Annotated in this window: 50 protein-coding genes, 5 tRNA genes and 3 pseudogenes (2 of these 58 running past the window's edge); 35 read left to right on the plus strand and 23 right to left on the minus strand. The window is 71.3% G+C overall.

From position 1 onward, the window contains the following. Nucleotides 1-148, plus strand: the 3' end of a protein-coding gene (locus ACIBNA_RS19655) for a hypothetical protein (RefSeq protein WP_399166454.1). 1,205 nt of this gene lie to the left of the window's left edge; the window shows 148 of its 1,353 coding nt (coding positions 1,206-1,353); its start codon lies off the left edge, out of view; it ends in the stop codon at nt 146-148. A 479-nt stretch (nt 149-627) separates the two neighbouring features. On the opposite strand, the gene ACIBNA_RS19660 is transcribed toward ACIBNA_RS19655, so the two are convergent. Both ACIBNA_RS19660 and ACIBNA_RS19665 read right to left on the minus strand, forming a co-directional pair. After that, nucleotides 628-1,800: a Cmx/CmrA family chloramphenicol efflux MFS transporter gene (locus ACIBNA_RS19660; protein WP_399166455.1), complete on the minus strand. Its 1,173-nt coding sequence runs from the start codon at nt 1,798-1,800 to the stop codon at nt 628-630. A gap of 157 nt (nt 1,801-1,957) precedes the next feature. Continuing rightward, complete coding sequence (locus ACIBNA_RS19665; protein WP_399166491.1) at nt 1,958-2,896, minus strand: DMT family transporter; 939 nt, start codon at nt 2,894-2,896, stop codon at nt 1,958-1,960. Between the two features lie 73 nt (nt 2,897-2,969). Between ACIBNA_RS19665 and ACIBNA_RS19670 the strand changes: the two genes are divergently transcribed. Further along, entirely contained in the window at nt 2,970-3,554 is a 585-nt protein-coding gene (locus tag ACIBNA_RS19670) for a TetR/AcrR family transcriptional regulator (protein WP_399166456.1), read from the plus strand. A 39-nt stretch (nt 3,555-3,593) separates the two neighbouring features. Next, nucleotides 3,594-4,166, plus strand: coding sequence for a YdeI family protein (locus tag ACIBNA_RS19675; RefSeq protein ID WP_399166457.1), 573 nt, complete (start codon nt 3,594-3,596; stop codon nt 4,164-4,166). 161 nt (nt 4,167-4,327) lie between these two features. Here ACIBNA_RS19675 and ACIBNA_RS19680 read toward each other — a convergent pair whose 3' ends face one another. Next, a complete protein-coding gene (locus ACIBNA_RS19680; RefSeq protein ID WP_399166458.1) occupies nt 4,328-4,927 on the minus strand; it encodes a YceI family protein in 600 nt (199 codons plus the stop codon). Between the two features lie 139 nt (nt 4,928-5,066). On the opposite strand from ACIBNA_RS19680, the gene ACIBNA_RS19685 reads away from it, so the two are divergent. Then, nucleotides 5,067-6,317, plus strand: a complete 1,251-nt coding sequence (locus tag ACIBNA_RS19685; RefSeq protein ID WP_399166459.1) for a glycosyltransferase — start codon at nt 5,067-5,069, stop codon at nt 6,315-6,317. Between the two features lie 39 nt (nt 6,318-6,356). On the opposite strand, the gene ACIBNA_RS19690 is transcribed toward ACIBNA_RS19685, so the two are convergent. Both ACIBNA_RS19690 and hpnR read right to left on the minus strand, forming a co-directional pair. Further along, nucleotides 6,357-7,235 carry a DMT family transporter gene (locus ACIBNA_RS19690; protein WP_399166460.1) on the minus strand — a complete coding sequence of 293 codons (879 nt, stop codon included), beginning with the start codon at nt 7,233-7,235 and terminating at the stop codon, nt 6,357-6,359. 15 nt (nt 7,236-7,250) lie between these two features. Then, nucleotides 7,251-8,750 carry a hopanoid C-3 methylase HpnR gene (hpnR, locus tag ACIBNA_RS19695; protein WP_399166492.1) on the minus strand — a complete coding sequence of 500 codons (1,500 nt, stop codon included), beginning with the start codon at nt 8,748-8,750 and terminating at the stop codon, nt 7,251-7,253. 365 nt (nt 8,751-9,115) lie between these two features. On the opposite strand from hpnR, the gene ACIBNA_RS19700 reads away from it, so the two are divergent. From ACIBNA_RS19700 to ACIBNA_RS19715, 4 genes and pseudogenes are all read left to right on the plus strand, one after another. Further along, entirely contained in the window at nt 9,116-9,967 is an 852-nt protein-coding gene (locus tag ACIBNA_RS19700; protein WP_399166461.1) for an SDR family NAD(P)-dependent oxidoreductase, read from the plus strand. A gap of 415 nt (nt 9,968-10,382) precedes the next feature. Beyond that, a pseudogene (locus tag ACIBNA_RS19705) lies at nt 10,383-11,318 on the plus strand (polysaccharide lyase family 8 super-sandwich domain-containing protein); the annotation flags it as partial. Between the two features lie 154 nt (nt 11,319-11,472). After that, nucleotides 11,473-13,056: an acyl-CoA carboxylase subunit beta gene (locus tag ACIBNA_RS19710; protein WP_399166462.1), complete on the plus strand. Its 1,584-nt coding sequence runs from the start codon at nt 11,473-11,475 to the stop codon at nt 13,054-13,056. A 35-nt stretch (nt 13,057-13,091) separates the two neighbouring features. Beyond that, the gene (locus ACIBNA_RS19715; RefSeq protein WP_086560316.1) at nt 13,092-13,286 is read left to right on the plus strand and encodes an acyl-CoA carboxylase subunit epsilon; all 195 of its coding nucleotides are present in this window, start codon (nt 13,092-13,094) and stop codon (nt 13,284-13,286) included. 464 nt (nt 13,287-13,750) lie between these two features. Here ACIBNA_RS19715 and ACIBNA_RS19720 read toward each other — a convergent pair whose 3' ends face one another. The 8 genes from ACIBNA_RS19720 to ACIBNA_RS19755 all read right to left on the minus strand — a co-directional run bounded on the left by ACIBNA_RS19720 (nt 13,751) and on the right by ACIBNA_RS19755 (nt 24,469). Continuing rightward, nucleotides 13,751-14,332: an ATP/GTP-binding protein gene (locus ACIBNA_RS19720; protein ID WP_014675207.1), complete on the minus strand. Its 582-nt coding sequence runs from the start codon at nt 14,330-14,332 to the stop codon at nt 13,751-13,753. Then, nucleotides 14,313-14,897 (minus strand): DUF742 domain-containing protein, encoded by a 585-nt coding sequence (locus ACIBNA_RS19725; RefSeq protein ID WP_399166463.1) that lies wholly within the window; start codon nt 14,895-14,897, stop codon nt 14,313-14,315. The genes ACIBNA_RS19720 and ACIBNA_RS19725 overlap by 20 nt, the downstream gene beginning before the upstream one ends. A 94-nt stretch (nt 14,898-14,991) precedes the next feature. Continuing rightward, the gene (locus ACIBNA_RS19730) at nt 14,992-15,405 is read right to left on the minus strand and encodes a roadblock/LC7 domain-containing protein (RefSeq protein WP_004983065.1); all 414 of its coding nucleotides are present in this window, start codon (nt 15,403-15,405) and stop codon (nt 14,992-14,994) included. A gap of 10 nt (nt 15,406-15,415) precedes the next feature. Next, nucleotides 15,416-18,751, minus strand: coding sequence for a nitrate- and nitrite sensing domain-containing protein (locus tag ACIBNA_RS19735; protein ID WP_399166464.1), 3,336 nt, complete (start codon nt 18,749-18,751; stop codon nt 15,416-15,418). A 377-nt stretch (nt 18,752-19,128) separates the two neighbouring features. After that, a complete protein-coding gene (locus tag ACIBNA_RS19740) occupies nt 19,129-19,704 on the minus strand; it encodes an ATP/GTP-binding protein (protein WP_020271455.1) in 576 nt (191 codons plus the stop codon). Further along, nucleotides 19,685-20,080, minus strand: coding sequence for a DUF742 domain-containing protein (locus tag ACIBNA_RS19745; RefSeq protein ID WP_053668780.1), 396 nt, complete (start codon nt 20,078-20,080; stop codon nt 19,685-19,687). The genes ACIBNA_RS19740 and ACIBNA_RS19745 overlap by 20 nt, the downstream gene beginning before the upstream one ends. A 111-nt stretch (nt 20,081-20,191) precedes the next feature. Further along, a complete protein-coding gene (locus ACIBNA_RS19750) occupies nt 20,192-20,605 on the minus strand; it encodes a roadblock/LC7 domain-containing protein (protein ID WP_029181510.1) in 414 nt (137 codons plus the stop codon). A 9-nt stretch (nt 20,606-20,614) separates the two neighbouring features. Next, nucleotides 20,615-24,469: a nitrate- and nitrite sensing domain-containing protein gene (locus ACIBNA_RS19755; protein WP_399166465.1), complete on the minus strand. Its 3,855-nt coding sequence runs from the start codon at nt 24,467-24,469 to the stop codon at nt 20,615-20,617. 601 nt (nt 24,470-25,070) lie between these two features. Here ACIBNA_RS19755 and ACIBNA_RS19760 point away from each other — a divergent pair. The 3 genes from ACIBNA_RS19760 (at nt 25,071) to gltX (ending at nt 27,689) form a co-directional block, all read left to right on the plus strand. Then, a complete protein-coding gene (locus ACIBNA_RS19760) occupies nt 25,071-25,262 on the plus strand; it encodes a hypothetical protein (protein ID WP_020270047.1) in 192 nt (63 codons plus the stop codon). Nucleotides 25,263-25,435: 173 nt separating this feature from the next. After that, nucleotides 25,436-26,212, plus strand: a complete 777-nt coding sequence (locus ACIBNA_RS19765; RefSeq protein ID WP_399166466.1) for a fumarylacetoacetate hydrolase family protein — start codon at nt 25,436-25,438, stop codon at nt 26,210-26,212. Beyond that, nucleotides 26,205-27,689, plus strand: coding sequence for a glutamate--tRNA ligase (gltX, locus tag ACIBNA_RS19770; RefSeq protein WP_399166467.1), 1,485 nt, complete (start codon nt 26,205-26,207; stop codon nt 27,687-27,689). Before ACIBNA_RS19765 ends, gltX begins: the two co-directional genes overlap by 8 nt. Before the next feature lie 155 nt (nt 27,690-27,844). Here gltX and ACIBNA_RS19775 read toward each other — a convergent pair. After that, nucleotides 27,845-28,147: pseudogene (locus ACIBNA_RS19775) on the minus strand (lasso peptide biosynthesis B2 protein); the annotation flags it as partial. A 78-nt stretch (nt 28,148-28,225) separates the two neighbouring features. Beyond that, a pseudogene (locus ACIBNA_RS19780) lies at nt 28,226-28,573 on the minus strand (asparagine synthase-related protein); the annotation flags it as partial. Between the two features lie 463 nt (nt 28,574-29,036). On the opposite strand from ACIBNA_RS19780, the gene ACIBNA_RS19785 reads away from it, so the two are divergent. The 6 genes from ACIBNA_RS19785 to ACIBNA_RS19810 all read left to right on the plus strand — a co-directional run bounded on the left by ACIBNA_RS19785 (nt 29,037) and on the right by ACIBNA_RS19810 (nt 30,350). After that, on the plus strand, nt 29,037-29,768 hold the full coding sequence (locus ACIBNA_RS19785; protein WP_399166468.1) for an HAD family hydrolase: 732 nt from the start codon (nt 29,037-29,039) through the stop codon (nt 29,766-29,768). Nucleotides 29,769-29,859: 91 nt separating this feature from the next. After that, nucleotides 29,860-29,931, plus strand: a tRNA-Gln gene (locus ACIBNA_RS19790). A gap of 40 nt (nt 29,932-29,971) precedes the next feature. Next, a tRNA-Glu gene (locus tag ACIBNA_RS19795) sits at nt 29,972-30,044 on the plus strand. Nucleotides 30,045-30,084: 40 nt separating this feature from the next. After that, a tRNA-Glu gene (locus ACIBNA_RS19800) sits at nt 30,085-30,157 on the plus strand. 20 nt (nt 30,158-30,177) lie between these two features. Continuing rightward, nucleotides 30,178-30,249 (plus strand) — tRNA-Gln (locus tag ACIBNA_RS19805). 28 nt (nt 30,250-30,277) lie between these two features. Then, nucleotides 30,278-30,350: transfer RNA gene (locus tag ACIBNA_RS19810), tRNA-Glu, on the plus strand. A gap of 132 nt (nt 30,351-30,482) precedes the next feature. On the opposite strand, the gene ndgR is transcribed toward ACIBNA_RS19810, so the two are convergent. After that, the gene (gene ndgR / locus ACIBNA_RS19815) at nt 30,483-31,199 is read right to left on the minus strand and encodes an IclR family transcriptional regulator NdgR (protein WP_010044585.1); all 717 of its coding nucleotides are present in this window, start codon (nt 31,197-31,199) and stop codon (nt 30,483-30,485) included. A gap of 197 nt (nt 31,200-31,396) precedes the next feature. Between ndgR and leuC the strand changes: the two genes are divergently transcribed. The 4 genes from leuC to ACIBNA_RS19835 all read left to right on the plus strand — a co-directional run bounded on the left by leuC (nt 31,397) and on the right by ACIBNA_RS19835 (nt 34,708). After that, complete coding sequence (leuC, locus tag ACIBNA_RS19820; RefSeq protein WP_399166469.1) at nt 31,397-32,827, plus strand: 3-isopropylmalate dehydratase large subunit; 1,431 nt, start codon at nt 31,397-31,399, stop codon at nt 32,825-32,827. Nucleotides 32,828-32,832: 5 nt separating this feature from the next. Beyond that, a complete protein-coding gene (gene leuD / locus ACIBNA_RS19825) occupies nt 32,833-33,426 on the plus strand; it encodes a 3-isopropylmalate dehydratase small subunit (RefSeq protein WP_399166470.1) in 594 nt (197 codons plus the stop codon). A gap of 276 nt (nt 33,427-33,702) precedes the next feature. Then, the gene (locus ACIBNA_RS19830; protein ID WP_399166471.1) at nt 33,703-33,933 is read left to right on the plus strand and encodes a hypothetical protein; all 231 of its coding nucleotides are present in this window, start codon (nt 33,703-33,705) and stop codon (nt 33,931-33,933) included. Nucleotides 33,934-34,069: 136 nt separating this feature from the next. Continuing rightward, on the plus strand, nt 34,070-34,708 hold the full coding sequence (locus ACIBNA_RS19835) for an HU family DNA-binding protein (RefSeq protein ID WP_399166472.1): 639 nt from the start codon (nt 34,070-34,072) through the stop codon (nt 34,706-34,708). 71 nt (nt 34,709-34,779) lie between these two features. On the opposite strand, the gene ACIBNA_RS19840 is transcribed toward ACIBNA_RS19835, so the two are convergent. Continuing rightward, nucleotides 34,780-34,983: a hypothetical protein gene (locus ACIBNA_RS19840; RefSeq protein WP_010044574.1), complete on the minus strand. Its 204-nt coding sequence runs from the start codon at nt 34,981-34,983 to the stop codon at nt 34,780-34,782. 9 nt (nt 34,984-34,992) lie between these two features. After that, nucleotides 34,993-35,631, minus strand: a complete 639-nt coding sequence (cofC, locus tag ACIBNA_RS19845; RefSeq protein WP_399166473.1) for a 2-phospho-L-lactate guanylyltransferase — start codon at nt 35,629-35,631, stop codon at nt 34,993-34,995. Between the two features lie 159 nt (nt 35,632-35,790). On the opposite strand from cofC, the gene ACIBNA_RS19850 reads away from it, so the two are divergent. Genes ACIBNA_RS19850 through ACIBNA_RS19860 form a run of 3 tightly spaced genes read left to right on the plus strand, consistent with a single transcriptional unit; the run spans nt 35,791 to nt 38,836 of the window. Then, nucleotides 35,791-36,612: a lysophospholipid acyltransferase family protein gene (locus ACIBNA_RS19850; RefSeq protein ID WP_399166474.1), complete on the plus strand. Its 822-nt coding sequence runs from the start codon at nt 35,791-35,793 to the stop codon at nt 36,610-36,612. Then, a complete protein-coding gene (locus tag ACIBNA_RS19855) occupies nt 36,609-37,619 on the plus strand; it encodes an NAD(P)H-dependent glycerol-3-phosphate dehydrogenase (RefSeq protein ID WP_274819975.1) in 1,011 nt (336 codons plus the stop codon). Before ACIBNA_RS19850 ends, ACIBNA_RS19855 begins: the two co-directional genes overlap by 4 nt. A 59-nt stretch (nt 37,620-37,678) precedes the next feature. Further along, nucleotides 37,679-38,836, plus strand: a complete 1,158-nt coding sequence (locus ACIBNA_RS19860; RefSeq protein ID WP_274819977.1) for a D-alanine--D-alanine ligase family protein — start codon at nt 37,679-37,681, stop codon at nt 38,834-38,836. Nucleotides 38,837-38,863: 27 nt separating this feature from the next. Here ACIBNA_RS19860 and ACIBNA_RS19865 read toward each other — a convergent pair whose 3' ends face one another. Next, the gene (locus ACIBNA_RS19865; protein ID WP_399166493.1) at nt 38,864-39,385 is read right to left on the minus strand and encodes a DUF3515 domain-containing protein; all 522 of its coding nucleotides are present in this window, start codon (nt 39,383-39,385) and stop codon (nt 38,864-38,866) included. A 20-nt stretch (nt 39,386-39,405) separates the two neighbouring features. After that, a complete protein-coding gene (locus ACIBNA_RS19870) occupies nt 39,406-39,639 on the minus strand; it encodes an Lrp/AsnC family transcriptional regulator (protein WP_003997603.1) in 234 nt (77 codons plus the stop codon). A gap of 206 nt (nt 39,640-39,845) precedes the next feature. Here ACIBNA_RS19870 and ACIBNA_RS19875 point away from each other — a divergent pair, with 206 nt between their 5' ends. Both ACIBNA_RS19875 and thiD read left to right on the plus strand, forming a co-directional pair. Beyond that, complete coding sequence (locus ACIBNA_RS19875; RefSeq protein ID WP_399166475.1) at nt 39,846-40,811, plus strand: thiamine-phosphate kinase; 966 nt, start codon at nt 39,846-39,848, stop codon at nt 40,809-40,811. Next, entirely contained in the window at nt 40,808-41,599 is a 792-nt protein-coding gene (thiD, locus tag ACIBNA_RS19880) for a bifunctional hydroxymethylpyrimidine kinase/phosphomethylpyrimidine kinase (RefSeq protein ID WP_399166476.1), read from the plus strand. Before ACIBNA_RS19875 ends, thiD begins: the two co-directional genes overlap by 4 nt. Nucleotides 41,600-41,685: 86 nt before the next feature. Here thiD and rpmB read toward each other — a convergent pair whose 3' ends face one another. Then, on the minus strand, nt 41,686-41,871 hold the full coding sequence (gene rpmB / locus ACIBNA_RS19885; RefSeq protein WP_003993230.1) for a 50S ribosomal protein L28: 186 nt from the start codon (nt 41,869-41,871) through the stop codon (nt 41,686-41,688). 247 nt (nt 41,872-42,118) lie between these two features. Here rpmB and ACIBNA_RS19890 point away from each other — a divergent pair, with 247 nt between their 5' ends. Next, the gene (locus ACIBNA_RS19890; protein ID WP_399166477.1) at nt 42,119-43,984 is read left to right on the plus strand and encodes a DAK2 domain-containing protein; all 1,866 of its coding nucleotides are present in this window, start codon (nt 42,119-42,121) and stop codon (nt 43,982-43,984) included. 25 nt (nt 43,985-44,009) lie between these two features. Here ACIBNA_RS19890 and ACIBNA_RS19895 read toward each other — a convergent pair whose 3' ends face one another. Together ACIBNA_RS19895 and ACIBNA_RS19900 are read right to left on the minus strand one after the other, a co-directional pair. After that, nucleotides 44,010-47,039, minus strand: a complete 3,030-nt coding sequence (locus tag ACIBNA_RS19895; RefSeq protein WP_399166478.1) for a tetratricopeptide repeat protein — start codon at nt 47,037-47,039, stop codon at nt 44,010-44,012. Next, on the minus strand, nt 47,036-48,874 hold the full coding sequence (locus tag ACIBNA_RS19900) for an HSP90 family protein (RefSeq protein ID WP_399166494.1): 1,839 nt from the start codon (nt 48,872-48,874) through the stop codon (nt 47,036-47,038). The genes ACIBNA_RS19895 and ACIBNA_RS19900 overlap by 4 nt, the downstream gene beginning before the upstream one ends. A gap of 188 nt (nt 48,875-49,062) precedes the next feature. On the opposite strand from ACIBNA_RS19900, the gene recG reads away from it, so the two are divergent. The 8 genes from recG to mutM form a co-directional block, all read left to right on the plus strand. Then, entirely contained in the window at nt 49,063-51,300 is a 2,238-nt protein-coding gene (gene recG / locus ACIBNA_RS19905) for an ATP-dependent DNA helicase RecG (protein WP_399166479.1), read from the plus strand. A 71-nt stretch (nt 51,301-51,371) separates the two neighbouring features. Further along, nucleotides 51,372-51,995 (plus strand): 16S rRNA (guanine(966)-N(2))-methyltransferase RsmD, encoded by a 624-nt coding sequence (gene rsmD, locus ACIBNA_RS19910; protein WP_399166480.1) that lies wholly within the window; start codon nt 51,372-51,374, stop codon nt 51,993-51,995. A gap of 26 nt (nt 51,996-52,021) precedes the next feature. Further along, a complete protein-coding gene (coaD, locus tag ACIBNA_RS19915) occupies nt 52,022-52,501 on the plus strand; it encodes a pantetheine-phosphate adenylyltransferase (RefSeq protein WP_399166495.1) in 480 nt (159 codons plus the stop codon). Nucleotides 52,502-52,622: 121 nt separating this feature from the next. Next, on the plus strand, nt 52,623-53,720 hold the full coding sequence (locus tag ACIBNA_RS19920) for a cell division initiation protein (RefSeq protein ID WP_399166481.1): 1,098 nt from the start codon (nt 52,623-52,625) through the stop codon (nt 53,718-53,720). Nucleotides 53,721-53,849: 129 nt separating this feature from the next. Beyond that, the gene (locus ACIBNA_RS19925) at nt 53,850-54,494 is read left to right on the plus strand and encodes a DUF177 domain-containing protein (RefSeq protein ID WP_274819995.1); all 645 of its coding nucleotides are present in this window, start codon (nt 53,850-53,852) and stop codon (nt 54,492-54,494) included. A 2-nt stretch (nt 54,495-54,496) separates the two neighbouring features. Next, nucleotides 54,497-54,670: a 50S ribosomal protein L32 gene (gene rpmF, locus ACIBNA_RS19930; protein ID WP_007493396.1), complete on the plus strand. Its 174-nt coding sequence runs from the start codon at nt 54,497-54,499 to the stop codon at nt 54,668-54,670. 19 nt (nt 54,671-54,689) lie between these two features. Next, nucleotides 54,690-55,529 (plus strand): ribonuclease III, encoded by an 840-nt coding sequence (gene rnc / locus ACIBNA_RS19935; protein ID WP_399166482.1) that lies wholly within the window; start codon nt 54,690-54,692, stop codon nt 55,527-55,529. Nucleotides 55,530-55,638: 109 nt separating this feature from the next. Continuing rightward, nucleotides 55,639-56,181, plus strand: partial view of a bifunctional DNA-formamidopyrimidine glycosylase/DNA-(apurinic or apyrimidinic site) lyase gene (gene mutM / locus ACIBNA_RS19940; protein ID WP_399166483.1) — the 5' portion only. 318 nt of this gene lie beyond the right edge of the window; 543 of the gene's 861 nt are visible here — the first part of the coding sequence; the start codon lies at nt 55,639-55,641; its stop codon lies beyond the right edge, outside the window.

Raw genomic sequence — 56,181 nt, forward strand, 5'->3', positions numbered from 1 at the left:
CTCCGGCTACGGCGACTTCGGCGGCTACGAGGGCGGCGACGTCTCCGGTGCGGACTTCGACACCGGCGACTACGGGGGCGGCTTCGGTGACGGGGGCTTCGGCGGCGGCGACTTCGGTGGGGGAGGGGACTTCGGGGGCGGCTTCTGACGGGAGCGGCGATCGGACGCGCCGGCAGCCTCACGACCGGCGGGTCCGGTCGCCCTCCGCGCGAACAGGCCGAGCACCGTGCGGAAGGCCCAGCCCCGGGCGCTGCCCTCAGCTCCGGCCCCGACCACAGGTCAGCGCCCAGCCGCGACACGTGTGCCGGTGCCGGGTGGTGGGTGCCCGGTCGGGTCCGGGTTCAGGATCCGTGCGCGGGTGCCGGGTGGTGGGCGCCCGGCCGGGGCCCCGGTCCCGGTCCAGGGCCCGTGCCCGTGCCGGAGGTCGGCGCTCCACCGCGTCCTGGTTCAGGGCTCGTGTGCGGTGTCGTTGGTCGACGCCCGGCCGGGTCCCGGTTCAGGGCCCGTGCCCGTGCCGGAGGTCGACGCCGCACCACGTCCCGGTCCACGGCCCGTGCGCCGGTGTCGGTGTCGGTGATCAACGCCCCACCACGTCCTGGTCCATGGCCCCGGCCCCCGAGCCGGAAGTCAGCCCGTCACCACGTCCCGGCCCAGGACCCGCTCCCGCTGCCGCCACACGCCCCCGGCCACCACACCCGCCAGCGCGACCAACCCCGCACTGACCCACACCGGCGCCCGGTACCCGAACCCCGCGCCGATCACCACACCACCGGCCCAAGGGCCCAGCGCGGCACCCACGTTGAACGCGGCCGTGGCGAAACCCCCGGCCAGTGTGGGCGCGCCCGGTGCCGCGTACAGCACCTGGGAGATCAGCGTGGAGCCGACGCCGAAGGACAGCGCCCCTTGGGCGAAGACGAGTGCGAGTGCCAGGGCCGGGTGCCCGGCCCCGAGGGCGAGGAGGCACCAGCCCAGGCACGCCGCGACGCCCCCGAAGACCAGGACCGGCACGGGACGCCGGTCGGCGAACCGCCCCGCGGCGGTCACGCCTGCGAACGACCCGGCCCCGAACAGCGCGAGCACCCCGGGAACCCAGGCGCTGCCCAGCCCCGCCACCTCGGTGACCAGCGGCGCCAGATAGGTGAAGGTGCAGAACGTCGCACCGTTCACGAGGGCGCCCAGCACCAGCGTGACGACCAGCCGGGGGCTGCGCAGCGACCGCAGTTCACCGCGCAGCGCGGGCGGCGCACCCCCGGCCGCACCGCCGGGCACCGACCTGGCTACCGCCACCAGCGCGGGCAGGGACACCAGCGCCACGGCCCAGAACGCCGCACGCCAGCCCCACAGCCCGCCGAGCACGGCCCCGGCGGGCACCCCGGCCACGCACGCCAGCGTCACCCCGCCCAGCAGCATGGACGTGGCCCGCCCCTTCGCGTCCGCCGGGACCATGTCCACGGCGGCCACGAGGGCGACGGCGAGGAACCCGGCGCACGCGAGCGCCCCCACGACCCGGGTGGCGAGCAGCACCTCGAAACTGCCGGTGAGAGCACCGACGACATGGACGGCGAGAAACACGACGAGGAACGCCAGCAGCGCACCCCGCCGCGGCCAGCGCCGCGCGAGGCCCGCCACCAGCGGCGCCCCCACGACCATCCCCACCGCGAAGGCGGAGGTCAGCGCCCCCGCCGCGGGAACGGACACTCCCAGATCCCGCGCGATGTCCGGCACCAGACCGGACAGCATGAACTCGGACGTTCCTTGCGCGAACACGGCAAGGCCCAGCAGAAGCAGAGCGAACGGCATGAAAAAACTCCGCACCCCGAAGTCGACGTCGGACACGACAGGTCGGACGGCTTCCGGCAGCGGAGCGAGCGGGCTTCAGCGGCCCGGCATCACGAGCAGCCACCGGAGAGCCGGTGGCCGCACTCTGGACGCCTCGGGGCTGGACATGGGCAAGACGTTAGGCAGGCCCGGGGGCGCGGGTCCACCGGTTTTCCTCCGGCTCGCCGCGGGCGGCCGTCACAGCCGTTTCCTTCCGGCCGCCGCCGCGGTGGACGACGACCACGGCCACGAGACAGACGGCCAGACCGAGAGCGGTCTGCACGCCGAACGGCTCACCGAACATCAGCGCGCCCCAGACGGCCGTGACCGGGGCCATGAGGAACATCAGTGTGTTCACCTTCGTCACCCCGGAGCGCTTGAGGATGAGCCAGTACAGCCCGTACCCGCCGAACGTGGACAGACCCACGAGCCAGGCGACGGCCACCCAGAACCCGCCCTCTGAAGGCGGTGCGGCGGCTCCGGTGCCCAGGGCCAGCGCGGAGAAGAGGACGGCGCTGGTGGTGCAGTGGACGGTCAGCGACACCGAGGGAGCGACCCGCGAGCGGGACCGGCTCTCCAGGAACGTGGCCGCGACCAGGGACAGCATGCCGAGCAGCGGGACGGCGTACGCCCACCAGGCCACGCCGGTCCCGGCCGCGGCGTCGGCCAGGGTGACCACGGCGACGCCGCTCAGCCCCAGCCCCAGGCCGATCCACTGCCGGCCCGAGACGTACTGCCCCAGCAGCGGTCCCGCGAGGGCCCCGGCGACGAGGGGCTGAACCCCGTCGATCAGGGCCGTCGTGCCGCTGGAGACGCCGAGCTGGATGGCGTAGTAGACGCTGAGCAGATAGCCGCTCTGCGACAGCACGCCGATGACGGCCTGCCGGGTCACGTCACGGGCGGTGAGCCCTCGCCAGGCCGCGCGCATGACGACGGCGACGGCGACGAGGACGACGGCCAGCGGCAGGAACCGCCACATGAGGACCGTGATCGCGGACGCGCTGCCCGCACCGAGCTTGGCCCCGATGAACCCGGAGCTCCAGCACAGGACGAAGGCGACGGAGAGCAGGATGTTCACGAACATCACAACCAGTAGACAGATCGGTATACCCGTTCCCCGCCAACTATACAGATCGGTATACTCGGGTGTCATGGGTACCACCACCGACATCCCGCGCCGGATCACGATGACGCCGGCCGCCCGTCGCGTCCTGGAAGCGGCCGCCCGGCTGTTCTACGAGCGCGGCATCCACGCCGTCGGAGTCGACCTCATCGCCGCCGAGGCCGGAGTGACGAAGAAGACCCTCTATGACCGGTTCGGCTCCAAGGAGCAGATCGTCGTGGAGTACCTCGCGGACCGCGACGAGCGCTGGCGGGCCTTCCTCGCCGAGCGCCTCGACGCGGCCGGGCCGGAGCCGAGGGAGCGCGTCCTGGCGGTCTTCGACGCCTCGCGCGCGTGGGCGGCGGAGCTCAGCCCCAAGGGGTGCAGCATGGTCAACGCCCACGCGGAGATCAGCGATCCCGCCCACCCGGCCCATCCGATCATCATCGGGCAGAAGCAGTGGATGCTCGCCCTGTTCACCCGCCTCGCCGCGGACATCGCCCCGGAGGGAGCCGGCGCCCTGGCCCGGGCGCTGATGCTGCTGCACGAGGGGGCGCTCGTCGCGCACGGCCTGGGCATCTTCCCGGACGCCGTCGCCCACGCCCGGGAACAGGCACGCGCGCTGTTCGTATAGCGGACGGAATCTGTCCTACTCAGTCCCTACGGTGGTGTCATGACCGCCTTCGCAGGCCCGCTCTCCTTCGCGACCGCCGCCGACCTGGACTCCTGGCTGGCCGACCACCCCGTCCCGCATTCCGGCCTCTGGGCCAAGGTCGCCAAGCAGGGCTCGGGCATCCCCTCCGTCAGCGCCGCCGACGTCAACGACGTGGCGCTGTGCCACGGGTGGATCACCGGGAACCGCAAGGGGCTCGACGAGTCGTACTACCTCCAGAGGATCACCCCGCGGCGCCCCGGCAGCCTCTGGTCCATGGTCAACGTCCGGCGGGTCGAGGAACTGACCGCCGCCGGGCGGATGCGGCCCGGCGGGCTGGCCGAGGTGGCGGCCGCGCGGGCGGACGGACGGTGGGAGGCGGCGTACGCGTCCCAGCAGGAGGCCGAGGTCCCAGAAGACCTCGCGGCGGCACTGGAGCGGAGCCCGCGGGCCGCGGCGGCCTTCGGGGCGCTCGGGCGGACCGACCGGTACCTGGCGATGCTCGGTGTACTGCGCGCCCGGACCCCGCGGAGCCGGGCGGCGCAGGTGTCGGCGGCGGTCGCCAAGCTGGAAGCCGGCCGGAAGGCCCGATAGGACGGGGAAGGGCCCGGCACCGTACGGCACCGGGCCCGCAAGCTGTTGGGGACTGGTCAAAATTGTGCTGCTGGATTATGAGAACGCCACCGGTCCTTCCGCAAGGGGTGCGATCCGGCCAGACCGGCCCGGCGGTACGCCGCCGGGCCGGCCGCGCGGGCTCACGCGTTCCTGATCGCCGAGATGTCGAAGCTGAGCTTGATCTTGTCGGAGACCAGGACACCGCCGGTCTCCAGTGCGGCGTTCCAGGTCAGGCCCCACTCGGAGCGCAGGATCTCCGCCTTGCCCTCGAAGCCGACGCGCTCGTTGCCGAAGGGGTCCTTCGCGGCGCCGTTGAACTCGAGGTCGATGGTGAGGGGACGGGTGGTGCCGAGGATCGTCAGGTCGCCGGTGATGCGGTAGTCGTCGCCGCCGAGGGCCTCCGCCGCGGTGGAGCGGAACGTCATCGCCGGGAACTCGTCCGCCTTGAAGAAGTCCGAGCTCTTGAGGTGGCCGTCGCGGTCGGCGTTGCCCGTCTCGATGCTGTCCATCACGACGTCCAGGGAGGCCGTGGACCGCGAGGGGTCGGTGCCGTCGAGGTGGAGCGTGCCAGTGAAGTCCTGGAAGCTGCCCTTGACGTTGGTGACCATGGCGTGCCGGGCGACGAAGCCGATCGTCGAGTGCGCGGGGTCGATCGTGTAGTCGCCGGTCAGGGCGGCCAGGTCCGGGCTCGCGGCGCCGACCGTGGCGGTCTCGGTGTCCTTGCGGCTGAAGATGCTCATGGGGGTACGCCTCCTGCGATGAATGTTGAACGTTGAACTACGTAACGCGGCCCACCGTAGACCTATTCCTGTTTAATGTTCAACATTGCTGGCGGACGTGTCGGGATTGGGTCCGCCGCGCGAGTGGTACACGATGATCATGACCTCGGTCGCGGTCCTGGTCGAGCTGCTGCGCAGCGGCACTTCGGGCGGCCATGTGAAGTGCTGGGAGCGTTTCGCGGAGAGCGCCGCCCGCCTCCCGGGGCGAGGGCCCGACGGCACCCGGTCCGGCCTCGACCTGACCGTCTACTTCCTCGGCGAGCGCGAACGGGTCGACGTCCTCTCGCCCCGCGTGCGCCTCGTCACGCTCCGCCCGGTGCTCGGCACGGCCGCCCTGACCTCGGCCGACGGCGCGGAGGACGTCACCGACCTCGCGCCTTACCACCCCCGGCTCGCGGCCCTGCTGCCGCGCCACGACGTCTGGCACCTCACCCACTGCTTCGCCTACGCCGCCACCGCCGTCCGCCTCGCCCGCAGAACCGCCCCGGCACCCCGGCTGCTCGCCTCCGTGCACACCGACGTCCCGCTGCTGGCCTCGGTCTACGCCCGCTACCTGGCCGGCCGGTGGCTGCCCGGCGACCACCCGGCGCCGGGCGAGTTCCTCGCGGACCTGACCGAGACCCGGCTGCGCCGGCGGCGGGACCGGCTCCTGGACGGCTGCGAACGGGTGCTGGTGCCGACCCCCGCCGAGCGGGCCGAACTCGTCCGCACCCTCGGGCCGCACCGGGTCGCCCTGCTGCGCCGCGGCATCGACCACCAGCGCTTTTGCCCCGACCCCGGCGCCCGCGCCCGGCTCGGCCGCGAGTACGGCGTCCCGGCGGACCGTCCGCTGGTGCTGTTCGCGGGACGGCTGGACGCGACCAAGGGCGTGCCGCTGCTGACCGAGAGCGTGCGGCTGTTGCGGGAGCGCGGCCGGGCCGTGCACCTGGTCATGGCCGGCTCCGGCGCGGAGGCCGGGCCCGTCCGGCGTGCCCTGGGCGCCGACGTCAGCCTCCTCGGCCCGCTCCCGCAGGACCGGTTGGCCCGGGTGTACGCCGGCTGTGACGTCTTCGCGTTCCCGTCCCGCACGGAGACCTGCGGCAACGTCGTCGCCGAGGCGATGGCGAGCGGCCTGGCGGTCGTGCTGCCCGAGGGCGCGCGCACCACACAGTGGCTGACCGCACCGGGCCGGGACGGCATCGTCGTACGCCACGACGACCCGGGGGAGTGGGCGGACGCCCTCGGCACGCTCCTCGACCGTCCCGGCCTGCTCTCGGCGGTACACCACCACGCGACCACCACGGCCCACGACACCCACCCCACCTGGGACCGCGTCCTGACGGAGGACCTCCTCCCCGTGTGGCTGCCCTAGCTCCGTGCTGCTGGGGGTCGTGCTTGCCCCGCCCCCACCTCACCGCCCCTCCCCGGCCCCCCGCCCCCGCAACGCCGCGATCACCGGCGACGAGTCCAGGCTCACGATGCCCGCCCCCACCAGCACCAGCCCCGTCACCGTCACAGCCGACACCGGCCACCCCGAGTGGATCGTCTCGCCGAAGACCGCCGTGCCCACCGTCACGGCGACCACCGGCTCCGTCGCGTCCAGAACCGTCATGCTCGCCGCGAGCGGGCCCCGCTGGAAGGCGCTCTGGATGAGGAGCAGGCCGCCGATGCTGGCGAGGACCAGGGCGTAGGTCTGCCAGGCGGTCAGCGCCGCGAGCAGGCCGTGGCGCAGGCGGTCCACCGTCGCCGCGAGGAGGACGGACTGGGTGCCCATCACCGCCCCGGCCGCCAGCGCCGTCGCCGAGGCCCGCCAAGGGCCGGACAGCAACCGTGCCGTCGCCAGCGCGCAGCACACCAGCGCGGCCGTCGCGCCCAGCACCAGCAGCCAGGACAGCAGGTCCGCCCCGCCCGGCCGGCCGCCGTGCGGCCGGGCCGAGACCAGGGCCAGCGCCAGCCCGGCCGCCACCGCGAGCGTGCCGAACCACTCGCGAAACCCCAGCCGCATCCGGTGCAGCCGCGCCGACAGCGGTACGGCGAAGACCAGCTCGGCGACGATCAGCGGCTGCACCAGACTGAGCGGCCCGTACGCCAGCGCAAGTGATTGGAAGCCGTAGGCGAGCACGGCCAGTGCGATGCCGCCCAGCCACACGGGATCGCGGGCCAGATGGGCCAGCAGGCGCGGCGACAGCGCCTCCGTGTCCGGGCGTCCGCCCGCGGCCCACTGCTGGAGCACCCCGGCCACGGCGAAACAGACGCCGGCGGCGAGGGAGGCCAGGACCGCGATCGGCATGCCGGGCGCGGGGAGCTAGTCGGTCGTCCGCCGGGACGGCGCGCCCTGTGTCGCACCCCGGGTGTGGATGTACAGCGCCCGCCGGTCCCCGACGTCGAGGTGCCGCGGCAGGGGCAGTTCGTAGCGCACCGGCCGGCCGTGGTCGGCGAACTGCCGGCGCGGGTTGTAGACCTGGTTGAACTTCCACAGCATGCGGGCGAAGTTCGTCTGGCCGTGCAGCAGGTTGCGGGTCAGCACCCGGGCCGCGCCCACGGCGGTGCGCAGGCCCAGGTGCTTGCGGTTGATGACGGCCTGGGTGCGCACCAGTTCCTCGTAGAAGCGCTCCAGGGGGAGCGTGGTGGGCACGACCGCGTGCTGGATGTCGAAGAGACGGTAGTCACGGGTGGTCAGGCGCCGCGACTCGGTGTGCCAGATCTCCGTACCCGGGTACGGCGTCATCACCGTGAAGTGCACGATCTCCGGCACCGCCAGCGCGAACTCCCGTACCACCCGGAAGCGTTCCTCGTCCCAGGACGGATCCACGATCAGGTTGACGGCGACCTTGATGCCGAGGCGGCGGGCCGTCCGAAGGGCGCGGACGTTCTCGTCGGGGCTGACCCGCTTGCGGTACAGCTCCAGGCCCTCCGCGTCGATGGCCTCCATCCCCAGGAACATGTACTTCAGCCCCAGCCGGGCCCACCGCTCGAAGACCTCGGGGTGGCGCAGCAGGACGTCGCTGCGGGTCTCCAGGTAGTAGCGCTTGCGGATGCCGCGCCGTTCCACCTCCGCGGCGATGGCGTCCCCGTGCTCGGGCCGGATGAAGGCCACGTCGTCGACGATGAAGACGTTCGGTTCCCGGATGTTCGCCAGGTCCTCGGCGGCCGCCTCGGGCGAGGCCTTGCGGTAGCTGCGGCCGTAGAACGTCCACGCCGAGCAGAACGAGCAGTCCCACGGACAACCGCGCGTGAACTCGATGGAGGCGCACGGGTCCAGCTCGCCGATGAAGTACCGCCGGCGGGCGCGCATCAGATCCCGTGCGGGCAGCGGCGCGTCGATGCCGTGCAGCATCAGCGGCGCGGGACCCCGGCCGGCCGCCGTGACGATGCCGGGCACGTCCGCCACGCCCCCGTCGCGGACCGCCTCCAGCAGCGGCCCGATCGCGGGTTCGCCCTCGCCGCGCACCACCGCGTCGACCGCCCCCTCGGCCTGCTCCAGCACGTCCTCGGCGACGAAGGAGACGCTGTGCCCGCCCAGGAACACGAAGCAGTCCGGCACCGCCCGCTTGACCTCCGTGGCGAGTTCGATCGCCTCCGGGACGTTCGCCAGGTAGTTCAGCGAGATGCCGAGGGCCTCCGGCCGGAAGGACCGCACCTCGCCGCGCAGCGTCCTGTGGCTCAGCACCTGAAGGTCCACGACCCGCACTTCGTGACCGGCCTCGCGGGCCGCGCCCGCCACCCGTTCGAGGCCCAGAGGTTCCAGGCGCAGGAAGATCTCGGAGTACATCAGGGCGCTGGGATGGACGAGCAGCACACGCATGGTCACCTCGTCGTGGGGGTCCGCACCGGACACGGGTGCCCCCTTCGTAACCCGGCGCGGATGGTCCGTGTAGCGCCCATACCGCCGCCTGGCCGCATGGGGCGGCACGCAGGGGTGGTCCTGTCACATCCCGTGCGCGGGGGCCCGGCCCGCAGAGCGCCCACTGCACGGCGCACGCCGGGCCGGGTGAGCCCGGCCTGCCGGAACGACCTCAGCACTGGCGCGGGACCCCGCGGTGGCGGTGTCCTGGAAGACAAGGTTCCGTTTCAAGGGACCGGCATGGAGACAGACGAGGTTCCGTTCCCCGGAACCGGCACGGAGACAGCCGAGACCACGGCGGACGTACAGCGCAGGGAGACCGACCGATGACACTCACCGGCTCCGGCTCGGCCTACGACCCACCGGCGGGCGCCGCCCCACGCCGTCCCGCGGCCCCTTCCCCGGTGGCCCTGCACGGGCCGCCGCGGCGGTTGGACCGGCGCGTGTGCCTCGTCACCGGGGCCTCCTCGGGTATCGGGGCGGCCACGGCACGGCGATTCGCCATGGACGGCTGGCAGTTGCTGCTCACCGGGCGCGACCGGCGCCGCCTGGAGCAGACGGCGTCCGGCACATCGGCCGTCGTGCTGCCCGCCGACCTCGCCGCCCCGGACGGCCCGCGCCTGCTGGCCCAGTCCGCGCTGCACACGACCGGCCGGGTCGACGTCCTGGTCGCCGGGGCGGGCATCGGCTGGGCGGGCCCGTTCGCCGCCATGCCGCACACCGACATCGACCGGGTGCTGATCCTCGACCTCAACGCCACGCTCCACCTCGTGCGCGAGGTACTGCCCTCCATGATCGCGGCCGGGCGCGGCCGGGTGGTGCTGATCGGCTCGATCGCGGGCTGCGTGGGCGTCAGGGAGGAAGCGGTGTACTCCGCCGCCAAGGCCGCCCTGGCCGCCTTCGCCGAGGCGCTGCGCCAGGAACTGCGCGGCACGGGAGTGGGCGTGACCCTCGTGGTGGCGGGCCCCGTCGACACGGCCTTCTTCGCCCGCCGCGGCAGGCCCTACGACCGCTCTCACCCCCGGATGATCTCGCCCGGCTGCGTCGCCGACGCCGTCTGGGAGGCCGTACGCGAGGACCGCGACCAGGTCTACGTCCCCGCCTGGCTGGCCCTCCCGGACCGCTTCCGCGCCCTGGCCCCGAGGGTGTTCGGACGCTTGCTGAACCGCTTCGGCTGACCCGGGCTCCCCGCCGGACGCGTTCCGCCGTTCCGGTCACTGGGGCCGGATCCTCCGTTCAGGTGACCGCCTCCCCGTGGTAGGGCATGGGCATGACTCCCCAGCGTCGCGTCTTCTCCCGCCGCACGGCACTGCCCCAGCCCGGCCGCCGCGCCTTGCTGCTCGCCGCCGCGGCCCTGGTGGCGACCGGCGGCGCGACGCCCACGCCCCGCGGTGCCGACGCTCGGGGCGCCGACACCGACCCGTACGAGACCCTCCGCCGGCGCTGGCTCGGCATCGCCCTCGGCACCGGCTTCGACCCGGCCGCGCAGCCGTACGCCTCACGCCTCGCGGAGACCGGCGAACTCGCCCGCGGCCTGCACTCCACCATGGCCCCGGCGGCGGACTCCCTCTGGCCCAGCCACCCACCGGCGCGAGCGACCAGTACACGGACTGGTTCTGGCCGACCGTCGACTGGTACCGCCTGCCCGGCACCACCGTCTCCACCAAGCGCCTCGCCGACCGGGAAGGCGGCGAGTGGGGCACGGCCCGCCCGGACGCGCGCTGGGTCGGCGGCGCCACCGACGGCGAGTACGCGGCGCTCGGCCAGCACCTCAAGGGCCTCGGCTCCACCCTCCAGGCCCGCAAGTCCTGGTTCTGCGTCGCGGACGCGGTGATCTGCCTGGGCGCCGGGATCACCTGCGCCGACGGCGTCCCGGTGGAGACGATCCTCGACAACCGCAACCTCGGCGAGTCCGGCACCCAGACCTTCGTACGGGGCCCTGACTGGGCCCATCTGGAGGACCACGGCGGCTGGGTCCTGCTCGACGGCGAGCCGAACACGCTGCGCGAGGACCGCACCGGCTCCTGGTCCGCCATCAACACCGGCAGCACGCCTCAGCGGCGCACCCGCCGCTGGCAGACCCTCTGGCTCGACCACGGCACCGACCCGAAGGACGCCGGCTACGCCTACGTCCTCATGCCGGGCGCGTCCCGTCGTGCGGTCGCGCGCCGCGCCGCCGACCGGTACTGGATGTCGGTCCTCGCCAACGACGCCGGCCGCCAGGCGGTCACCGTGCCCTCCCTCGGCCTCACGGCCGCGAACTTCTGGCAGGCCGGCACGACGGGCCCGCTCACCGCCTCCGCCGGCGCGAGCGTGCTGACCGTCCGCCGGGGCCGTACCGCTACCCTCTGCGTGAGCGAACCGCCCCGCACGGGCGAACCGCTGGAGATCACCTGGAACCGCCCGGTCCGCCGGGTCGGCGACGCGGACGAGACGGTGGAAGTACTCTCCACAGGCCGCCGGCTGCGCGTGCGCGTCACCCCGGGGAAGGCATGCGCCACCCACGTCTGTGAGGTGACTCTCGGCTGACGGCTTTGTTCCACCCCTACAAGCCACACGCCCCCTGAGCAGTCAGAAGGGCTGCACCCCGCCATGGTTCTGTTCAGGGGTACCAGGAAAACACGCCGGAGACTGTGAGGAGTCGACGGCTCGCATTCCTTGGTTGTGTTCGTAAGGTCGCTACATGACCGTTTTGGATGAGGCGCCGGGTGAGCCGACCGACGCGCGCGGACGCGTGGCCGAACTGCACGAGATCCGTGCGCAGGCGGTGGACGGACCGAGCGAGAAGGCGACCGAGGCGCAGCACGCCAAGGGCAAGCTGACCGCGCGGGAGCGCATCGCACTTCTCCTCGACCCGGATTCCTTCCGCGAGGTCGAGCAGCTGCGCCGGCACCGGGCCACGGGCTTCGGCCTGGAGGCCAAGAAGCCGTACACCGACGGTGTGATCACCGGCTGGGGCACGGTGGAGGGCCGGACGGTCTTCGTCTACGCCCACGACTTCCGCATCTTCGGCGGCGCGCTGGGCGAGGCCCACGCCACGAAGATCCACAAGATCATGGACATGGCCATCGCGGCCGGTGCCCCGCTGGTGTCGCTGAACGACGGCGCGGGCGCCCGCATCCAGGAGGGCGTCTCGGCGCTCGCGGGCTACGGCGGCATCTTCCAGCGCAACACCAAGGCGAGCGGGGTCATCCCGCAGATCTCGGTGATGCTCGGCCCGTGCGCGGGCGGCGCTGCCTACAGCCCGGCCCTCACCGACTTCGTCTTCATGGTCCGCGACACCTCACAGATGTTCATCACCGGCCCGGACGTCGTCAAGGCGGTCACCGGCGAGGAGATCACGCAGAACGGCCTCGGCGGCGCGGACGTGCACGCCGAGACGTCCGGCGTCTGCCACTTCGCCTACGACGACGAGGAGACCTGCATCGCGGAGGTCCGCTACCTCCTGTCCCTCCTGCCGCAGAACAACCGCGAGAACCCGCCTCGCGCGCAGTCCGCGGACGCGGTGGACCGCCGCTCGGACGTCCTCCTGGACCTGGTCCCGGCGGACGGCAACCGGCCGTACGACATGGCCAAGGTCATCGAGGAGATCGTCGACGACGGCGACTACCTCGAAGTCCACGAGCGCTGGGCGCGGAACATCATCTGCGCGCTGGGCCGGATGGACGGCCAGGTCGTCGGCATCGTCGCCAACCAGCCGCAGGTGCTCGCCGGTGTCCTGGACATCGAGGCCTCCGAGAAGGCGGCCCGCTTCGTTCAGATGTGCGACGCCTTCAACATCCCGATCGTCACTCTTCTGGACGTCCCCGGCTTCCTGCCGGGCGTCGACCAGGAGCACGGTGGCATCATCCGGCACGGCGCGAAGCTCCTCTACGCCTACTGCAACGCGACCGTGCCGAGGATCTCGCTGATCCTGCGGAAGGCCTACGGAGGTGCGTACATCGTCATGGACAGCCAGTCCATCGGCGCCGACCTCACCTACGCCTGGCCGACCAACGAGATCGCCGTCATGGGCGCGGAAGGCGCGGCCAACGTCATCTTCCGCCGCCAGATCGCCGGCGCCGAGGACCCCGAGGCCATGCGGGCCCGCATGGTCAAGGAGTACAAGTCCGAGCTGATGCACCCCTACTACGCGGCCGAGCGCGGCCTGGTCGACGACGTCATCGACCCCGCGGAAACCCGCGAGGTGCTGATCAAGTCCCTCGCGATGCTCCAGACCAAGCACGCCGACCTGCCCTCCCGCAAACACGGCAACCCTCCGCAGTAACCCGGCGGACATCTCATCCACGGAGACTGACACCCATGGACATTCCTGATATCCGCGTCGAGAAGGGCCACGCCGAGCCCGAGGAAGTCGCCGCCATCACAGCGATCCTCCTGGCCCGCGCCGCCGCCCGCCCCACGGACCCGACCCCGACCCACCGCGGCCGCGTGAAGGCCGGGTGGCGCCGCCTGGAGCGCGAGCCGGGCTTCCGCGCCCCGCACAGCTGGCGCTGACCTTCTCACGCCTTTACGGCCCCGTTCTCCTCCGGGAGGGCGGGGCCGTGGTGTGTGGTCGGACGCTGGTGAGGGGCATGGTGCCGGTGAAGACAGGGGCGAGGCCGTTCCCGTCGGACAGTTCCCCGGGGAAGGCACCGCGCGCGGCCGTCACCGCCGGCCACCGCAGCGGGGTGGTCGTCTTGCCTCACGTACGCCGCCGACAACTGCCCCCGTGGCCCCGCCGCCCGGTCGGACGCACGCCGGAACAGCTCCGGTACCGGCGCCGGAACGCCGCGCCCCTTCCTCGAAGACGGCGAACTCCGCAAGGCCAGCCCCCGGAACTCGTGCTCCGGATACGGCTCCAGCCGGTATGTCCAGCCGTTACGCCGACGTCTCCGCGCCCATCGCGCCCCCTGACGAAAAACACCTGCGGCCCCCATCCCCCCACAGGAGGAACGAGGGCCGCAAGGCGAACGTGCCGATTACCGCAGGCGTGCCATCAGGGCGTGCTCGACCAGCGTGATCAGGGCCGACTTCGCGTCCGCGCGGTGGCGGGCGTCCGTCGTGATGATCGGGGTGTCAGGACCGATCTGGAGTGCTTCCCGCACTTCGTCGGGGGTGTAGGGCTGCTGGCCGTCGAAGCCGTTGAGGGCGATGACGAACGGCAGGCCGCTGTTCTCGAAGTAGTCGACCGCGGGGAAGCAGTCGGCGAGCCGCCTCGTGTCGACCAGCACGATCGCGCCGATGGCGCCGCGCACCAGGTCGTCCCACATGAACCAGAAGCGGTCCTGGCCCGGCGTACCGAAGAGGTACAGGATCAGGTCCTGGTCCAGGGTGATACGGCCGAAGTCCATGGCGACCGTCGTGGTCGTCTTGTCCCCGGTGTGGGTGAGGTCGTCGATGCCCGCCGAAGCGGACGTCATGACGGCCTCTGTGCGCAGCGGATTGATCTCCGAGACGGCGCCGACGAACGTGGTCTTGCCCACGCCGAAGCCGCCCGCCACCACGATCTTCGCGGACGTGGTGGAGCGGGAAGGCCCTCCGCTAGAGCTTGCGAAGTCCACTGAGCACCCTTTCGAGCAGTGTCACGTCTGGCTGGCCGCCGGCGTTCTCGTCGCCGCCGGGCTGATGGATGGCGACCAGTCCCGCCTCCGCCAAGTCGGCGACGAGGATCCTGGCCACGCCGAGAGGGATCGTGAGGAGCGCCGAGATCTCGGCGACCGACTTGATTTCCCGGCAGAGGTTGCAGATCCGCTGATGCTCGGGCAACTGGCCCTGCATCTGGTGCGGCTGCGCAGTGGTGTGCACCAGCGCCTCGATGGCGAGCTGGTAACGCGGGCGGGTCCGGCCACCGGTCATGGCGTACGGACGCACCAACGGGTTGTGATTGTTCGACGCCCCGCCGGGCGCCGGCTCGGGGGTGCGGCGCTGCGGCTGCACGGGCTGAATGCGCGGGGCCGGTGGCTGGTCGTACGGCGACGGGCCGGGGCCCTGTGGCGCGTACGGCTGCCGGTGGCTCGGTGCGGAGGGGAAGTTGTAACGGTTCGGGTTCTGCCCACCGTCGTTCTGGCCCTGGGCAGGGCCGTACGACCAGTTGCCCGAAGACGAACCGCCTGGGGGTGTTGCCACTTTCTCCTCCTCCGACTGTGCCTGGCACCCATCGCTGTGGAGCCGCGTCCCGAAACCTTACGGCCACGGGACGCCAAAACGCACCGTCCGTCCGTTAGTTGAGCAGGCTCCCCTGGAGCTCTGCACGAAGGTCCGGTGTCAGGACCGTACCGGCTCGGTCAACCAGCAGCGCCATCTCGTATCCGATGAGGCCGATGTCCGCCTCCGGATGTGCGAGAACTGCGAGCGACGAGCCGTCAGAGATGGACATGATGAAGAGGAATCCCCGCTCCATCTCCACAACCGTCTGATTGACGCTTCCACCCTCGAAGATCCGGGAGGCTCCTGCCGTCAGAGACGTCAGACCGGAGGCGACGGCCGCGAGCTGGTCGGCGCGGTCGCGGGGGAAGCCTTCGGACATCGCCAGAAGGAGTCCGTCGGCGGAGACCACCACCGTGTGGGACACCCCCGGGGTGTTGTCCACGAAGTTGGTGATCAACCAGTTCAGGTTCTGTGCCGCCTGGCTCATCGGGCTCACACTAACGCTCCTGGTTGTAGGTGCTGTCAGGACCGAAGCCCTGGCCGTTCGTTTCACTGCCTGCGTTGCGGCCGCGCTGTACGCCGCGACGCAGGTTGCTCAGCCTGCCCCGGACGTCCTCCGGGGCGCGGGAGACCTGTGGGCCCCCCTGGGGAGTGCTCTCGGCGGAACCCTCGATCAGGTTGGCCTTGGGCACCCGCCTCGGCAGGCCGGAGGAGGTGACCCCGCCCGCCTTGGGCTTCCGGAGCTGCGAGGCCTGCTGCCACCGCTCGTCGTTCGCCGAGCGCCAGTCGCTGTCGCCGTTGCTCTCCGGGGTGGAGGCCGGAGGCTCCTGGCTCGCGTGCCGGGCGCCGCCCGCACCGTTCGCACCGCTCGCGGCGGACCCGCGGCGAGGAAGCCCGGCGTCGGTCAGCGAGGGTGCGGCGGAGTGGGCCGGTCCCGGACGGTCGAAGCCTACGCGGTCCTGCTCACTCGCGTCAGCGGCCTGCGCAGATTCCGCTTCCTGGGCCTGAGAAGGGTACTGGCTCGGGTAGCCGTTCTGGTAACCGTCCTGCTGGGGCCAGTCGTCCTGGTAGCGCCGCTGCTCGAAGGCGGCGAAGCCGCCGGACCCGCCCGCACCCGGCGCCGAGGGCTCCTCCTGGGCCGGCTCCGCATAGGAGGAGGGCTCAGGGTAGCCGCCGTTCGGCGAGAAGGTGTCGTTCTGCGGCAGACCGCCGTTCGGCGCGTAGTACTGCTCGTCGTACGCGGCCCGCTGCGGCTCCTCGTACGCCGTCTGCCGCTGCTCCTCGTACGGTGCCTGCTGCTCCTCGTACGGCGCCTGCTGCTCCTCGTACGGCGCCTGACGGTCGTACGCGCCGGGCTGCTCCGGGTAGCCGGTCTGCCCGGTGTCGTAGGCCTGGCCGGTGTCGTAGCCCTGCTGCCCGTGGAACTCCTGGGGGTAGCCGGACGTCTCGCCCTGCTCCTGGGTGTTCTGGCCGGGCAGGGCGGGCTGCTGGTGCGACTGGGCCTCCAGGGCCGCCCGGCGCTCCTCGCGCATCAGGGAGCGGCCGACGGGGTCCAGCTCGCGTATGTCGTCGGGGACGTCGGAGTAGCGGCTGTCGTCGAAGCCGAGCTCCGCCGCCGTGCGCATGGGCTGCTGGTTGAAGTTCTCGCCGCCGCCGAAGTTCTGCTCCGGGATGATCTGCGAGACGGTGAACTCGTCGCGGTCCACGTGCTGCTCGCCGCCACCACCGTGGGTGATCGCGTCGGGCAGCATGACCAGCGAGGTCGTGCCGGCCTGCTCGCCCGAGGGGCGCAGCTGGACGCGGATGCCGTGCCGGTCGGACAGCCGGCCGACCACGAACAGGCCCATGCGCTGCGAGATCGCGGCGTCCACGGTCGGCGGGTTGGCCAGCTTGTGGTTGATGTCCGCGAAGTCCTCGGCGGTCAGGCCGATGCCCTTGTCGTGGATCTCGATCATCACGCGGCCGTCGGGGAGACGGGTCGCGGTGACACGGACCTTGGTCTGCGGCGAGGAGAACGTCGTCGCGTTCTCCAGCAGCTCGGCCAGCAGGTGCACGAGGTCGGTCACGGCCCGGCCGTGGATCTCGGCCTCGGGGACGCCGGACAGCTCGATGCGCTCGTACTGCTCCACCTCGGAGGAGGCGGCGCGCAGCACGTCGACCAGCGGCACCGGCTGGTCCCAGCGGCGGCCGGGCTCCTCGCCGGCGAGGACGAGGAGGTTCTCGCCGTTGCGGCGCATACGGGTCGCGAGGTGGTCCAGCTTGAAGAGGTTCTCTAGCTGGTCCGGGTCGGCCTCGTTGTTCTCCAGGTCGGTGATCAGGGTCAGCTGGCCCTCGATCAGCGACTGGTTGCGGCGCGAGAGGTTGGTGAAGATCGCGTTGATGTTGCCCCGCAGCAGGGCCTGCTCGGCGGCGAGCCGGACGGCCTCGCGGTGGACCTGGTCGAAGGCGCGGGCGACCTCGCCGATCTCGTCGGTGGTGGTGATCGGGATGGCCTGGACACGGGTGTCGACACGGCCGGGGTCGGTGCGCGAGAGCTGGTCGACCAGCATCGGCAGGCGCTGCTCGGCGATGCCGAAGGCGGCGTTGCGCAGCTGGCGCATCGAGCGGCTCATCTGGCGGGCGACCGCGCCGGCCAGGATGAAGGCGAGGAGCAGGGCGACGACGACGGCGGCACCGGTGATGTAGGCGTCGCGCTGGGCGCCGTCGGCGATGTCGGAGGCTTCGCTCACGGCCTTGTCGGCCAGGTCCGTCTCGATCTTCTCGTACGCGTTGAACTTGAGCGTGTTGACCGCCCACCAGTTCTCGGCGGTGATGCCCTTCTCGGCGAGGGCGGCGCGGGCGCTCGGGTCCGTGGTCTGGAGCGTCGCGACGGCCGAGACCATCGTCTCCGGCTTGGACGGCGGGGCGACGTAGTCCGGGTTCTTGGCCTTGGCCTCCCGGGCCATCGCGGCACCGTCGGTCTTGAGCTTGGCCTCGGCCGCCTGGAGCTTGGCCGCGTCCTGTTCGGTGCCGCCGCCGATGTACTCCTGCACGGCGATGCGCTCGAGGTAGGCGTACGAGGACAGGGCGATGCGCTGGCTGGCCAGGTTGCCGTCGTCCGGGCCCGGCTTGGTCAGGATGTGCATGCCGATGGAGCGCTGGAGCGACAGGGCCGCCTTGGTGAGCTCGATGGCGTACACGGTCCGGCCGTAGCTGGTGATGTTGCCGGTGCCGAGGCCCAGCTCGTTGGCGAACTCCGTCAGCGGGTGGGCGACCTCGACGTAGCCCTCCTCGGTCTGCACGCCCTTGAGCTTGGAGGTGTACGCGGCCTGACGCAGGGTCTGGAGCTTCGGCTCCACCTCGCGGAACAGCTTCAGGCGGCGCTCCAGGCCGGGCTTGTCCGGCATGCTCTGGGCCGCGGTGTCGAAGGCGTCGGCCGCCTCGTCGGTGGCCTTGCGGACCTGAGTGACGGTCGCCTTGTCCTGGGAGGTCTGGGCGCTGCCCTTCAGCAGGGGCGCCGCGGAGGTGTCGCGCTCGTTGTAGAGGGCGTTGGCGTACAGCAGGGAGGCCCGCACCAGACGCGCGGTGTTCTCCGCGTCCTCGGCCTCCTGCCAGGTGTCGATCGAGCTCTTGACCTGGAAGCCGCCCATGACGAGGCCGACCAGCACGGGTATGAGCAGGATCGCGTTGAGTCTGGTCGCCACGCGCCAGTTGCGCGGGGAGAGACGGCCGCCGCTCTGGGCGGGCGCGGCCGATGGCTCCGAACCGGGCACGGGGGCGGGCGCCGCTGTGCGCGGCGGCGGGGTGAAGTTGCCCCGGGCCGACGGCTCGGGACTGTTCTTGCTTCGCCTCACTCGACCAACAACCTCTCGGCGGTCGGCACCAACGTTGTGCCGCAGTTTCTCAGAGCCCGGTACGCCATCGACTGACGAGTACGTCATTGACTATTGGGCAGTTCAGGCATTCCAGCACGACGACCTGCGCTCTTCCAAACAGTCCGGGGTGCGGATTCCGAGGGATGTAAGCCCCAGATAAAACGGTCATAAAGAGCGAGCCCCGCCAAAAGGCGGGGCGGTTGTGCGCGCAGCGAGACCGGATGTGCGCGACGCGTGGCCGTACCACCGGATTCCTCTGCCGAAACGTTATGAACACCTTGGCCGACCGTGTCAAAGGACACAGTCGGCTCCGGGACATCTACGACAACTGCCGTATGGCGCTTCAGAATTGGGTGCTACCTCAGCCGTGCCATCAGGGCGTGCTCGACCAGCGTGATCAGCGCGCTCTTCGCGTCGGCCCGGTGGCGGGCGTCCGTCGTGATGATCGGGGTGTCAGGACCGATCTGGAGTGCTTCCCGCACTTCGTCGGGGGTGTAGGGCTGCTGGCCGTCGAAGCCGTTGAGGGCGATGACGAAGGGCAGGCCGCTGTTCTCGAAGTAGTCGACCGCGGGGAAGCAGTCGGCGAGACGGCGGGTGTCCACCAGGACGACGGCACCGATGGCGCCGCGCACCAGGTCGTCCCACATGAACCAGAAGCGGTCCTGGCCCGGCGTACCGAAGAGGTACAGGATCAGGTCCTGGTCCAGGGTGATACGGCCGAAGTCCATGGCCACCGTGGTGGTGGTCTTGTCCCCGGTGTGGGTGAGGTCGTCGATGCCCGCCGAAGCGGACGTCATGACGGCCTCCGTGCGCAGCGGGTTGATCTCCGAGACGGCGCCGACGAACGTGGTCTTGCCCACGCCGAAGCCGCCCGCCACCACGATCTTCGCGGACGTGGTGGAACGACCCGCGTCAGAGCTTGCGAAGTCCACTGAGCACCCTTTCGAGCAGTGTCACGTCCGGTGCGCCGGTGGCGTCGTCGCCGCCCGGCTGGTGGATCGCGACGAGACCGGCCTCCGCGAGGTCCGCGACCAGGATCCGGGCCACACCGAGCGGCATGTTGAGCAGCGCCGAGACCTCGGCGACCGACTTCACCTCACGGCACAGGTGGCAGATGCGCTGGTGCTCCGGGAGCAGTCCCATGAGCGCCGCGGGATCGGCGGTCGTGCTGATCAGTGCCTCGATGGCCAGCTGATAACGCGGCCGGGTCCGGCCGCCGGTCATGGCGTACGGCCGTACCAGCGGCTGGTCGCCCTCGTCCTCGTACGGCTCCGCGTACGGATCATGAGAGGCGGGGGGCGGGGTCATGGGTCCTCCGGGCGGGACAGCAAGTCGGTCAGTCGAGCCGTCTGACGAGGCCTGTGTGGGGTGTGCGGCGGCCGGACGGTGATGTGGTGAGACGGGTGGTACCGGGGCCGATCAATGGAGCAGACTGCCTTGGAGCTCAGCTCGCAGGTCGGGGGTGAGGACCGCGCCCGCGCGGTCGACCAGGAGCGCCATCTCGTAGCCGACGAGGCCGATGTCGCAGTCGGGGTGGGCGAGGACCGCCAGCGACGAGCCGTCCGAGATGGACATCAGGAACATGAATCCCCGCTCCATCTCCACGACCGTCTGCGCGACGTCGCCCCCCTCGAAGATCCGGGAGGCGCCTGCCGTCAGGGACGTCAAGCCGGAGGCGACAGCCGCGAGCTGGTCCGCGCGGTCGCGCGGAAAGCCCTCCGACAGCGCCAGGAGGAGACCGTCGGCGGACACGACGACGGTGTGGGACACCCCGGGGGTGTTGTCCACGAAGTTGGTGATCAACCAGTTCAGGTTCTGTGCCGCCTGGCTCATCGGACTCAACTAACGCTCCTGCTGGTGAGAGGGCCGAGGGAAGCTGCCGGTCTGGGTGGACCCGGCCTGACGACCCTGTGCAATACCGCGGCGGAGATTGGTCAGCCGACCGCGTACGTCATCGGGGGCACGCGAGATCTGCGGACCGCTCTGCTGTGGCTGCTGCTGAGCCGTGCCCGGAACGAGGTTCGCCCGGGGCACCCGGCGCGGCAGACCGGAGGTGGTGACACCGCCGGCGGCGGGCTGGCGGACGCGCTCGGCCTGGCGGACGAGGTCGTCGTTCGGCGAACTGCGCCAGCCGGCGGGGGCGGACCGCTGCGGACCGCCGGCTCCCTGCGGCTGCTGCGGGGCCGGAGCGGAGCCGTTGTTCTGCGACGGCTGCTGCTGCTCCTGCTGGCCGTGGAACCAGTTGGTCTCGAGCGTGTCGTACAGCGGCGTACGCCCGTCGCCCGGACCGGACGCCGGCGGCAGGGCCTCGGGCTCCTGCCGAGCGGGCCGTGCCTGCGGGGCGGGCGGACGGGGGGCGCCGAAGTCGGACCCGCCCCGGGCGCCGTTGGCCTGCGGCCGCTCGAACTGGCCCGTGCCCGCCGGGTCGGCCGGGGTGGCCGGACCGGGCAGGGTGGGCCGGCCGGAGCCGTTGTCCTGGCGCGGCGCGGGGTACTGGCCGGTCGAGCCGTTGTCGTAGGACTGCGGTGCCGGGTACTGACCGGTCGAGCCGCTGTCCTGGCGAGGTGCCGGGTACTGGCCCGTGGAGCCGCTGTCCTGGCGAGGTGCCGGGTACTGGCCCGTGGAGCCGCTGTCCTGGCGAGGTGCCGGGTACTGGCCGGTCGAGCCGCTGTCGTAGGACTGCGGAGCCGGGTACTGGCCCGTCGTGGACGACGGGTCGCGGCGGCCGGCCGGGGCGCCGAAGACGTCCGGGCGGACGAACTGGCCCGAACCCTGCGAGCCGTCCGTGCCGGGAAGGCCGAACCGGTCCGAGTGCTGGGGGCCGCCCGAGCCGAAGTCGGCCGGAGAGCCGGTGCCCTGCCGGTCGTCGTCGCGCGGGACGGCGGGGATCTCCGCCGTCGAGCCCGGGCCCTGCCGGTCGTCGATCCGCGGCATCGCAGAGGTACGGGAGACGTCCGGCTCCTCGTGCCCGCGCGGGGTGTCCAGCGAGGCACGCGGCACCGGCGGCTGGGCGTTCTCGTCGCTCCAGCTGGGCACGCGGGGCTGCGAGTCACCGCCGGGCAGCTCGGCCCGCGGACCGCCGCGCGGCGGCAGCTGCGGCCGACGGCCCTGGCCCTGATCGGCGTTGCCCGGGCGCTGCTGGCCCTGGCCCTGCGGCCCGTTCGTACCCGCGGCCTGCAAACCCTGCGGGGCACCCGGCGCCTGACCGAACCCGGCACCGGCCGCCGGACGGCCCTGCGGGGGCGCGGGCGGAGCGCTCTGCTCGAACAACGACGGGGACTTGTCGGGACCCTGCGGTCCGCGCCCTCCGCCCGGCCGGCCACCGTCCGCGTCCCGCCCGGGCAGCGCGGCCCGCGGACCCTGGCCGGCACCGAGGCGGCCACCACCGGACGACGCACCGCCACCGGACGCACCGGCGCCGAGGGCGCCACCGCCCTGGCCGGCACCGGCGGCACGCCGGGCCGCGGCCGCACCGGCGGCGGCCTGCGCGGCGGCCGGACCGCCACCGCCGACAGGCGGCTGGCCGCCCTGCTTGGGCTGGGGCTTCCTGCCGCCCTGGGCGACGTCGACGGGCAGCATGACCAGCGCGGTCGTACCACCGGAGTCGGAGGGGCGCAGCTGGATGCGGATGCCGTGCCGCTGCGACAGCCGGCCGACCACGAACAGACCCATGCGGCGGGAGACGGAGACGTCCACCGTCGGGGGAGAGGCGAGCCGCTCGTTGATCGCGGCCAGGTCCTCCGGCGACAGACCGATACCGGTGTCGTGGATCTCGATCAGCACCCGGCCGTCGGGCAGGGCGTGACCGGTGACCTTGACCTTGGTCTGCGGCGAGGAGAACGAGGTCGCGTTCTCCAGCAGCTCGGCGAGCAGGTGCACGAGGTCGTTGACCACGCGGCCGGCGACCTCGGTCGTCGGCACGGAGGCCAGCTCGATGCGCTCGTACTGCTCCACCTCGGACGCGGCGGCACGCAGCACGTCGACCAGCGGGACCGGGCGGGTCCACCGGCGACCGGGCTCCTCACCCGCGAGAACCAGCAGGTTCTCGCCGTTACGGCGCATGCGCGTGGCGAGGTGGTCGAGCTTGAACAGCGAGGACAGCTGGTCCGGGTCGGCCTCGCGGGACTCAAGTTCGGAGATCAGCGACAGCTGGCGCTGGATCAGACCCTGGGAGCGGCGCGAGAGGTTGGTGAACATCGCGTTGACGTTGCCCCGCAGCAGGGCCTGCTCGGCGGCGAGGCGGACCGCCTCGCGGTGCACGTCGTCGAAGGCCGCGGCCACCCGGCCGATCTCGTCCCGGGAGTGCACACCGACCGACTCGACGGAGGTGTCGACGTCCTGCGGGTCGGACTCGGACAGCTGCTTGACCAGCTCGGGCAGACGGTCGGAGGCGACCTTGGTCGCGGTCTCCTCCAGGCGGCGCAGCGAACGGATCATGGAGCGGGCCACGACGAAGGCGCCGACCAGCGACACACCGAGCACGATGAGGATCAGCGCACCGGAGATGATCGCGTCGCGCTCGGTGGCGCTGCGCAGCTCGCGGGCCTTCTGTTCCATCTCCTCGAGCAGCGTGTGCTCGATGTTCTTCATCTGCTGGATCTTGGTGGAGCTGTCGTCCAGCCAGTCGCGGTAGGACCGCTTGTCCTGCTGCGCGAGTCCGCTCGCGGAGACCAGGGCCCGGCCCGCGTAGGTGTCGGTGGCCTTGATCGTGGAGTTGCCGCCGTCCTCGATCGGCTTGAGCAGCTCGGCGGCGGCGTCCTCGCCGTAGATGCTCTTGAAGCTGCGGATCTCGGACTTCTGGCTCTCCAGCGCCGACTCGGCGTAGAGCCGGTCGTTCGGCGAGAGCTTGCCGGACGTGGTGTTGCTCGCGGGCAGTGCCGCCGCCAGTGCCGCGCGCTGGATCGAGGAGTACTCCTTGGCGGAGGAGAACGCCGCCAGGGCGCGGGTGCGCTGGATCATGTCCGGGTTGCTGGTCGCCTCGGCCATGTCCTGGGAGAGGTCGATCAGGTTCTCGATCAGACGGTGGTACGCCTCGATCGTCTGCGTGGAGTTGCCCTCGGAGGCGTAGGCGCTCTTGCGGATCTGCGCCAGGTCGCCCAGCTCGCCGGCGAGCTGGATGAGGTACTCGCGGACGCCCTTGAGGTTGCCTTCCTTGCTGGCGCTGTCGATCTCCTCGGAACTGTCGAGGAAGTTCTTCATCGCCCGGTCGGTCTTCTCGCGCAGACCCTTGACCGTGAAGTCGGTGGCCTTGCCGCCGTGCGCGAGCGAGCCGGCCGACTGGTCGCGCTCCTCCTGGAGGGCGGCGGACAGCTCGGTGGCCTGCTTGGTCATGTCCGTCAGCAGCTTCATGTTGTCCAGCTGCTGAATGCTGTCCATGGAGTCGTTGATGCGCAGGGCGCCCAGCGAGGTGGCCGCGACCACCGGGAGCGCCAGCAGCGAGACCAGACGGGTGGAGATGCGCCAGTTGCGCAGGGCTATTCGCGGGCCGGGGCCGCTGGGGCCGGCCGGCGGCTTCAGGGCCGGAGCGGGGCTCGGCGAACCCGTGGGGGCCGACGCACCGGGGCGCCCGGGGCGCTCCCCGGCGTCACCGGCCGGGCCCTGGTTCTGGGCGTGCTGGGGCGAGGGACCTCGGTCGGTCCCGCCGTGCGGCTCCGGCTCCGCCGAAGCGCTGCCATCCCTCTTGAAACGTCCCTGCACTAGCGTCGCAACCTCTGGACCAGGCGCCCCATCGCGTGAGCGGCGGAGCACGGTGTCGGCGTTCTGGGGACGCCTTGAGTACGCCCCCGTGGTGGTCGTGAGTGACCGGCGCTGGCTCCCCCTTCTCGCCGCCGCTCGGCGCGTCTGTGCGCCCCCTGTGCGCCGGCTCGATCCTGCGGCGGTCCGTGGCATTCCAGCACAGCACAGGATCTCCAACAAGGCTCGTAGGCCAGGCCGTGACATAGGTGACACCACGTGAGTGGCGAATCACCGGACGTAGAAGCTGAGTTCGTCGATTTCGGACATATGCCCGCGAATTGTCGAGGCGTGACGGGTGTCCTAGTCGCCATGATCGGCAGCGGAATGGGGGCTTCAGGGAGTCAATGTCCGTTTCGGTGGGGTGGGGTGCAAGCCCGGATTGACCGATTCGCCCACTGATTCGTGAGGAAACTCACATGCTGATCCTGATCTCCCCGCGATTGCGCCGGGAATCCCTGTCTAGCCTGACGCTTTACAGAGATGGCAAAACCGACAACCCGCGCCCGTGCGAGGGGCCTGCGCGCCCTCCCGGCGCCCGTCACAGAACAGGGTCAAGTAAACAGTGAAGACGACGACGATGTTCCACAAGATCGCCAACCCGCGACGCACGACGCTGGCGCACCTGGACGACGCCGACGAACTGCAGACGCCGGAGCAGCCGGAGCACCGCGTCGAACTCCCCACCCAGACTGCCAACCCCAAGCGCACCATCCTCACCGAGGTCCCCGTCGCGGCCGCCGCTGCCGCGGAGTGACACCAGGTAGTACGCGCACCGGCCGCCGAATGCTCACGGCGGCGGGACACGGACATCGAAGGGGCGCCCCGGCGACGGAGGCGCCCCTTCGTCATGCGCACGGCGCGGACCCTTCCCCGCGTTAGCCTGGAGCGTCAGACTCCAGCCGCTTCAGTCAAGGGGCCAAGCATCCCGTGCGTATCGCCAGATTCTCCATCGACGGGAACGTCGCCTTCGGCGCCATCGAGGGCGAGAAGCAGGACGAGCTCGTCCTGGACATCATCAAGGGCATCCCGTTCGCGGACTACGAGCTCTCCGGCACGAAGGTGCCGGTCGGCAAGGTCAGGCTGCTGCCGCCGGTGCTCCCCAACAAGGTCGTGGCCTTCGGCCGCAACTACGCCGAGCACGCGAAGGAACTGGGCAACGAGGTACCCGACGCCCCCTTCGCCTTCTTCAAGCCGTCGACCTCGGTGATCGGCCCCGGTGACGAGATCCAGTACCCCTCCTTCTCGGCGGAGGTGCACCACGAGGCCGAGCTGGCCGTGGTCATCGGCCGGATGTGCCGCGAGGTCCCGCGCGAGCGCGTCAAGGACGTGATCTTCGGTTACACCTGCGCCAACGACGTCACCGCCCGCGACGTCCAAAAGCGCGAGAAGCAGTGGGCGCGGGCCAAGGGCTTCGACACCTCCTGCCCGCTCGGCCCCTGGGTGGAGACGGACCTGGACCCGGGCGACCTGACCATCCAGCTCACGGTCAACGGCCAGCAGCGCCAGCTGGGCCGCACGAGCGAGATGATCCACTCCATCGAGGACCTGATCGTCAACATCTCCGAGGCCATGACGCTGCTCCCCGGCGACGTGATCCTCACGGGCACCCCGGCTGGGGTCGGCCCCCTCAACGTCGGCGACGAGGTCGCCGTCACCATCGAAGGCATCGGCACTCTCACCAACAAGGTTGTCAAGCGTGGCTAGCGCACCCGGCTCTCCCGTACGCGTCCGTTTCTGTCCGTCGCCCACCGGTAACCCCCACGTGGGCCTGGTGCGCACCGCCCTGTTCAACTGGGCGTTCGCCAAGCACCACCAGGGCACCCTGGTCTTCCGTATCGAGGACACCGACGCGGCCCGCGACTCGAAGGAGTCGTACACCCAGCTGCTCGACTCGATGCGCTGGCTGGGCTTCGACTGGGACGAGGGCCCCGAGGTCGGCGGCCCGCACGCGCCGTACCGCCAGTCGCAGCGCATGGACCTGTACAAGGACGTCGCGGCCAAGCTCCTGGACGCCGGGCACGCCTACCACTGCTACTGCTCCCAGGAGGAGCTGGACACCCGCCGCGAGGCCGCCCGGGCCGCCGGCGAGCCCTCCGGCTACGACGGCCACTGCCGCGAGCTGACCGACGCGCAGGTCGAGGAGTACACGGCCCAGGGGCGCGAGCCGATCGTCCGCTTCCGCATGCCCGACGAGACGATCACCTTCACCGACCTGGTCCGCGGCGAGCTGACCTTCACCCCGGAGAACGTCCCGGACTACGGCATCGTCCGCGCCAACGGCGCCCCGCTCTACACGCTGGTCAACCCGGTCGACGATGCCCTGATGGAGATCACCCACGTCCTGCGCGGCGAGGACCTGCTCTCCTCCACCCCGCGCCAGATCGCCCTGTACAAGGCGCTGATCGAGCTGGGCATCGCCAAGCAGATCCCGTCCTTCGGGCACCTGCCGTACGTCATGGGCGAGGGCAACAAGAAGCTCTCCAAGCGCGACCCGCAGTCGTCGCTCAACCTCTACCGCGAGCGCGGCTTCCTCCCCGAGGGCCTGCTCAACTACCTCTCGCTGCTCGGCTGGTCCCTCTCGGCCGACCAGGACGTCTTCACGATGGACGAGATGGTCGCGGCCTTCGACATCGCGGACGTCAACCCCAACCCGGCCCGCTTCGACCTGAAGAAGTGCGAGGCCATCAACGGCGACCACATCCGCATGCTCGACGTGAAGGACTTCACCGAGCGCTGCCGCCCGTGGCTCCAGGCGCCGTTCGCCCCCTGGGCCCCGGAGGCCTTCGACGAGGCCAGGTGGCAGGCCATCGCCCCGCACGCCCAGACCCGCCTCAAGGTGCTCTCCGAGATCACCGACAACGTCGACTTCCTGTTCCTGCCGGAGCCGGTGGAGGACGAGGCCAGCTGGACGAAGGCCATGAAGGAAGGCTCGGACGCCCTCCTGCGCACCGCCCGCGAGAAGCTGGAGGCGGCCGACTGGACCTCGGCGGACTCCCTGAAGGAGGCAGTCCTGGCCGCCGGCGAGGCCCACGGCCTCAAGCTCGGCAAGGCCCAAGCCCCCGTCCGCGTCGCCGTCACCGGCCGCACGGTCGGCCTGCCGCTGTTCGAGTCGCTGGAGGTCCTGGGCAAGGAGAAGACCCTGGCCCGGATCGACGCGGCGCTGGCGCGGCTGACGGCCTGACTCGTCCCTGGGCAAGGGGCGGCAGCCGCTACGGCTGTCGCCCCTTGCCAGGTGGCCTCGAAAACCACACGGGTACCGATCGGAACATCACCAACTCGGAGCGCCGTGTCGACCCCGTTGGGGACGTTCCGGTTCACCCTTCACGAACACCGAGCTCAGTGATCGGGGTGCTTGCGGGGTGCTGGGCCGATGGTCAGATCTTCGGCTTCGACCCAGGCGTGGGCGGCGAAGGGCTGGGTGCGCACGCCTGTGCACCAGGTCGGCCACACACCCCGGAACCGGCAGAGCAGAGCGGTGGCGATGGAGCGTTGCAGACAGTGCTGCCCGGCGCAGCGCAGGCTGACCGACACCACCAGGCCCGCCGAACTCAACTGGGCGAGGATGGCTTGCACGTCCTGTCCGGCCTGCTCGGGCGGAATCGGGCGCGCTGCCATCGAGCAGCAGCCGCAGCACGCCCGTGCCGGTGGTGTTGAGTTGCCGGTAGCGGCCGGTGCGCAGGTGCAACAGGACGGTGCCGTCGTCGGTTTCGGTGGTGACTACGTCAGGGTGCAGGAGCAGGGGCATCGTGTTCCCTGGGCTGAGGGCGGGTCGGACGCCAGTGCGCAGCCAGAGTTCGCAGCGAGCAGGGCTTCCAATGCGAAGACCGTGGTGAGGTCGCGCTGGGGAGCCAGGAGGCGGTTGCGCAGCGTGTCGACGTCGATGAGCCCGCGCCGGGCCAGAGCGGAGTCGGCGAAGAAGTTCAGGATCGCGGGCAGGTTGCCGGCGAGTCCCTGGCGCAGGTCCTGACCGAATTCGCCCTTGGTGGCCCGGCCCAGGATCGCCGTCGGCACGATGCCGCGCATCGCCTCGGCCAGCAGTGGTTTGTAGCGCCGTGGATCCGCCTGCTCATAGGGCGGTGTGCCTCAACACCTGGCGGATCAGGTCGAGGCCCGCAGGGGTGATCCAGGATGGGGCCCGCTGCGGCCGGGCCCTGTGAAGGTTGTCCGCTTGGTCGTGCCACCACCCGGCCACGGTTCCCGGGCGCAGCAACCCCGTCAGCGCTGGACACAGTGGCCAGTGCTTGAGTGCCCGGTTCTGGCGCAGCCGTCGGATCGCGAGCATGGGGCGGTGCCGCAAGCGCGTTGTGGCGCAATCGGGCGGCCGCGCGCATGGTGAGCATGGGCTGCTCGGCGTCTACCGGGATGTTCTCTGTGTCGAAGATCGACGGAAGCTCGCGCTGTGCCGGCCTGCTCGGCTACTCCACAAGGGAGGAGGCCGAGGATCTCAAGTGATGTTCCACGGGACCGCGTAACCTTCGTCACGATCTGTACAGGCGACAGGCTGGTACGCCGCGGTTACCGTCGGATCATGAGCATCCGCGCCGTGGTCTGGGACGTCGACGACACCCTCTTCGACTACACCACCGCCGACCGCCTCGGCATGCGCGCCCACCTGACGGCCGAGGGCCTGCTCGACGACTACGGCACCGTCGAGCAGGCCATCACCCGCTGGCGGGAGATCACCGACCTGCAATGGGCGCGCTTCGCGGCCGGTGAGGCCACCTTCGAGGACCAGCGGCGCGACCGCGTACGGATGTTCCTCGGCCAGGACCTCACCGATGCCGAGGCCGACGCGTGGTTCAAGCGGTATCGCGCCCACTACGAGGCGGCCTGGGCCCTCTTCCCGGACGTCCTGCCCGTCCTCGACGCCCTCGCCGCCAGCCACCGGCACGCCGTGCTGTCCAACTCCAGCATCCACGTCCAGGACCGCAAGCTGCGCGCCCTCGGCGTCCACCACCGCTTCGAGAGCATCCTGTGCGCGGCCGAGCTCGGCGTCTCCAAACCCGAGGCCGGGGCGTTCCTCGCGGCCTGCGCCTCCCTCGGCCTGCCGCCGCACCAGGTCGCCTACGTCGGCGACCACCCGGAGATCGACGGGCGGGGTGCCGCCGACGCCGGGCTGCTGTCGGTGTGGATCGACCGCGGGGGTGCGTACGCCACGATCGACCCGCCCGTCGGGCCGCACCGCATCGCCTCCCTCGCCGAACTGCCGTCCCTGCTGGGCGGGGATACTCGTTTTGGAGCCCCGTCCACCTTCGGGTAATGTTCTTCCTGCGCCGCGGGGAGCGGGCCGGAAGGCAGGAACCCCCAGGCGCACTACTAGAACAAGATCCCCCCAGGGGCTTGCGTTCCAGTGGCCTATGGTGTAATTGGCAGCACGACTGATTCTGGTTCAGTTAGTCTTGGTTCGAGTCCAGGTAGGCCAGCTCGCAGAGCTCATCTGCACCAGCGGATTCCGATCCGCAAGCCCCCGTTGTGTAGCGGCCTAGCACGCTGCCCTCTCAAGGCAGTAGCGCCGGTTCGAATCCGGTCGGGGGTACTGGTTCCGAAAGATCGACGATCAGCTCGGGACTGCTAGGGCCCCCGTTGTGTAGCGGCCTAGCACGCCGCCCTCTCAAGGCGGTAGCGCCGGTTCGAATCCGGTCGGGGGTACTGACTGGTCTAAACCACATTGGTCTATGGTGTAATTGGCAGCACGACTGATTCTGGTTCAGTTAGTCTTGGTTCGAGTCCAGGTAGACCAGCTCGGACCTGCGGAAACGCAGAGTCCACGCCCCCGTTGTGTAGCGGCCTAGCACGCCGCCCTCTCAAGGCGGTAGCGCCGGTTCGAATCCGGTCGGGGGTACGTACAGGGAAGGCCCTCCACTTCGGTGGGGGGCCATTCTCGTGCTTACCTCAGGGGCGCGGGGATGACGCCTGGTCGGGGAAGGCCTGCCGCGGCGTTGAGGCCGACCCTCCCCGGACACGCTCCCTTGGTTCAGCCGGTGCGCCGCAACGCCTCGGAGAGGCGCCCCGCCGCATCGATCACAGCCTGCGCATGCATACGGCCAGGATGACGCGTCAACCGCTCGATGGGCCCGGACACCGACACGGCGGCCACCACACGGTTGGAAGGCCCCCGCACCGGCGCGGAGACGGACGCGACCCCCGGCTCGCGCTCGCCGATCGACTGGGCCCAGCCCCGGCGCCGTACGCCCGACAGGGCCGTCGCCGTGAAGCGTGCGCCCTGGAGGCCGCGGTGCAGCCGCTCCGGCTCCTCCCAGGCGAGCAGGATCTGCGCCGAGGAGCCGGCCTTCATCGTGAGCGTCGAGCCGACCGGGACGGTGTCCCGCAGTCCGGACAGACGCTCCGCCGCGGCGACGCAGATGCGCATGTCGCCCTGGCGGCGGTAGAGCTGCGCGCTCTCGCCCGTGACGTCACGGAGGTGGGTGAGGACCGGGCCCGCGGTGGCGAGTAGACGGTCCTCACCCGCGGCCGCGGCCAGTTCTGCCAGGCGAGGGCCGAGAATGAAACGGCCCTGCATGTCGCGCGCCACCATGCGGTGGTGCTCCAGCGCCACGGCCAGGCGGTGGGCCGTGGGTCGTGCCAGTCCGGTGGCGCCGACCAGGCCCGCGAGGGTGGCCGGACCGGACTCCAGAGCGCTCAGGACGAGGGCCGCCTTGTCCAGAACGCCGACGCCGCTACTGTTGTCCATGAAACGATACTTGCGTCTCACTCTGTGAAACGCAAGTTCAAATTCTCGTGGAACCCGCCACTCTGGAAGACACGAAGTCACAGCGGCCCGTGACGTGCGGGTCTGGCGGCGGTTGCCCGATAACGCAGGGGCGCGGGCCCGCCTCTTCAAGATCTCTAGTTGGGTCGGCGGATCGTCGTCGGCCGGAGGGAACAGCGATGGGTAGGACACTCGCGGAGAAAGTCTGGGACGACCATGTCGTCCGTCGCGCGGAGGGCGAGCCCGACCTTCTCTTCATCGATCTGCACCTGCTGCACGAGGTGACCAGCCCGCAGGCCTTCGACGGCCTGCGCAAGAGCGGCCGCAAGGTGCGGCGCCTCGACCTCACCATCGCGACCGAGGACCACAACACCCCCACCCTCGACATCGACAAGCCGATCGCGGACCCGGTGTCCCGGATCCAGCTGGAGACGCTGCGCAAGAACGCCGCCGACTTCGGCGTGCGGCTGCACCCGCTGGGCGACGTCGAGCAGGGCGTCGTGCACGTCGTCGGCCCGCAGCTGGGCCTGACCCAGCCGGGCACCACCGTCGTCTGCGGCGACTCGCACACCTCCACGCACGGCGCCTTCGGCGCGCTGGCGTTCGGCATCGGTACCTCCCAGGTGGAGCACGTGCTGGCCACCCAGACGCTGCCGATGTCCCGCCCGAAGACCATGGCGATCACGGTCGACGGCGAACTGCCCGAAGGCGTCACCGCCAAGGACCTGATCCTCGCGATCATCGCCAGGATCGGCACCGGCGGCGGCCAGGGCTACGTCCTGGAGTACCGCGGCGAGGCCATCGAGAAGCTCTCGATGGAAGCCCGGATGACCATCTGCAACATGTCGATCGAGGCCGGCGCCCGCGCGGGCATGATCGCCCCGGACGAGACCACCTTCGCGTACCTCAAGGGCCGCCCGCACGCTCCCGAGGGCGCGGACTGGGACGCCGCGGTCGAGTACTGGAAGACGCTCAGGACGGACGACGACGCCGAGTTCGACGCCGAGGTCGTCATCGACGCCGCCGAACTGTCGCCGTTCGTCACCTGGGGCACCAACCCCGGCCAGGGCGCACCGCTTTCGGCGTCCGTCCCCGACCCTGCTTCGTACGAAGACGCATCGGAGCGCTACGCCGCCGAAAAGGCCCTGGAATACATGGGGTTGGAGGCCGGGCAGCCGCTGCGCTCCATCAAGGTGGACACCGTCTTCGTAGGCTCCTGCACCAACGGCCGCATCGAGGACCTGCGCGCCGCCGCCGAGCTGCTCAAGGACCGCAAAGTCGCCGACGGCGTACGGATGCTGGTCGTCCCGGGCTCCGCGCGGGTGGGTCTCCAGGCCGTCTCCGAGGGTCTGGACGTCGTCTTCAAGGACGCCGGCGCCGAGTGGCGGCACGCGGGCTGTTCGATGTGTCTGGGCATGAACCCCGACCAGCTGGCCCCGGGGGAGCGCTCCGCGTCCACCTCCAACCGCAACTTCGAGGGCCGGCAGGGCAAGGGCGGTCGTACGCACCTGGTGTCGCCGCAGGTCGCGGCCGCTACCGCCGTCCTGGGCCACCTGGCCTCCCCGGCCGACCTGTCCGCCGCCGACACCCGTACGCCCGCTGGAGTCTGAGAACCATGGAAGCCTTCACCACCCACACCGGCCGGGCCGTCCCGCTGCGCCGCAGCAACGTCGACACCGACCAGATCATCCCCGCCCACTGGCTCAAGAAGGTCACGCGGGACGGGTTCGAGGACGGGCTGTTCGAGGCCTGGCGCAAGGACGCGTCGTTCGTGCTGAACCAGCCCGAACGCAAGGGCGCGACCGTCCTGGTCGCCGGCCCCGACTTCGGCACCGGCTCCTCCCGCGAGCACGCCGTCTGGGCGCTGCAGAACTACGGCTTCAAGGCCGTGATCTCCTCCCGCTTCGCCGACATCTTCCGCGGCAACTCGCTCAAGAACGGCCTGCTCACGGTCGTTCTGGAGCAGAAGATCGTGGACGCGCTGTGGGAGCTCACCGAGAAGGACCCGCAGGCCGAGATCATCGTCGACCTGGTCGCCCGGGAGGTCCGCGCGGAGGGCATCACCGCCTCCTTCGAGCTGGACGAGAACGCCCGCTGGCGGCTGCTGAACGGCCTCGACGACATCTCGATCACCCTCCAGAACGAGGCGGACATCGCCGCGTACGAGGCCAAGCGCCCGGCGTTCAAGCCGCGGACGCTCCCGGTCTGATCCGAAGCACGATCCGCCGCCCCTGAACAAGGCGACTTTCGGCCACCACAACCCCCCTCTGTACCCCCGATCAGCCCGATCGGGGGTACAGCCGTTTCTGCACCCGAACGGCCCTGCCGGACCTGAGCTGGGCACTCAACTTCCCACGTTATGCCGGTGGTTGTTGGGGTACGCGAGATGTACAGCCGTGACGTACGTGTGCGCCCGGAAGACCGTTTGAGGCGGCAGTTGTCCCCTGCGCAGGCGACAACTCGCCCCAGATGGCACAATCTGTGCATGGAACACGACGGCCAACTCGAGCTCTATGCGGCAGTCGCGGGCCAACTCAAAGAAGCGCACGCAAGAGTGCGCGCACTGCAAGTCCCGGAGGGCGTACGGATGGCGCTGACCCGGAAGCTGCTGGTCATTACGGCCGCGGCCAAGCACGATCTCGCCGACGCGGCAAGGCGGCTTGAGCGGTTCACCACGGATCTCGACGAGGGACGTCTCCCCGACGAGGAACGCTGAACCGCACGACACCGTCGAGTTCGTTGCGGCACAAGGGTGATAAGCCCGTTTCGTGTTTGATTTGCGGTATATATCTGCCTAACGTGCGAAAAAGCTTGAACACTTTCGTTCTGGCGATGTCTCCGAAGGGGAAGACGTGAACAAGGCGCAGCTCGTAGAAGCGATTGCCGACAAGATGGGCGGCCGACAGCAGGCCGCCGACGCTGTCGACCATGTACTGGACGCCATCGTCCGCGCGGTCGTCGCAGGTGAGAGGGTCTCCGTCACCGGCTTCGGCTCCTTCGAGAAGGTCGACCGTCCGGCCCGCTACGCCCGTAACCCCCAGACGGGCGAGCGGGTTCGGGTCAAGAAGACCTCCGTTCCGCGCTTCCGCGCGGGCCAGGGCTTCAAGGACCTGGTCAGCGGCTCGAAGAAGCTGCCGCGTGGCGGCGAGGTCTCCGTCAAGAAGGCCCCGAAGGGCAGCCTGACCGGCGGCGCCGGCGCGACGGTCAAGAAGGCCGCCGCGAAGAAGGCGACCGCCAAGACGGCCGCCGCGAAGAAGACCGCGGCGAAGAAGGCTCCGGCGAAGAAGGCCACCACCAAGACGGCGGCCGCGAAGAAGACCACGGCGAAGAAGGCCCCGGCCAAGAAGACCACGACGGCCAAGACCACCGCCGCGAAGAAGACCACCGCCAAGAAGGCGCCGGCGAAGAAGGCGACCGCCAAGAAGGCGCCCGCCAAGAAGTCGACGGCGCGCAAGACCGCCGCGAAGAAGACCACCGCCCGCAAGAAGTAGGGGCGCTGGGGCACTCACGCGCCGGGCCGGACTCCGTACGGAGTCCGGCCCGCGGTGTGTTCGTGGAGTGGTCAGAGGGTCTGGAGGGTCACCAGAGTGATCCTGAGGTCCTCCTTCGCGCCCTCCACCTCGATCCGCACCCGCTGCCCCGGGCGCAGCAGCCTGAGACCCCCCGCGTCGAACGCCGCCGCGTCGAAGGGCACCGGGGTGCCGTCGTCCAGGAGCACCTGCCCGCTGCGGCTTTCGGGGTCGTACGTGTACGCGGTCGCCTGCATGGCCGCAGCCTACTGCCCGGGTATCAGCAACCGCGCGGCGGCCGCGGCCGTATGAGGGCCGACCCCCAGGGCCAGCGCGGTGCGCAGGTCGTCGCCGGTGTCCACGTCCTGGCGTACGGAATCCACGGCGGCGAGAGGCAGTTCCACGGCCCCGGACGCGCGGTGCCGGGCCCGGGAATCGATACCGAAAGTCGGGAACAATTGCCGTCCCGGGGTGGCGGCCAGCAGAGTCGTACCGATTGCGGCCGCGTCCGGGAGAAATGCGCGCGGGAATTCAGCGGCGGCGTCGAGTACCCGGGCCAATTCCGGCGGGCGCAGCGCCGGCAGGTCGGCGTTCAGTGCGGCCACCGGACTTTCGGGACGTGCCGACCGGACGGCCCCCGCCGCGTGTGCGAGGGCGGCGTTGAGGCCGCTTCCCGGTTCGTCGGGGATGATCGCCGCGCCCAGTGCGGCCAGCTCGCGGCCGGCTCGGGCGTCGTCCGTGACCACTGCCACATCACGCACTGCCGGGCAGGCCAGTGCGGCCGCCACCGTGTCCTGGGCGAAGGCGAGCGCCAGGTCCGGCCGTAGCCCGTCGTCCGCGGTGTCCGCAAGCCTGCTCTTGGCCTGGGCCAGGGGCTTCAGGGGTACGACCAAGGTCCACTGCACAGATGTTCCGTCCCTCTCTTGTCGCGGTCATTGTCACCCGGGGCCACCGGCGCCAGGTGTGTCGGGGCGTACGGTGTTCTCGACAGACCGGCGGCCGGGGGCGACACTTGTGCGGCCCCCCGGTGGCCCCCGCTTCAGGCCTTAGAGGAAGGTGTCCGCGTGCCCCGCCGCAGAATCGGCTTCTGGTACCGCTTCGCCGCGGTGATCTGCAAACCGCCGCTGGTGGTTCTGCTCAGGCGGGACTGGCGCGGAAGCGAGCACATTCCGGCCGAGGGTGGATTTATCACCGCGGTGAATCACAATTCGCACATCGACCCCTTCGCTTACGCGCACTTTCAGTACAACACCGGGCGCGTCCCGCGATTCCTCGCGAAGAGCGGGCTTTTCAAGAAGGGATTCGTCGGCGCCGCGATGCGAGGCACCGGGCAGATCCCCGTCTATCGCGAGAGCACGGACGCGCTGAGCGCCTTCCGGGCCGCGATCGACGCCGTGGACCGCGGGGAATGCGTCGCCTTCTATCCCGAGGGCACCCTCACCCGCGACCCGGCCGGCTGGCCCATGACCGGCAAGACCGGGGCCGCCCGCGTCGCCCTCCAGACAAAGTGCCCGGTGATCCCCGTCGCCCAGTGGGGCTGCAACGAACTGCTGCCGCCGTACGCGAAGAAGCCGCACCTTCTGCCGCGCAAGACGCACCAGGTGCTCGCCGGACCGCCGGTGGACCTCACGCCGTTCTACGACCGGGAGATGACCGCGGAGGTCCTGAAGGAGGCCACGGAGGTCATCATGGCCGCGATCACCCGCCAGCTGGAGGAGATCCGCGGCGAGAAGGCGCCCGAGACGCCCTACGATCCGCGCAGGGAGCGGATCGAGCAGCGGCGCCGCACCCAGGCGCAGACACAGCGGGGCGGGCAGCAGGCGGCATCGCAGGTGCAGTCGGCACCTTCGGCACAGTCGGCACAGGAAGAGGGGCTGGGCAAGTGAGCAAGCCGGTCAAGGCGGCGGTCCTGAGCGCCGGTTCGTGGGGCACGGCCTTCGGCATGGTGCTCGCCGACGCCGGGTGCGAGGTCACCCTGTGGGGGCGCCGCCCGGAGGTCGTGGAGGCGATCAACTCCACGCGCACCAATCCCGACTACTTCCCGGGCGTCGAACTCCCGGAGAACGTGCGGGCCACCACGGACCCGGCACAAGCCGCCGCGGACGCCGACTTCACGGTCCTCTCGGTCCCCTCGCAGACCCTGCGCGGCAACCTCGCCGACTGGGCGCCGCTGCTCGCACCCGGCACGGTCCTGGTGTCGCTGATGAAGGGCGTCGAACTCGGCTCCGCGATGCGGATGAGCGAGGTCATCGACGACGTCGCGAAAGTCGGCCCGGACCGCATCGCCGTGGTCACCGGACCCAACCTGGCCCGCGAGATCGCCGCGCGGATGCCGGCCGCCGCCGTGGTCGCCTGCACCGACGAGGCCGTCGCCCAGCGGCTCCAGGCCGCCTGCCACACGCCGTACTTCCGCCCGTACACCAACACCGACGTCGTCGGCTGTGAACTCGGCGGCGCGGTCAAGAACGTCATCGGCCTGGCCGTCGGCATCGCGGACGGCATGGGCCTCGGCGACAACGCCAAGGGCTCGCTCATCACCCGCGGCCTCGCCGAGACCACCCGGCTCGGCATCGCGCTCGGCGCCGACCCGCTGACCTTCTCCGGACTCGCGGGCCTGGGCGACCTGGTGGCCACCTGCTCCTCGCCGCTGTCCCGCAACCACACCTTCGGCACCAACCTCGGCAAGGGCATGACCCTCCAGGAGACCATCGCGGTCACCAAGCAGACCGCCGAGGGCGTCAAGTCCTGCGAATCGGTGCTGGATCTGGCCCGCAGGCACGGCGTCGACATGCCCATCACGGAGACGGTCGTCGGCATCGTGCACGAGGGCAAGCCTCCGGTGGTGGCCCTCAAGGAGCTGATGTCGCGCAGCGCGAAGCCGGAACGACGCTGAGCGACGCGGGTTCTCGGGCGCTGTATCCCGGCCCTACCAACGGGTACTCTCAACGCGATATGAGCACCGAGAACCTCCCCCAGAGCCCCGAGCAGCCGTCTCGTAAGCCGCGTGTGGCCGTCGTGTTCGGGGGGCGCAGCTCCGAACACGGGATCTCCATGGTCACCGCCGGAGCCGTCCTCAAGGCCATCGACCGGACGAAGTACGACGTCCTGCCGATCGGCATCACCCGAGAAGGCCGCTGGGTGCTCACCGCCGACGAACCGGAACGCATGGCGATCACCGAACGCCGCACACCCAGCGTCGAGGAACTCGCCGAGTCGGCCGAGGGCGGCGTGGTGCTCCCCGTCGACCCCGCCAACCGCGAAGTCGTCTACAGCGAGCCGGGATCGGTCCCCAAGGCGCTCGGCGAGGTCGACGTGGTCTTCCCGGTGCTGCACGGCCCCTACGGCGAGGACGGCACCCTCCAGGGCCTCCTGGAGCTCTCCGGCGTCCCGTACGTCGGTTCGGGCGTGCTCGCCTCGGCCGTGGGCCAGGACAAGGAGTACATGAAGCGGGTGTTCACCTCGTTCGGGCTCCGGGTCGGCCCGTACGTGGTCATCCGCCCGCGCGAGTGGGAGCGGGACGAGTCCGCCGCCCGCAAGAAGATCGTCGACTTCGCCGGCGAGCACGGCTGGCCGCTGTTCGTGAAGCCCGCGCGCGCCGGTTCGTCGATCGGCATCACCAAGGTCGACGACCTCTCCGGCCTCGACGAGGCGATCGCCGAGGCCCAGCGGCACGACCCGAAGATCCTCGTGGAGGCCGCGCTGCGCGGCCGCGAGATCGAGTGCGGCGTCCTGGAGTTCGAGGACGGCCCCCGGGCCTCCGTCCCCGCCGAGATCCCCTCTCCCGAGGCGCACGCGTACTACGACTTCGAGGCCAAGTACATCGACTCGACGCCGGGGATCGTGCCGGCGCCTCTGACGCAGGAGGAGACGGCCGAGGTGCAGCGCCTGGCGGTCGACGCCTTCGAGGCGGCGTCCTGCGAGGGCCTGGTCCGCGCGGACTTCTTCCTCGCCGAGGACGGCGAGTTCGTGATCAACGAGATCAACACGATGCCCGGATTCACGCCCATCTCGATGTATCCGCAGATGTGGCAGGCGAGCGGGGTGAGCTACCCGGAGCTGGTGGACCGCCTGGTGCAGGCGGCACTTCGCAGGTCGACAGGACTGCGCTGACTCAGGGGCGCGGGGAAAGCGCGGCGGTCAGGAGGCGATCCCTTCGGGGATCGCCTTTTTCACAGCGGAAGCCAGATCGATCAGGACCCCCGAGCTGTCCACACCCTCCGGCACGGCCACCTCGACATAGACCTCACGGTTCGCCGAGGTGAACCGGTACCCCCCGTCGTCCTGCTTCTCCATCAGCCAGTCGACCCCGTTCACACCCCCGGCGACCGCGTCCGGATCATGCCCATCGGCCACCTTCGGATCGACCATCTTCGGCGGCTGCGGCACACCGCAGCGAAGTATGATCGCCGGGCTGCCCCAGCCCGCCGTCAGCGCCGACGCGGGCTCGGGATCCTCACGACGCTCTCCGTCCACCTTCGCGGGCAGTACCTTGTCCAGGTTCCGGCACAGTTCCGCGACCTTCGCGTCCGGACTGGGAACCGCCGCCGACGCGCTGTCGTCTGCTGAGGAGCAGCCCGCGGCAGTGATCAACAGCGCGAGAGCGGGCAGGCGGAAGAAAACGCGGTACACACAGTGGTGCCGGTGACGGAAAGAGTTCACCGGCACAGGGTAGACGGGGGCTACAGATGGACGACCGGGCAGGTCAGGGTGCGGGTGATGCCGTCCACTTGCTGGACCTTGGCGACCACCATGCGGCCGAGGTCGTCGACGGTGTCGGCCTGGGCCCGCACGATCACGTCGTACGGTCCTGTGACGTCCTCGGCCTGGATGACTCCAGGAATCTTGCTGATCGTCTCGGCGACGGTCGACGCCTTGCCGACCTCCGTCTGGATCAGGATGTACGCCTGTACCACGGAACCTCCAGGGCGGCCACGAGGATCATGTGGGGAAAAGGAACGCCACGGTATCGCGTCGCCGCTCGCCGCGGGGAGACCTGCGGGGACCGGGTCTTGCGCGCCGGGGTGCAGGTCCGGCAGAACTTGACGGTCACTTCGACCGTAACGAGGACCGAAAGGCCTCGCGACCGGGCACGGACAGGGACAGAAGGGGAGAAAGGGCAATGAAGGGCACTGTTGGTGAGCTCGGTGAGTTCGGGCTCATCAGGGAGCTCACCTCCCGTCTGACCACCACCCCGGCGGTCCGGGTCGGCCCCGGCGACGACGCCGCCGTGGTGGCCGCGCCCGACCGCAGGGTCGTGGCCAGTACGGACATCCTGGTCGAGGGCCGGCACTTCCGCCGGGACTGGTCGACGGCCTACGACGTGGGCCGCAAGGCGGCGGCGCAGAACCTCGCCGACATCGCCGCCATGGGCGCCGTGCCGACCGCGCTGCTGCTCGGTCTGGTCGTTCCGGCCGAGCTGCCGGTGACGTGGCCGAGCGAGCTGATGGACGGCCTGCGCGACGAGTGCCAGGTGGCCGGTGCCGCCGTGGTCGGCGGTGACGTCGTACGCGGCGACTCGATCGTGGTGTCCATCACCGCGCTCGGCGACCTGCGCAACCAGGAGCCGGTGACGCGGGCGGGCGCACAGCCCGGCGACCTCGTCGCGGTGACGGGCTGGCTGGGCTGGTCGGCGGCCGGGTACGCGGTGCTGTCGCGCGGGTTCCGCTCGCCGCGCGCCTTCGTGGAGGCCCACAGGCGGCCTGAGCCGCCGTACCACGCGGGTCCGGCCGCCGCCGCGCTCGGGGCGACCGCGATGTGCGACGTGAGCGACGGGCTGATCGCCGACCTCGGGCATATCGCCGAGGCCAGCAAGGTCCGCATCGACATCCGCTCCGGCGCGATCGACATCCCCTCCCAGATGAACGACATCGGGCAGGCCGTCGGCGTCGACCCCATGCAGTGGGTGCTGACCGGGGGAGAGGACCACGCGATCGTGGCGACCTTCCCGCCGGACGTGAAGCTGCCCGCCCGCTGGAAGGTCATCGGCGAGGTGCTCAACCCGTCGGCGCTGCCCCAGGTGACGGTCGACGGGGCGCCGTGGACCAGCAAGGGCGGCTGGGACCACTTCGGGGACATGGAGTCATGATTCCCAACGTCCTCACGGTGGCGGGCTCCGACTCGGGCGGCGGCGCGGGCATCCAGGCCGACCTGAAGACGATGCTCGCGCTCGGCGTGCACGGCATGAGCGTCCTCACGGCGGTGACCGCGCAGAACTCCCTCGGCGTACAGGGGGCTTGGGAACTGCCCGTGGAGGCGGTGCGGGCCCAGTACCGCAGCGTCGTCGACGACATCGGCGTCCAGGCGGTCAAGACCGGGATGCTGGCCTCCGCCGAACTCGTGGAGACGGTGGCCGAGTTGATCGCGGGCGCGCACGCCCCGGCGGTCGTCGACCCGGTGGGCGTCTCCAAGCACGGCGACTCCCTGCTCGCCTCCTCGGCGCTGGACTCCGTCCGTACGAAGCTGCTTCCGGTGGCGACGGTCGCCACCCCGAACCTCGACGAGGTGGCCCAGCTGACGGGCGTGCGCGTGGAGTCGGAGGAGCAGCTGCGGCGGGCCGCGGCGGCCGTGCTCGGGTACGGGCCGCGGTGGGTGCTGATCAAGGGCGGCCACCTGTCCGGGGACGCCGTCGATCTGCTCACGGACGGCTCCGAGGAGCATTGGCTGCGGGCGCCGAGACTCGACAACCGGCACACCCACGGCACGGGCTGCACCCTCGCCTCCGCGATCGCGTCACAACTCGCCAAGGGGCACTCGGTGCCGGAGGCGGTGGCGGCGGCCAAGGAGTACGTCACCGGGGCGATCGCGGCCGGATTCGCCCTCGGCGGGGGCATCGGGCCGGTGGATCACGGCTGGCGGTTCCGGGCCGGTTCCTGAGCATCCGGACACGGCAAAAAGCCGGTCCACCAGAGGTGGACCGGCTCTCTACGGCGAACCAGCAGTGGCCGCGCGCTAGCTGAGCGTCAGCGCGAGACCTTGCCGGCCTTGATGCACGAGGTGCAAGCGTTCACGCGCTTCGGCGTCCCGCCCACCACGGTACGCACACGCTGGATGTTCGGGTTCCAGCGGCGGGACGTACGGCGGTGCGAGTGCGAGATGTTGTTGCCGAAGCCCGGCCCCTTGCCGCAGACGTCGCAGTTGGCAGCCACGGGTCACTCCAAAGACTTCAGATGCACTTACGGTTGATCCCGGCATGCCGGGATCAGGTCGTAGGATCTGAGTGGCGCTGCCAGGGGAATGGCCCGATTTGGATCGGGCAACCGGAGCAGCATACAACGGCTGCGCCCGTAGAACGAAACTACCATGGTCGGCCCGGGACCTCTCCCGGCCCACTTCCGGTGGACACCGCCCCGGGGTCTACGCTGCCTGCCACGTCCAGCAGCTCAGGGAGGCGCAGTGGCGCAGGTGCCGCAGACATTCTTCGATGCTCTCGCGGTGCGCACCTGGTGCGGTCTCGCACTCGAGACGCTGGGGCGGGCGCGTGAGGAGATCGACGCGATCAACGTCTATCCCGTGGCGGACGGGGACACCGGCACGAATCTGTATCTGACCGTGGAGTCCGCCGTCGCGGCGGTCGAGGCCGTGTTCGCGGGGCACGCGGCGCGGTCGGACCCTGAGGGGCCGACGCTGGCCGACGCCGCCCGGGCGATGGCCCACGGAGCGCTCATCGGTGCCCGGGGGAACTCCGGGACGATCCTCGCCCAGCTGCTGCGCGGCATGTCCCAGGTGCTGGCCGACGCCGGGACCGCGCACGCCGATGGCGAGAGAGAGCTTGCCGACGGCCAAGGCCTGCGGCTGGCCCTGCGGCACGCGGCCGACTCCGCCCGGCAGGCCGTGGCCCACCCCGTCGAGGGCACGGTCCTCACGGTCGCCTCGGCCGCCGCCGATGCCGCCGACGCCGCCTGCGGTGCCGAGGGCGACTGCGGGACGGTGGCCCGGGTGGCCTACGAGGGAGCGCGCGCGGCCCTGGCGGCGACCCCGGGCCAGCTGCCCGTCCTGGAACGCGCAGGGGTGGTCGACGCCGGTGGGCGGGGGCTGGTGGCGGTGCTCGGGGCGCTGGTGGAGACGTTCACGGGGGAGAGGCCGCGGGCAGTGACGGCGGGGGCCTTGCGAGTGGGCGCGGGAGCGGCGAGTGCGGTGGTGTCCGAGGCCGGGGTGCCCGGTCAGGCGGACGGTTCGGCATCGGGTGTGCTCGCAGGGCCGGCCGAGGACTCCCAGGACTGGTACGCGGACTCGTGGGGCCCGCACGCGCGCGTGCAAGCCGCCGACGGGCTTGCCCCGGCCCTCGGCGCCCCGCGCGGTGAGTGTGCCGACAGTGCCGCCGCGGGCGACCAGGACGGTCCCGCCTTCGAGGTGATCTACCTCCTGGAGGCCGAGGACGCGGCCGTGGCGCGGTTGCGGGAGCGGCTCGACGCGCTCGGGGACTCCCTCGTCGTGGTCGGCGGCGACGGGCTGTGGAACGTCCATGTTCATGTCGACGACGCGGGCGCCGCCGTCGAGGCCGGTATCGAGGCCGGGCGGCCCTACCGGATCCGCATCACGCACTTCGGCGCCGGCGACGTGCACACCACCGGCGCCGAGCGGCCTGTCCGCGAGCGCGCCCAGCGTGCCGTCGTGGCCGTGGTGCCCGGCGAGGGCCTGGCCGGGCTGTACACCGAGGCAGGAGCGACCACCGTGCTCGCACGCCCCGGGGAGCCGCCCGCGAGCGGCGAGCTCGTACAGGCCGTACGGCGGGCCCACGCGCGCGAGGTCGTGCTGCTGCCCAACGACGCCGAGCTGCGCCACACCGCCGCCGCGGCGGCCGAGCAGGCTCGCACCGACGGCATCCGCGTGGCCCTCATCCCCACCCGCTCGGCGGTCCAGGGCATCGCGGCGCTGGCCGTGCACGAGCCGGAGCGCCGCTTCGACGAGGACGTGGTGTCGATGACCTCGGCGGCCGGCGCGACGCGCTACGCCGAGGTCACCGTCGCCGAACGCCAGGCCTGGACGATGGCCGGCATCTGCCAGGCCGGCGACGTACTGGGCCTGATCGACGGCGACGTGGCCGTGATCGGCTCGGACGTCACGGCCACCGCCGAGACCGTCCTTGACCGCATGCTCGCGGCCGGGGGCGAGATGGTCACCCTGGTGCTCGGCGACGAGGCTCCCGACACCATCACCGAGCATCTGGAGGGCCGGGTCCGCGAGGGGTACCTCGCCGTCGACACGGTCGTGTACCGGGGCGGACGGCAGGGGGCCCTGCTGCTCATCGGCGTCGAGTAGGAGGAGCCGTTCGGTCCGGCTGCTCCTACTCCACGAGTCGGAGTATCTGCTCCGCCTCCGCCCGCCGGGCCCGCACCGCCTCGCCGTCGGCGTCCCCGTCGTCGGTCTCGGTACCGCCGAAGCCGTCGTAGCCGTCGTAGCCGTCGTACGTCGCCAGCACCGCACGCGCGCGTGCTGCCGCGTCGGCCGGGCGGCCCAGGTCCGCCTCCAGCCAGCCCGCCGCGAGCTCGGCGCCGGTGCGGCTGTGCAGGGCGGTGTCCCCGAGGGAGGCGAACACCTCGGCCGACAACAGCACTTGGGACAGGGCCTCCTCGAACACGGCCCGGGCCGAGGCGTCGTCGGCGCCGTCGGCGACGGACCGGGCCAGCAGATCGCCGAACTGCCGGTGGGTGTGCCCGAGTTCGGCGACGAGCTGCTGCCGGGACTCGGCGTCGGCCGCCGTGTCCCGTGCCGCCTCGCACTCCCGGACCGCCTCCGCCATCAGGGCGCGTGCCTCCTCGACTCCCTCCTGCGCGCGCAACGCCAGCCAGGCGCGGGCGCGCAGGGAGCGGATCAGCCCGTGGACGTTGCCGAGTTCGCGCCACAGGTCGCCCGCACGCGCGTAGGCCCGGTCCGCCTCGTCGGCCAGCCCGGCCTGTCCGAGGGACTCCCCGGCCAGGTGGGCGAGGGTCGCGTGGTCGTGCTGTTCGGGCCAGTGCCGGGCGATCTCGGCGGCCTGGAGACGCCGTTCGGCGGCAGCGCGGTGCTCGCCGAGTTCGCTCAGGCAATCGCCGAGCCACCACTGCGTCTGCACGATCGCCCCGTCGCCGTGTGTCTCGGCGGTCAGGTCGGGCAGCGCCGACTCCAGGATCTCGGCGGCCTCGGCCCACCGTCCCTGCCGCAGCAGGAACCCGCCGAGTTGCTGGCGGGCCCAGGCGCCCAGCGTCGCGCCCTCGCCCGCCTCGTCGGCCCGGTGCGAGGCCTCCAGGGCGTGCTGGGCGGCCTCCACGGCATCGCCCCGGTCGCCGACCAACTCGGCGAGCTGGAGGTGCAGCTGGGCCCGTCCGGTCGACTCCAGTTGGGCCCCGCCGTGCTCCAGGGCCGCCCGCAGCGCCCGTTCCGCCTCCGCCATGTCGCCGAGGTGGTGGGCCAGGGAGGCCAGCCGGGCCTCGTACTCCACCGCGAACCACGGCAGCCCCGCCGCGACGAACGCCGCCGCGCCCCGCGCGAACAGCCCCGCGGCCGACTTCAGGTCCCCGCGCAGTCCGGCCAGCTCGGCGAGCATCGCCTGCGCCTCGGCGCCCCGCGCGGCCAGCCGTACGTCCTCCCCGTCCCGCCCGCCCACGAGCGCGAGCACCTCCCGGACAGCGGCTCCGGCCTCGGTGAGGGCCGCTTCCGGCCCAGAACCCGTGGTTTCGCCGAGAACCGTGTTCGGCCCGGCGGCACCCTCTGCGAGACCCTCCCCGGCCCCCGGGCCCCCGGCCTCGTGCGCCCGGCGCAGCAGGATCCGGGCCCGGCCCATCAGGACGGACGCCGTCTGCCGTATCCCGGTGTCGCCGGCGGCGTACAGCGCGAGGATCTCGTCGTAGGGGCCGGACACGGCCGCGAGCGCCGCGTCCACGTCACCCCCGAGAGCGCGTACGTACGCCGCACGCGCGCGTGCCGCCAGGGCCTCTCCGGGGTCGCCCGCCGCCGCGTACAGCTCCGCGGCGCGCTCGAAGAGCGCGGCGCCCTCCGGGCCGAGGCCCATCGCCTCGTGGTCGGCGATCTCGGCCCGGTCGCGCGGGTCCAGATCCACGCCGGCCACGCCCTGCGCGGCTTCGGCGACCGCCGCCCACGCCTCCACGGCGCCCGGCCGCAGGTTGTCCGACAGCCGCCGTGCCTCGGCCAGCAGGGAGGGCAGATCCGGCTGCCCGGTGGCCGCGGCCGTGACCACCGGGGGAGCGGGCGGCGGCACCGGCCGTACCGACCGCACCCCCAGCGGCAGCCGCTCCACCAGCGGGCGCTGCTCCATACGCGCGCGTGCCCGCTCGCTGACGTACGTCGTGTAGTTGCGCTCATCGAAGCGGGCCGCCAGGGCGAGGGCCTCCGCACGCGCGTGCGTGGCCAGTTCCCCGGCGGTCCACTCGCGGCCGGCCGGACCGGGCACCTGCCGGTCACCCAGCCCCAGCCCGGTCAGGCGGTCCATGAGCAGGGCCACCACGCTCATGAACTCCAGCCTGCTCTGCGGCTGCCCGTCGTCGGTGAAGTACGCCGGCCGCTCCGCGAGCAGCTCCAGACCGCGCGCCTCGTTGCCGGTCAGCGCGCAGAACTCCACGTGCTCCGCGTAGGCGCCGCGCATGCTCTCCATGGCCCGCACCAGCCGCAAGCCCCGCAGGTGGTTCGCGCGTGCCTCGTCCAGGCGGCCCAGCCGCAGCAGCGGCATCAGGGAGGAGGCGAGGGCCGCGTGCGGCTCGTGGGCGCAGGCGTACTCGCCCTCCAGCACCGGCCGCCACAGCTCCAGCGCCTCCGCGTCCCGGCCCCGCTCCGCATGCCACCAGCCCTGCCCGTGCAGTTCGCAGGCGTGGCAGTCGGCCATGCTGTCCCGGTCGGCGGCCAGCCACGCGGCGTACGCCCGCTCGGCCCGCCCCAGGTCCCCCACGTGCGCGGCCACGCTGTGCTCGGCGCTGCGCACGGCCCGTTCCGAGTGTCCGGCGAGCCGGTAGCGGTGCTCCATCTCGCCGAGCCACTTCTCGATCGACGCGAGCGGGATGTGCGGCTGGTCGAGCATGCCGGACGACACCCACTTGAAGACCCAGTGCAGCGTGTGGGTCTCGTACTCGTCGAAGTCCTCGGGCCGTTCGTCCCACATGCGCAGCAGGCGCGCGAAGGGGACGAACATCCTGGCCTTCTCGGAGCTGTAGTTGTAGACCTTCAGCTGGTGTCCGAGCGCCTCGATCACGGCGAGCGGGATGTTCAGCTTCTCGGCGGCGGCCAGCAGTTCCTCGGCGCGCGCGTTGCGGGCCGGACCCTCCGGCTGCTCGGAGTTCTCCGCCATCGCCCGGCGCAGGGCGTCGAAGTCCGTGATCTCGCTCATGCCTGACCGTCCTCGCTGTGCGTGGCCCACTCCAGGAGGCCGAGGAACGCGCGGTTGAGCAGCGCCGAGTCGGCGGGCCTGAGCGGCCGCTGCGCCATCAGCAGCGCCTGCCCGTACAGCGACTCCGTGGCGGTGCCGATCAGCTCCGGGTCGTGCAGCGAGCTGATCCGCCGGACCAGCGGGTTGAGGTGGTTGAGCACCAGACGCGCGCGCGGGGCGCCGCCGCGCAGGGAGCCGAGGATGCCCGCCCACAGGTCGTCGGCCTGCGCCTCGGCGTCGGCGCGGGCCTGTTCGTGCCGGGCGTCCCGGTCGTCGAGGTGCAGCGCGGGCAGGGAGAGCGGGTGGAAGGCCCTCAGCACCACATCGCAGCCCAGCGGGTCGAGCCGCGCCCGCGCCGCCGCCAGGAAGCCGGACAGGGCCAGCTCCTCGGCCGGGTCGACCGCATCCAGATGCGCGGTCACCGTGTCGGCGTCCAACTCGGCGACCACGGTGCCCGGCCGCACCGACGGCAGCGCCTGAACCAGCTCGCTGTCGTACGTGTAGCCGCCGTTGATCACGCCGATGCCCTGCGCGGACGCGATCGGCGCGACCTGCCGGTACTCCTCGACGGTCCGCGTGAAGTGCACCACCGGGTGCCGCTGCGCGAACTCCTCCAGGGACAGCCGCCCGTCGGTCGTCTCGAAGGGCAGCCACGGCAGCATCGTGCGCAGCATCTCCCGGTCGTGCCGGGCCAGGGACTTCACGCCCAGGTGGTGCACCGACAGGAACGCGGCCAGCCGCTCCGGATCACCGGCGGCCAGACCGGTCAGCCAGGCCCGGATCCGCTCGCCCAGCGCCTCCCGTACGGCGGCCAGCGTCTCGTCCTCGTACAGCGCCTCGCGCGATGCCGTCGGCCGCAGACTGTCCGTGTCCAGGACACAGCGCACGAAGAACGCCCAGTCGGGCAGCAGCTGTTCGGCCCGCTCGGTCAGCAACATGCCCTTGAGATGCACGCGGTGCCCCGCGCGCTGCGCCGGGCTGACCGCCGACGGCAGCACGTACGCCACCCCGCGGATGCCGGCCAGCGGCACCGCCAGGTCGATCGTGTCCAGCGGGGTGAAGCCGAACAGCTCGTGGCAGTGCCGGGCGAGGGCGACACGGCGGGCGGCCGGGCTCGGATACGACCGGTCCCAGGGCGCCGGGAGGTCGGTGACCGGCTCGTCGCCCACCCGGACGTCGTACGGCAGCAGCGACCCGAAGTCCCGCGCCAGCGCGCTGACCCGCTCGGGCGTGAGCCACTGAGCGGCTCCGGCCCGCGCCACCAGATGCACCGTGGTGCCCGGTTCGGGGCGCTCGGCGTCCGGCAGCGTCCGCACGGTGTACGAACCGTCGTCGGACGCCGTCCACTCCACGGGCGGCGTCCCGGGCGCAGCGGCGCTGCGGCTGACCACCCGGATCCGCTCGGCGACGACGAAACAGGCCAGCAGGCCGATGCCGAACTGCCCGAGGAAGTCGGAACGCGCCTCCTGAAGGCCATCGGCGCGCTTGGAACTGCGCCCGATCGTGGCGAGCAGGTCGTGCACGTCCGCCTCGGTGAGCCCGATACCGGTGTCCTCGACGCGCAGGGCGCCGCCCTCCGCGGACAACCGCACCAGGGCCGGAGCGTCGGGTTCCGCCGCGCGTCTGGCGGTGATGGCGTCCACGGCGTTCTGCAACAGCTCGCGCAGATACACCTTGGGACTGGAGTAGAGGTGGTGGGAGAGCAGGTCCACCAGACCACGCAGGTCGACCTGGAAGGTGTGAGGTGAACGGGGTGGACGGGGTGCCTGGGATGCCTGTGAGCTCTGGGAGTCCATCATCACGGCGCCGGTGGGGGACTCGCGACGGCGCGGGGTCGGGCGGTCCCGGTGAGGCGGTGACCGCGAAGGAGGGCCGGGAGCGCGTCATCCTAAGGCCCGAACCAGCCGCCTGACCAGGGCTTTCCGGGACGTATACGGCGACGTGCGCCGCGGCCTCTACGGCATTGTCAGTGGTGTGGTGTGCAATGGATCTCGTGCCCGCACTTCACGAACCGCTGCGACAACCACTGAAGTCGGTGCTCGGCCCCGCCACCGCGAAGGTGATGGCCGAGCACCTCGGCCTGCTCACCGTCGGCGACCTCCTCCACCACTTCCCGCGCAGATACGAGGAGCGCGGCCAGCTCACACACCTCGCCGACCTCCCCATGGACGAGCACGTCACGGTGGTCGCCCAGGTCGCCGACGCCCGCCTGCACACCTTCGCCTCCGCCAAGGCCCCGCGCGGCAAGGGCCAGCGCCTGGAGGTCACGATCACGGACGGCAGCGGCCGCCTCCAACTGGTCTTCTTCGGCAACGGCGTTCACAAGCCCCACAAGGAGCTCCTGCCGGGCACGCGCGCGATGTTCGCGGGCAAGGTCTCCGTCTTCAACCGCCGCCTCCAACTCGCCCATCCGGCCTACGAGTTGCTGCGCGGTGACGCCGAAGACCCCGGCGAGTCCGTCGAGACGTGGGCCGGCGCCCTGATCCCGATCTACCCGGCCACCGCCAAGCTGGAGTCCTGGAAGATCGGCAAAGCGATCCAGACGGTCCTGCCCACCGCCCAGGAGGCCGTCGACCCGCTGCCGGACTCCCTGCGCCAGGGCCGCGGCCTGGTCCCTCTCCCCGAGGCCCTCCTGAAGATCCACCGCCCCCACACCAAGGCGGACATCGAGGACGCCCGCGCCCGCCTCAAATGGGACGAGGCCTTCGTCCTCCAGGTCGCCCTGGCCCGCCGCCGCCACGCGGACGCCCAGCTCCCGGCGGTCCCCCGAAAACCCAGCCCCGACGGCCTCCTCACGGCCTTCGACGCCCGCCTCCCCTTCACCCTCACCGACGGCCAGCAGCGGGTCTCCAAGGAGATCTTCGGCGACCTGGCGACCGAGCATCCGATGCACCGGCTGCTCCAGGGAGAGGTCGGCAGCGGGAAGACGATGGTGGCCCTGCGCGCCATGCTCGCCGTGGTCGACGCCGGCGGCCAGGCGGCCATGCTCGCGCCCACCGAGGTGCTCGCGCAGCAGCACCACAGGTCGATCGTCGAGATGATGGGCGAGCTGGCCGAGGGAGGCATGCTGGGCGGGGCCGAGCAGGCCACCAAGGTGGTGCTGCTCACCGGTTCCATGGGCGCGGCCGCCCGCCGTCAGGCCCTGCTCGACCTCACCACCGGCGAGGCCGGCATCGTCATCGGCACGCATGCGCTGATCGAGGACAAGGTGCAGTTCCACGACCTGGGCCTGGTCGTGGTCGACGAACAGCACCGCTTCGGCGTCGAGCAGCGCGACGCCCTGCGCGGCAAGGGCAAACAGCCCCCACACCTCCTGGTCATGACGGCCACGCCGATTCCGCGCACGGTCGCCATGACGGTCTTCGGCGACCTGGAGACCTCCGTCCTCGACCAGCTCCCGGCCGGCCGCTCGCCGATCTCCAGCCATGTCGTCCCGGCCGCCGACAAGCCCCACTTCCTGTCCCGCGCCTGGGAACGGGTCCGCGAGGAAGTGGGCAACGGCCATCAGGCGTACGTGGTCTGCCCCCGCATCGGCGACGAGGAGGACGACCCCAGGAAGTCCGCCAGGAAGAAGTCCTCCGAGTCCCCGGAGGACGCCGCCGACAAGCGCCCGCCCCTCGCCGTCCTCGACGTCGCCGAACAGCTCTCCAAGGGCCCCCTGAAGGGCCTCCGCGTCGAGGTGCTGCACGGCCGTATGCACCCCGACGACAAGGACGCGGTCATGCGCCGCTTCGCCGCCGGGGAGACGGACGTCCTGGTCGCCACCACGGTCATCGAGGTCGGCGTCAACGTCCCCAACGCCACGGTGATGGTGATCATGGACGCCGACCGCTTCGGCGTCTCCCAGCTCCACCAGCTGCGCGGCCGCGTCGGCCGTGGCTCGGCCCCGGGCCTGTGCCTCCTGGTCAGCGAGATGCCCGAGGCGAGCGCGGCCCGCCAGCGCCTGAACGCCGTCGCCGCCACCCTCGACGGCTTCGAGCTCTCCCGTATCGACCTCGAACAACGCCGCGAGGGCGACGTCCTCGGCCAGGCCCAGTCGGGCGCCCGCACCAGCCTGCGGATGCTCGCGGTCATCGAGGACGAGGAGATCATCGCGGAGGCCAGGCAGGAGGCGGTCGCTGTCGTGGCGAAGGACCCTGAGCTGACCCACCTCCCGGCCCTGCGGACGGCATTGGACGCCCTCTTGGACGAAGAGAGGGAGCAGTACCTGGAAAAGGGATGAGTGAAGCTGACTCAGGGGAGCGGGGCCGTAGTCCATATGCGGCTACCGCCGCGCGGGCGCGACCAGCCACAATGAATCTGAAGCCGCCCACAACCAAGGACCATCAGATGACCCGCGTGATCGCCGGCACAGCCGGCGGACGTCGCCTGGCAGTACCTCCGGGCACCGGCACCCGCCCCACCTCCGACCGCGCACGCGAAGGTCTCTTCTCCACCTGGCAATCCCTTCTCGGCGGCCCCCTGGAAGGCGAACGAGTCCTGGACCTCTACGCGGGATCAGGAGCCGTGGGCCTGGAGGCCCTCTCCCGAGGCGCAGGCCACGCCCTCCTCGTCGAAGCCGACGCGCGAGCGACCCGCACGGTCCGCGACAACGTGAAGTCCCTCGGACTCCCCGGCGCCGAGGTCAGATCAGGCAAAGCGGAACAGATCATCCGCACGACACCCCCCGGCGACCCGTACGACCTCGTCTTCCTCGACCCGCCGTACGCCGTCACGGACGACGATCTCCGGGAGATCCTCCTCACACTCCGCTCGGAAGGCTGGCTCGCGGAAGAAGCCCTCGTCACCGTGGAGCGGAGCACCAGAGGCGGTCAATTCCGGTGGCCCGAGGGTTTCGAAGCCCTCCGGGCCCGTCGCTACGGCGAGGGAACGTTTTGGTACGGTCGCGCCGCCTCTACGTGCGAAGACGCACGATGACCGGACCGGAGAGCGAGGGATCACAAGTGCGCCGCGCCGTATGTCCCGGGTCGTTCGACCCGATCACCAACGGACACCTCGACATCATCTCCCGCGCCTCCAGGCTGTACGACGAGGTCTACGTCGCGGTGATGATCAACCAGTCGAAGAAGGGCCTGTTCGAGATCGACGAGCGGATCGACCTGATCCGCCGGGTCACCGCCGCGTACGGCAACGTCCGCGTCGAGGCCTTCCACGGCCTGCTCGTCGACTTCTGCAAGCAGCGCGACATCCCCGCCATCGTCAAGGGCCTGCGCGCGGTCAGCGACTTCGACTACGAGCTCCAGATGGCCCAGATGAACAACGGCCTCTCGGGCGTGGAGACCCTCTTCATCCCCACCAACCCCACCTACAGCTTCCTGTCGTCCTCCCTGGTCAAGGAGGTCGCGACCTGGGGCGGCGACGTCTCCCACCTGGTTCCCGAGGAGGTCCTCCAGGCCCTCGGCGAGCGCCTGCGGAAGGACTGAACGCGCCCCGGGCGCCCCAGGGGACCCTGACACCCCGTCACCCGGTGTCCCCCGGGGACCCCATGGCCGTACAGTCGTCCCGTCCGTCTCCAACGCATCTGTAGAGAGTGGCGAGCACACGGTGGACGTGCAGAAGAAGCTCGACGAGATCGTGACCGCGGTCTCCGGCGCCCGGTCCATGCCCATGTCGGCCTCGTGCGTGGTCAACCGCGCCGAGCTGCTCTCCATGCTGGAAGAGGTGCGCGCGGCGCTGCCCGGCTCCCTCGCCCAGGCCCAGGAGCTGATCGGCGACCGCGAGCAGATGGTCGAGCAGGCCCGCCAGGAGGCCGAGCGGATCATCCAGAGCGCGCACGCCGAGCGCGGCTCACTGATCTCCGACACCGAGGTCGCCCGCCGCTCCCAGGCCGAGGCCGACCGGATCCTCGCCGAGGCCCGCAAGGAGGCCGAGGAGATCCGCGCCGAGGCCGACGACTACGTCGACTCCAAGCTCGCCAACTTCGAGGTCGTCCTCACCAAGACCCTCGGCTCCGTCGGCCGCGGCCGCGAGAAGCTCCTCGGCACCGGCCCCGGCACCGACGAGCAGGGTTACGAGGACGAGGACGCCCCCGAGCGCAGCCACGACCCGCAGACCCAGCGCCGTAGCGCCGACGAGTACGTCGACGTCAAGCTCGGCGCCTTCGAGGCGGTCCTCGCCAAGACCCTGGAGGCCGTCGGCCGCGGCCGGCAGAAGCTGCACGGCCGGATCGCCACCGACGACCTCGGCGCCCTCGCCGACAACACCAGCACCATCCAGCACTCCAGCGACGCCGACTACCTCGCCGACCTGGCGGAGCAGAAGCCCCCGGCCGAGCAGCCCGCCCAGCAGCAGGACTACGGCCAGCCGCAGCCGGCCTACTCCCCCACCTCCTACGCTCCGGCGGGAGGTGCCCCCATCCAGCAGCAGCCCGACCCCTACGGCGGCTACCCGCAGCAGGCGTACGCCGCCCAGCAGGACCCGTACGGCTACCAGCAGGCCGATCCCTACGCCTACCAGGGCTACGACCCCCAGCAGGCCGCGTACGACCCGAACCAGGCCCAGCAGCCCCAGCACGGACACCAGGGCGAACAGAGCCACCAGAGCCAGCAGGGATACGCCCTGGACGAGACCAGCCTCTTCGACACCGGCGTGATCAGCGCCGAGCAGCTGCGGGCCTACGAGCAGGGGCGGGGCAACGGCTGAGCACCGGATTGGGCCGACAGGCAAAGGTCCAGTATCCTGGCTCTTCGGTCGCGCGTACGTCCGCGATCAACGCTGCCCGGGAGCACCGAAGGGCGGCGTCTCCCCCAGCTCGGCAGATCGAAAGCAGGAATGGCCCTGAACGCCCGCCTCGACCACCGCAACCCCCTCGTGTTCGACACACACGAGCTGGGCCGGCGGCCCGGTGCGCTACAGCGCCTGACCCGCACGGTCGACGCTCCCAAGGACTTCGGTATCAAGGAAGTCATCGGAGTGCCGGAAGGCGCCCCGGTGGAGCTCGAACTCCGCCTGGAGTCGGTCATGGAAGGGGTGCTCGTCACAGGCACCGCCCGTGCCGCTGCCGAGGGGGAGTGCGTAAGGTGTCTGGAGCCGCTTCAGCTCGACGTCGAAGCGGACTTCCAGGAGATGTTCTCGTACCCTGACGCCGACGACCGGGGCCGCGTGATCGCGGAGCCGGGCGACGACGCCGAGGACGACGAGGACAGGCTCTTCCTCGAGGACGGCCTGTTCGACCTCGAGCCCGTGCTGCGTGATGCGGTGGTGCTCGCACTGCCGATGCAGCCGGTGTGCCAGGAAGACTGCCCTGGTCTGTGTGCCGAGTGCGGCGCACGGCTGGCGGACGACCCGGACCACCACCACGACGCCGTCGACATCCGTTGGGCGGCATTGCAGGGACTCGCCGGCACCATGAAGGACGGCGAGAAGGACGAGATGAGCGGCGCCGAACCTGGCGTCGACGAGAAGCAGGAGAAGTAGCCGTGGCTGTTCCGAAGCGGAAGATGTCGCGCAGCAACACGCGCCACCGCCGGTCGCAGTGGAAGGCTGCGGTCCCCACCCTGGTTGCGTGCGAGCGCTGCCACGAGCCCAAGCTGCAGCACATCGCGTGCCCCTCGTGCGGCACTTACAACAAGCGCCAGGTCCTCGAGGTCTGAGCGGCTGGTGAGAGGCACTGTGTCCACGCCTAAGAACAAGTCTCCCCGCGTGAGCGGGAGCGCAACGGCGGACAACCAGGCCTCGTCCCACACGCTTCTGGAAGGGCGGCTCGGCTACAAGGTCGAGTCCGCCCTTCTGGTGCGAGCACTGACCCACCGGTCGTACGCATACGAGAACGGCGGTCTGCCGACCAACGAGCGCCTGGAGTTCCTCGGGGACTCCGTGCTCGGCCTGGTCGTCACGGACACGCTGTACCGCACCCACCCCGACCTGCCCGAAGGCCAGCTGGCCAAACTGCGGGCCGCGGTGGTGAACTCGCGTGCGCTCGCGGAAGTGGGGCGCGGACTCGACCTGGGCTCCTTCATCCGGCTCGGCCGCGGTGAAGAGGGCACGGGCGGCCGGGACAAGGCGTCCATCCTCGCCGACACCCTCGAAGCGGTGATCGGCGCCGTCTATCTCGACCAGGGCCTGGACTCGGCGGCGGAGCTGGTGCACCGCCTGTTCGACCCCCTGATCGAGAAATCCTCGAGCCTCGGAGCCGGCCTGGACTGGAAGACCAGCCTCCAGGAGCTCACCGCGACCGAAGGGCTCGGCGTGCCCGAGTACCTGGTCACGGAGACCGGCCCCGACCACGAGAAGACCTTCACTGCTGCCGCCCGCGTCGGAGGCGTCTCGTACGGCACCGGCACCGGCCGCAGCAAGAAGGAAGCGGAGCAGCAGGCCGCCGAGTCCGCGTGGCGGTCCATCCGGGCCGCGGCGGACGAGCGCGCCAAGGCGGCGAAGGCCGCCGAGGCGACGCAGACGGCGGCGGCTCAGGCCGCCCATACGGCCGTCGACGGCAGCAGCGTCGACGGCTGACGAGCCGGCCGCCCTCACCGGCGGCCGGCACAGCACAGCGCACCCGAGCGCCCGCCCCTGCCCGGGGGCGGGCGCTCGGTCATCCACAGGTTCGTGACGGGGGTACCCCATGCCCGAGTTGCCCGAGGTCGAGGTCGTACGGCGCGGACTTCAGCGGTGGGTCGCTCACCGGAGCGTCGCCGAGGCCGAGGTGCTGCATCCGCGCGCGGTGCGCCGCCACCTCGCGGGCGCCGACGACTTCGCGCACCGCCTCAAGGGCCACCGCATCGGCATACCGAGCCGCCGCGGCAAGTACCTGTGGCTGCCCCTGGAGGACACGGACCAGTCGATCCTGGCCCACCTCGGCATGAGCGGCCAGCTGCTGGTCCAGCCGCACACGGCCCCGGACGAGAAACACCTGCGCATCCGCGTCCGCTTCAGCGACGCCCTGGACACCGAACTCCGCTTCGTCGACCAGCGCACCTTCGGCGGGCTGTCGCTGCACGACAACACCCCCGACGGCCTGCCCGACGTCATCGCGCACATCGCCCGCGACCCGCTCGACCCGCTCTTCGACGACGAGGCCTTCCACCGGGCGCTGCGCCGCAAGCGGTCCACGATCAAGCGGGCCCTGCTCGACCAGTCGCTGATCAGCGGCGTCGGCAACATCTAC

This window comes from Streptomyces sp. NPDC050164 (assembly GCF_044459945.1).
Taxonomy (GTDB): Bacteria; Actinomycetota; Actinomycetes; order Streptomycetales; family Streptomycetaceae; genus Streptomyces; species Streptomyces coeruleorubidus_A.

Coding starts and splice junctions, on each gene's coding strand:
- ACIBNA_RS19660 (WP_399166455.1), bottom strand. CDS start 1,800: ATGCCGTTCGCTCTGCTTCTGCTGGGCCTTGCCGTGTTCGCGCAAGGA.
- ACIBNA_RS19670 (WP_399166456.1), top strand. CDS start 2,970: ATGGGTACCACCACCGACATCCCGCGCCGGATCACGATGACGCCGGCC.
- ACIBNA_RS19675 (WP_399166457.1), top strand. CDS start 3,594: ATGACCGCCTTCGCAGGCCCGCTCTCCTTCGCGACCGCCGCCGACCTG.
- ACIBNA_RS19680 (WP_399166458.1), bottom strand. CDS start 4,927: ATGAGCATCTTCAGCCGCAAGGACACCGAGACCGCCACGGTCGGCGCC.
- ACIBNA_RS19685 (WP_399166459.1), top strand. CDS start 5,067: ATGACCTCGGTCGCGGTCCTGGTCGAGCTGCTGCGCAGCGGCACTTCG.
- ACIBNA_RS19690 (WP_399166460.1), bottom strand. CDS start 7,235: ATGCCGATCGCGGTCCTGGCCTCCCTCGCCGCCGGCGTCTGTTTCGCC.
- hpnR (WP_399166492.1), bottom strand. CDS start 8,750: ATGCGTGTGCTGCTCGTCCATCCCAGCGCCCTGATGTACTCCGAGATC.
- ACIBNA_RS19700 (WP_399166461.1), top strand. CDS start 9,116: ATGACACTCACCGGCTCCGGCTCGGCCTACGACCCACCGGCGGGCGCC.
- ACIBNA_RS19710 (WP_399166462.1), top strand. CDS start 11,473: ATGACCGTTTTGGATGAGGCGCCGGGTGAGCCGACCGACGCGCGCGGA.
- ACIBNA_RS19715 (WP_086560316.1), top strand. CDS start 13,092: ATGGACATTCCTGATATCCGCGTCGAGAAGGGCCACGCCGAGCCCGAG.
- ACIBNA_RS19730 (WP_004983065.1), bottom strand. CDS start 15,405: ATGAGCCAGGCGGCACAGAACCTGAACTGGTTGATCACCAACTTCGTG.
- ACIBNA_RS19745 (WP_053668780.1), bottom strand. CDS start 20,080: ATGACCCCGCCCCCCGCCTCTCATGATCCGTACGCGGAGCCGTACGAG.
- ACIBNA_RS19750 (WP_029181510.1), bottom strand. CDS start 20,605: ATGAGCCAGGCGGCACAGAACCTGAACTGGTTGATCACCAACTTCGTG.
- ACIBNA_RS19785 (WP_399166468.1), top strand. CDS start 29,037: ATGAGCATCCGCGCCGTGGTCTGGGACGTCGACGACACCCTCTTCGAC.
- ndgR (WP_010044585.1), bottom strand. CDS start 31,199: ATGGACAACAGTAGCGGCGTCGGCGTTCTGGACAAGGCGGCCCTCGTC.
- leuC (WP_399166469.1), top strand. CDS start 31,397: ATGGGTAGGACACTCGCGGAGAAAGTCTGGGACGACCATGTCGTCCGT.
- leuD (WP_399166470.1), top strand. CDS start 32,833: ATGGAAGCCTTCACCACCCACACCGGCCGGGCCGTCCCGCTGCGCCGC.
- ACIBNA_RS19830 (WP_399166471.1), top strand. CDS start 33,703: ATGGAACACGACGGCCAACTCGAGCTCTATGCGGCAGTCGCGGGCCAA.
- ACIBNA_RS19840 (WP_010044574.1), bottom strand. CDS start 34,983: ATGCAGGCGACCGCGTACACGTACGACCCCGAAAGCCGCAGCGGGCAG.
- ACIBNA_RS19860 (WP_274819977.1), top strand. CDS start 37,679: ATGAGCACCGAGAACCTCCCCCAGAGCCCCGAGCAGCCGTCTCGTAAG.
- ACIBNA_RS19875 (WP_399166475.1), top strand. CDS start 39,846: ATGAAGGGCACTGTTGGTGAGCTCGGTGAGTTCGGGCTCATCAGGGAG.
- thiD (WP_399166476.1), top strand. CDS start 40,808: ATGATTCCCAACGTCCTCACGGTGGCGGGCTCCGACTCGGGCGGCGGC.
- ACIBNA_RS19895 (WP_399166478.1), bottom strand. CDS start 47,039: ATGAGCGAGATCACGGACTTCGACGCCCTGCGCCGGGCGATGGCGGAG.
- ACIBNA_RS19900 (WP_399166494.1), bottom strand. CDS start 48,874: ATGGACTCCCAGAGCTCACAGGCATCCCAGGCACCCCGTCCACCCCGT.
- recG (WP_399166479.1), top strand. CDS start 49,063: ATGGATCTCGTGCCCGCACTTCACGAACCGCTGCGACAACCACTGAAG.
- rsmD (WP_399166480.1), top strand. CDS start 51,372: ATGAATCTGAAGCCGCCCACAACCAAGGACCATCAGATGACCCGCGTG.
- ACIBNA_RS19925 (WP_274819995.1), top strand. CDS start 53,850: ATGGCCCTGAACGCCCGCCTCGACCACCGCAACCCCCTCGTGTTCGAC.